The 57671-nt window shown below is 36.6% G+C and carries 70 protein-coding genes and 4 tRNA genes (2 of these 74 only partly in view); 65 read left to right on the forward strand and 9 right to left on the reverse strand.

The features are described 5' to 3' along the window. From lysS to LA20249_RS10485, 9 genes are all read left to right on the forward strand, one after another. Positions 1-1257: the 3' portion of a lysine--tRNA ligase gene (lysS, locus tag LA20249_RS10445; RefSeq protein ID WP_057738827.1), read on the forward strand. It extends 234 nt beyond the left edge of the window; only the last 1257 of its 1491 coding nucleotides appear in the window; its start codon lies beyond the left edge, outside the window; its stop codon occupies positions 1255-1257. A gap of 181 nt (positions 1258-1438) precedes the next feature. Further along, positions 1439-1511 (forward strand) — tRNA-Val (locus LA20249_RS10450). Between the two features lie 92 nt (positions 1512-1603). Next, positions 1604-1676, forward strand: a tRNA-Thr gene (locus tag LA20249_RS10455). A gap of 10 nt (positions 1677-1686) precedes the next feature. Continuing rightward, positions 1687-1758, forward strand: a tRNA-Gly gene (locus LA20249_RS10460). Between the two features lie 13 nt (positions 1759-1771). Continuing rightward, positions 1772-1845 (forward strand) — tRNA-Pro (locus LA20249_RS10465). A gap of 242 nt (positions 1846-2087) precedes the next feature. Next, on the forward strand, positions 2088-4574 hold the full coding sequence (locus tag LA20249_RS10470) for an ATP-dependent Clp protease ATP-binding subunit (RefSeq protein WP_057738722.1): 2487 nt from the start codon (positions 2088-2090) through the stop codon (positions 4572-4574). Between the two features lie 249 nt (positions 4575-4823). Further along, positions 4824-8429 (forward strand): DNA-directed RNA polymerase subunit beta, encoded by a 3606-nt coding sequence (gene rpoB / locus LA20249_RS10475; protein WP_057738724.1) that lies wholly within the window; start codon positions 4824-4826, stop codon positions 8427-8429. A 24-nt stretch (positions 8430-8453) separates the two neighbouring features. Beyond that, complete coding sequence (rpoC, locus tag LA20249_RS10480) at positions 8454-12119, forward strand: DNA-directed RNA polymerase subunit beta' (protein WP_057738726.1); 3666 nt, start codon at positions 8454-8456, stop codon at positions 12117-12119. Positions 12120-12199: 80 nt separating this feature from the next. After that, positions 12200-13018 carry an alpha/beta hydrolase gene (locus tag LA20249_RS10485; protein WP_057738728.1) on the forward strand — a complete coding sequence of 273 codons (819 nt, stop codon included), beginning with the start codon at positions 12200-12202 and terminating at the stop codon, positions 13016-13018. Here LA20249_RS10485 and LA20249_RS12100 read toward each other — a convergent pair. Beyond that, positions 12987-13670, reverse strand: coding sequence for a prepilin peptidase (locus LA20249_RS12100; protein WP_057738730.1), 684 nt, complete (start codon positions 13668-13670; stop codon positions 12987-12989). The genes LA20249_RS10485 and LA20249_RS12100 overlap by 32 nt on opposite strands. 231 nt (positions 13671-13901) lie before the next feature. Between LA20249_RS12100 and rpsL the strand changes: the two genes are divergently transcribed. From rpsL to fusA, 3 genes are read left to right on the forward strand one after another with little or no spacing between them, the layout of a single operon-like run. Then, the gene (gene rpsL, locus LA20249_RS10495; protein ID WP_057738732.1) at positions 13902-14315 is read left to right on the forward strand and encodes a 30S ribosomal protein S12; all 414 of its coding nucleotides are present in this window, start codon (positions 13902-13904) and stop codon (positions 14313-14315) included. A 51-nt stretch (positions 14316-14366) separates the two neighbouring features. Next, a complete protein-coding gene (rpsG, locus tag LA20249_RS10500) occupies positions 14367-14834 on the forward strand; it encodes a 30S ribosomal protein S7 (protein ID WP_010018510.1) in 468 nt (155 codons plus the stop codon). Positions 14835-14881: 47 nt separating this feature from the next. After that, positions 14882-16981 (forward strand): elongation factor G, encoded by a 2100-nt coding sequence (gene fusA, locus LA20249_RS10505; RefSeq protein WP_057738734.1) that lies wholly within the window; start codon positions 14882-14884, stop codon positions 16979-16981. Positions 16982-17036: 55 nt separating this feature from the next. On the opposite strand, the gene LA20249_RS10510 is transcribed toward fusA, so the two are convergent. Further along, on the reverse strand, positions 17037-18239 hold the full coding sequence (locus LA20249_RS10510; RefSeq protein ID WP_057738736.1) for a CPBP family intramembrane glutamic endopeptidase: 1203 nt from the start codon (positions 18237-18239) through the stop codon (positions 17037-17039). A 281-nt stretch (positions 18240-18520) separates the two neighbouring features. Here LA20249_RS10510 and rpsJ point away from each other — a divergent pair, with 281 nt between their 5' ends. The 36 genes from rpsJ to LA20249_RS10690 all read left to right on the forward strand — a co-directional run bounded on the left by rpsJ (position 18521) and on the right by LA20249_RS10690 (position 37226). Beyond that, complete coding sequence (rpsJ, locus tag LA20249_RS10515; protein ID WP_025084408.1) at positions 18521-18829, forward strand: 30S ribosomal protein S10; 309 nt, start codon at positions 18521-18523, stop codon at positions 18827-18829. Positions 18830-18860: 31 nt separating this feature from the next. Continuing rightward, on the forward strand, positions 18861-19496 hold the full coding sequence (gene rplC / locus LA20249_RS10520; RefSeq protein WP_057738738.1) for a 50S ribosomal protein L3: 636 nt from the start codon (positions 18861-18863) through the stop codon (positions 19494-19496). Between the two features lie 18 nt (positions 19497-19514). Continuing rightward, on the forward strand, positions 19515-20138 hold the full coding sequence (rplD, locus tag LA20249_RS10525) for a 50S ribosomal protein L4 (RefSeq protein WP_057738740.1): 624 nt from the start codon (positions 19515-19517) through the stop codon (positions 20136-20138). Beyond that, the gene (gene rplW / locus LA20249_RS10530) at positions 20138-20428 is read left to right on the forward strand and encodes a 50S ribosomal protein L23 (protein ID WP_057738742.1); all 291 of its coding nucleotides are present in this window, start codon (positions 20138-20140) and stop codon (positions 20426-20428) included. The genes rplD and rplW overlap by 1 nt, the downstream gene beginning before the upstream one ends. Positions 20429-20444: 16 nt before the next feature. Then, positions 20445-21278, forward strand: coding sequence for a 50S ribosomal protein L2 (gene rplB / locus LA20249_RS10535; RefSeq protein WP_057738744.1), 834 nt, complete (start codon positions 20445-20447; stop codon positions 21276-21278). Positions 21279-21312: 34 nt separating this feature from the next. Beyond that, positions 21313-21600, forward strand: a complete 288-nt coding sequence (gene rpsS, locus LA20249_RS10540) for a 30S ribosomal protein S19 (RefSeq protein ID WP_057738746.1) — start codon at positions 21313-21315, stop codon at positions 21598-21600. Positions 21601-21617: 17 nt separating this feature from the next. Beyond that, a complete protein-coding gene (gene rplV / locus LA20249_RS10545; RefSeq protein WP_041501335.1) occupies positions 21618-21971 on the forward strand; it encodes a 50S ribosomal protein L22 in 354 nt (117 codons plus the stop codon). Positions 21972-21988: 17 nt separating this feature from the next. After that, the gene (gene rpsC, locus LA20249_RS10550) at positions 21989-22663 is read left to right on the forward strand and encodes a 30S ribosomal protein S3 (RefSeq protein WP_057738747.1); all 675 of its coding nucleotides are present in this window, start codon (positions 21989-21991) and stop codon (positions 22661-22663) included. A 3-nt stretch (positions 22664-22666) separates the two neighbouring features. Then, on the forward strand, positions 22667-23098 hold the full coding sequence (gene rplP, locus LA20249_RS10555) for a 50S ribosomal protein L16 (protein WP_057738749.1): 432 nt from the start codon (positions 22667-22669) through the stop codon (positions 23096-23098). After that, the gene (gene rpmC / locus LA20249_RS10560) at positions 23088-23282 is read left to right on the forward strand and encodes a 50S ribosomal protein L29 (RefSeq protein WP_010018524.1); all 195 of its coding nucleotides are present in this window, start codon (positions 23088-23090) and stop codon (positions 23280-23282) included. The genes rplP and rpmC overlap by 11 nt, the downstream gene beginning before the upstream one ends. 22 nt (positions 23283-23304) lie before the next feature. Continuing rightward, positions 23305-23577: a 30S ribosomal protein S17 gene (gene rpsQ / locus LA20249_RS10565; protein WP_025084416.1), complete on the forward strand. Its 273-nt coding sequence runs from the start codon at positions 23305-23307 to the stop codon at positions 23575-23577. Positions 23578-23606: 29 nt separating this feature from the next. Beyond that, complete coding sequence (gene rplN / locus LA20249_RS10570; protein ID WP_057738751.1) at positions 23607-23975, forward strand: 50S ribosomal protein L14; 369 nt, start codon at positions 23607-23609, stop codon at positions 23973-23975. A gap of 32 nt (positions 23976-24007) precedes the next feature. After that, a complete protein-coding gene (gene rplX, locus LA20249_RS10575; protein WP_057738753.1) occupies positions 24008-24253 on the forward strand; it encodes a 50S ribosomal protein L24 in 246 nt (81 codons plus the stop codon). Positions 24254-24269: 16 nt separating this feature from the next. After that, the gene (gene rplE / locus LA20249_RS10580) at positions 24270-24812 is read left to right on the forward strand and encodes a 50S ribosomal protein L5 (protein ID WP_057738755.1); all 543 of its coding nucleotides are present in this window, start codon (positions 24270-24272) and stop codon (positions 24810-24812) included. A 17-nt stretch (positions 24813-24829) separates the two neighbouring features. Further along, positions 24830-25015, forward strand: coding sequence for a type Z 30S ribosomal protein S14 (locus tag LA20249_RS10585; protein ID WP_010018530.1), 186 nt, complete (start codon positions 24830-24832; stop codon positions 25013-25015). Between the two features lie 28 nt (positions 25016-25043). Beyond that, the gene (rpsH, locus tag LA20249_RS10590) at positions 25044-25442 is read left to right on the forward strand and encodes a 30S ribosomal protein S8 (RefSeq protein WP_010018531.1); all 399 of its coding nucleotides are present in this window, start codon (positions 25044-25046) and stop codon (positions 25440-25442) included. Positions 25443-25472: 30 nt separating this feature from the next. After that, positions 25473-26003 carry a 50S ribosomal protein L6 gene (gene rplF / locus LA20249_RS10595; protein WP_057738757.1) on the forward strand — a complete coding sequence of 177 codons (531 nt, stop codon included), beginning with the start codon at positions 25473-25475 and terminating at the stop codon, positions 26001-26003. Between the two features lie 16 nt (positions 26004-26019). Beyond that, positions 26020-26385, forward strand: a complete 366-nt coding sequence (gene rplR / locus LA20249_RS10600; protein ID WP_057738759.1) for a 50S ribosomal protein L18 — start codon at positions 26020-26022, stop codon at positions 26383-26385. A gap of 18 nt (positions 26386-26403) precedes the next feature. Then, positions 26404-26904, forward strand: a complete 501-nt coding sequence (gene rpsE, locus LA20249_RS10605; protein WP_057738761.1) for a 30S ribosomal protein S5 — start codon at positions 26404-26406, stop codon at positions 26902-26904. A 17-nt stretch (positions 26905-26921) separates the two neighbouring features. After that, on the forward strand, positions 26922-27107 hold the full coding sequence (gene rpmD, locus LA20249_RS10610) for a 50S ribosomal protein L30 (RefSeq protein ID WP_025084423.1): 186 nt from the start codon (positions 26922-26924) through the stop codon (positions 27105-27107). A 30-nt stretch (positions 27108-27137) separates the two neighbouring features. Then, positions 27138-27578 (forward strand): 50S ribosomal protein L15, encoded by a 441-nt coding sequence (gene rplO, locus LA20249_RS10615; protein ID WP_057738763.1) that lies wholly within the window; start codon positions 27138-27140, stop codon positions 27576-27578. Further along, the gene (gene secY, locus LA20249_RS10620; protein WP_057738765.1) at positions 27578-28870 is read left to right on the forward strand and encodes a preprotein translocase subunit SecY; all 1293 of its coding nucleotides are present in this window, start codon (positions 27578-27580) and stop codon (positions 28868-28870) included. The genes rplO and secY overlap by 1 nt, the downstream gene beginning before the upstream one ends. A gap of 14 nt (positions 28871-28884) precedes the next feature. After that, entirely contained in the window at positions 28885-29538 is a 654-nt protein-coding gene (locus tag LA20249_RS10625) for an adenylate kinase (protein WP_057738768.1), read from the forward strand. Positions 29539-29633: 95 nt separating this feature from the next. Further along, positions 29634-29852: a translation initiation factor IF-1 gene (gene infA, locus LA20249_RS10630; protein WP_010018544.1), complete on the forward strand. Its 219-nt coding sequence runs from the start codon at positions 29634-29636 to the stop codon at positions 29850-29852. 32 nt (positions 29853-29884) lie between these two features. Continuing rightward, positions 29885-30001 (forward strand): 50S ribosomal protein L36, encoded by a 117-nt coding sequence (gene rpmJ, locus LA20249_RS10635; RefSeq protein WP_010018546.1) that lies wholly within the window; start codon positions 29885-29887, stop codon positions 29999-30001. A 24-nt stretch (positions 30002-30025) separates the two neighbouring features. Further along, a complete protein-coding gene (gene rpsM / locus LA20249_RS10640) occupies positions 30026-30391 on the forward strand; it encodes a 30S ribosomal protein S13 (RefSeq protein ID WP_057738770.1) in 366 nt (121 codons plus the stop codon). 25 nt (positions 30392-30416) lie between these two features. Further along, complete coding sequence (gene rpsK, locus LA20249_RS10645; RefSeq protein ID WP_025084429.1) at positions 30417-30803, forward strand: 30S ribosomal protein S11; 387 nt, start codon at positions 30417-30419, stop codon at positions 30801-30803. Between the two features lie 63 nt (positions 30804-30866). After that, positions 30867-31805, forward strand: a complete 939-nt coding sequence (locus tag LA20249_RS10650; protein WP_057738772.1) for a DNA-directed RNA polymerase subunit alpha — start codon at positions 30867-30869, stop codon at positions 31803-31805. Between the two features lie 30 nt (positions 31806-31835). Next, positions 31836-32216, forward strand: coding sequence for a 50S ribosomal protein L17 (rplQ, locus tag LA20249_RS10655; RefSeq protein ID WP_057738774.1), 381 nt, complete (start codon positions 31836-31838; stop codon positions 32214-32216). Between the two features lie 205 nt (positions 32217-32421). After that, positions 32422-33255, forward strand: coding sequence for an energy-coupling factor transporter ATPase (locus LA20249_RS10660; protein WP_057738776.1), 834 nt, complete (start codon positions 32422-32424; stop codon positions 33253-33255). After that, a complete protein-coding gene (locus LA20249_RS10665) occupies positions 33231-34094 on the forward strand; it encodes an energy-coupling factor ABC transporter ATP-binding protein (protein WP_057738778.1) in 864 nt (287 codons plus the stop codon). Before LA20249_RS10660 ends, LA20249_RS10665 begins: the two co-directional genes overlap by 25 nt. Beyond that, positions 34084-34884 carry an energy-coupling factor transporter transmembrane component T family protein gene (locus LA20249_RS10670; protein WP_057738829.1) on the forward strand — a complete coding sequence of 267 codons (801 nt, stop codon included), beginning with the start codon at positions 34084-34086 and terminating at the stop codon, positions 34882-34884. Before LA20249_RS10665 ends, LA20249_RS10670 begins: the two co-directional genes overlap by 11 nt. A gap of 3 nt (positions 34885-34887) precedes the next feature. Next, positions 34888-35634, forward strand: coding sequence for a tRNA pseudouridine(38-40) synthase TruA (gene truA, locus LA20249_RS10675; RefSeq protein WP_057738780.1), 747 nt, complete (start codon positions 34888-34890; stop codon positions 35632-35634). Between the two features lie 130 nt (positions 35635-35764). After that, positions 35765-36208, forward strand: coding sequence for a 50S ribosomal protein L13 (gene rplM / locus LA20249_RS10680; protein ID WP_057738781.1), 444 nt, complete (start codon positions 35765-35767; stop codon positions 36206-36208). A gap of 13 nt (positions 36209-36221) precedes the next feature. Next, positions 36222-36614 carry a 30S ribosomal protein S9 gene (gene rpsI / locus LA20249_RS10685; RefSeq protein ID WP_010018559.1) on the forward strand — a complete coding sequence of 131 codons (393 nt, stop codon included), beginning with the start codon at positions 36222-36224 and terminating at the stop codon, positions 36612-36614. Positions 36615-36710: 96 nt separating this feature from the next. Next, positions 36711-37226, forward strand: coding sequence for a GNAT family N-acetyltransferase (locus LA20249_RS10690; protein WP_083477917.1), 516 nt, complete (start codon positions 36711-36713; stop codon positions 37224-37226). A gap of 77 nt (positions 37227-37303) precedes the next feature. On the opposite strand, the gene LA20249_RS10695 is transcribed toward LA20249_RS10690, so the two are convergent. Both LA20249_RS10695 and LA20249_RS10700 read right to left on the reverse strand, forming a co-directional pair. Further along, entirely contained in the window at positions 37304-38722 is a 1419-nt protein-coding gene (locus LA20249_RS10695; protein ID WP_057738785.1) for a PTS transporter subunit EIIC, read from the reverse strand. 11 nt (positions 38723-38733) lie between these two features. After that, a complete protein-coding gene (locus tag LA20249_RS10700; RefSeq protein ID WP_057738787.1) occupies positions 38734-39507 on the reverse strand; it encodes an alpha/beta hydrolase in 774 nt (257 codons plus the stop codon). A gap of 148 nt (positions 39508-39655) precedes the next feature. Here LA20249_RS10700 and LA20249_RS10705 point away from each other — a divergent pair, with 148 nt between their 5' ends. Next, positions 39656-40513 carry an AraC family transcriptional regulator gene (locus LA20249_RS10705; protein ID WP_057738789.1) on the forward strand — a complete coding sequence of 286 codons (858 nt, stop codon included), beginning with the start codon at positions 39656-39658 and terminating at the stop codon, positions 40511-40513. A gap of 15 nt (positions 40514-40528) precedes the next feature. Next, complete coding sequence (locus tag LA20249_RS10710; RefSeq protein ID WP_057738791.1) at positions 40529-41257, forward strand: GntR family transcriptional regulator; 729 nt, start codon at positions 40529-40531, stop codon at positions 41255-41257. 64 nt (positions 41258-41321) lie between these two features. On the opposite strand, the gene LA20249_RS10715 is transcribed toward LA20249_RS10710, so the two are convergent. Next, complete coding sequence (locus LA20249_RS10715; protein WP_057738793.1) at positions 41322-42425, reverse strand: YdcF family protein; 1104 nt, start codon at positions 42423-42425, stop codon at positions 41322-41324. Between the two features lie 164 nt (positions 42426-42589). Here LA20249_RS10715 and LA20249_RS10720 point away from each other — a divergent pair, with 164 nt between their 5' ends. From LA20249_RS10720 to LA20249_RS10730, 3 genes are read left to right on the forward strand one after another with little or no spacing between them, the layout of a single operon-like run. Further along, a complete protein-coding gene (locus LA20249_RS10720; protein WP_057738795.1) occupies positions 42590-43417 on the forward strand; it encodes a Cof-type HAD-IIB family hydrolase in 828 nt (275 codons plus the stop codon). Between the two features lie 7 nt (positions 43418-43424). After that, the gene (locus tag LA20249_RS10725; protein WP_057738797.1) at positions 43425-43928 is read left to right on the forward strand and encodes a macro domain-containing protein; all 504 of its coding nucleotides are present in this window, start codon (positions 43425-43427) and stop codon (positions 43926-43928) included. Between the two features lie 34 nt (positions 43929-43962). Next, entirely contained in the window at positions 43963-44319 is a 357-nt protein-coding gene (locus tag LA20249_RS10730) for a YisL family protein (RefSeq protein WP_057738799.1), read from the forward strand. A gap of 121 nt (positions 44320-44440) precedes the next feature. On the opposite strand, the gene LA20249_RS10735 is transcribed toward LA20249_RS10730, so the two are convergent. Continuing rightward, positions 44441-46207, reverse strand: coding sequence for an ABC transporter ATP-binding protein (locus LA20249_RS10735; protein ID WP_057738801.1), 1767 nt, complete (start codon positions 46205-46207; stop codon positions 44441-44443). Between the two features lie 18 nt (positions 46208-46225). Continuing rightward, positions 46226-46897, reverse strand: a complete 672-nt coding sequence (locus tag LA20249_RS10740; RefSeq protein WP_057738803.1) for a MarR family winged helix-turn-helix transcriptional regulator — start codon at positions 46895-46897, stop codon at positions 46226-46228. A 207-nt stretch (positions 46898-47104) separates the two neighbouring features. Between LA20249_RS10740 and rpmG the strand changes: the two genes are divergently transcribed. The 5 genes from rpmG to LA20249_RS10765 all read left to right on the forward strand — a co-directional run bounded on the left by rpmG (position 47105) and on the right by LA20249_RS10765 (position 50532). Continuing rightward, complete coding sequence (rpmG, locus tag LA20249_RS10745; RefSeq protein ID WP_057738805.1) at positions 47105-47254, forward strand: 50S ribosomal protein L33; 150 nt, start codon at positions 47105-47107, stop codon at positions 47252-47254. Then, entirely contained in the window at positions 47254-47523 is a 270-nt protein-coding gene (gene rpsN, locus LA20249_RS10750; RefSeq protein ID WP_057738807.1) for a 30S ribosomal protein S14, read from the forward strand. Before rpmG ends, rpsN begins: the two co-directional genes overlap by 1 nt. Positions 47524-47532: 9 nt before the next feature. Continuing rightward, the gene (locus LA20249_RS10755; RefSeq protein ID WP_101836904.1) at positions 47533-47640 is read left to right on the forward strand and encodes a putative metal homeostasis protein; all 108 of its coding nucleotides are present in this window, start codon (positions 47533-47535) and stop codon (positions 47638-47640) included. A gap of 125 nt (positions 47641-47765) precedes the next feature. Next, complete coding sequence (locus LA20249_RS10760) at positions 47766-49151, forward strand: class II fumarate hydratase (RefSeq protein WP_057738810.1); 1386 nt, start codon at positions 47766-47768, stop codon at positions 49149-49151. A 1-nt stretch (position 49152) separates the two neighbouring features. Further along, positions 49153-50532: a flavocytochrome c gene (locus LA20249_RS10765; protein ID WP_057738812.1), complete on the forward strand. Its 1380-nt coding sequence runs from the start codon at positions 49153-49155 to the stop codon at positions 50530-50532. A gap of 143 nt (positions 50533-50675) precedes the next feature. On the opposite strand, the gene LA20249_RS10770 is transcribed toward LA20249_RS10765, so the two are convergent. Continuing rightward, complete coding sequence (locus tag LA20249_RS10770) at positions 50676-51272, reverse strand: hypothetical protein (protein WP_057738814.1); 597 nt, start codon at positions 51270-51272, stop codon at positions 50676-50678. Positions 51273-51627: 355 nt separating this feature from the next. On the opposite strand from LA20249_RS10770, the gene LA20249_RS10775 reads away from it, so the two are divergent. From LA20249_RS10775 to LA20249_RS10790, 4 genes are all read left to right on the forward strand, one after another. Then, positions 51628-52797 carry a cation:proton antiporter gene (locus tag LA20249_RS10775; RefSeq protein ID WP_057738817.1) on the forward strand — a complete coding sequence of 390 codons (1170 nt, stop codon included), beginning with the start codon at positions 51628-51630 and terminating at the stop codon, positions 52795-52797. Between the two features lie 137 nt (positions 52798-52934). Continuing rightward, positions 52935-53309, forward strand: coding sequence for a GntR family transcriptional regulator (locus LA20249_RS10780; RefSeq protein WP_057738819.1), 375 nt, complete (start codon positions 52935-52937; stop codon positions 53307-53309). After that, complete coding sequence (locus LA20249_RS10785; RefSeq protein WP_057738821.1) at positions 53302-54012, forward strand: ATP-binding cassette domain-containing protein; 711 nt, start codon at positions 53302-53304, stop codon at positions 54010-54012. The genes LA20249_RS10780 and LA20249_RS10785 overlap by 8 nt, the downstream gene beginning before the upstream one ends. Next, positions 54009-54782, forward strand: a complete 774-nt coding sequence (locus tag LA20249_RS10790; RefSeq protein ID WP_057738823.1) for a hypothetical protein — start codon at positions 54009-54011, stop codon at positions 54780-54782. The genes LA20249_RS10785 and LA20249_RS10790 overlap by 4 nt, the downstream gene beginning before the upstream one ends. A 94-nt stretch (positions 54783-54876) precedes the next feature. Here the strand turns inward: LA20249_RS10790 and LA20249_RS10795 are convergent, their stop codons facing one another. Next, positions 54877-55746: an aldo/keto reductase gene (locus LA20249_RS10795; RefSeq protein WP_057738825.1), complete on the reverse strand. Its 870-nt coding sequence runs from the start codon at positions 55744-55746 to the stop codon at positions 54877-54879. Between the two features lie 287 nt (positions 55747-56033). Here LA20249_RS10795 and LA20249_RS10800 point away from each other — a divergent pair, with 287 nt between their 5' ends. The 3 genes in view from LA20249_RS10800 to LA20249_RS10810 are tightly spaced (at most 12 nt apart) and all read left to right on the forward strand, a layout consistent with a single transcriptional unit that may run on beyond the window. Continuing rightward, entirely contained in the window at positions 56034-56567 is a 534-nt protein-coding gene (locus tag LA20249_RS10800; protein WP_101836880.1) for a helix-turn-helix domain-containing protein, read from the forward strand. A gap of 8 nt (positions 56568-56575) precedes the next feature. Continuing rightward, entirely contained in the window at positions 56576-57463 is an 888-nt protein-coding gene (locus LA20249_RS10805; protein ID WP_313811430.1) for an IS3 family transposase, read from the forward strand. 12 nt (positions 57464-57475) lie between these two features. Next, positions 57476-57671: the 5' portion of a phosphate/phosphite/phosphonate ABC transporter substrate-binding protein gene (locus tag LA20249_RS10810; RefSeq protein WP_101836905.1), read on the forward strand. The gene runs 848 nt beyond the window's last position; the window shows 196 of its 1044 coding nt (coding positions 1-196); the start codon lies at positions 57476-57478; the stop codon falls past the right edge of the window.

A 57671-nucleotide genomic window follows, 5' to 3' on the forward strand; every position in this document is an offset into this window, starting at 1 on the left:
AGTGGCAAGATTCAAATTTATGTACGTAAAGACGTTGTTGGTGAGGAAAATTATCATATCTTCAAACGTTCTGATATTGGTGATCACCTAGGTATTCATGGTGAAATTATGAAAACTGATATGGGTGAGTTGACTGTTAAAGCTACTCACGTCACAATGCTTTCTAAGTCATTGCGTCCATTGCCGGATAAATTCCACGGTTTGACTAATGTTGAACAGATTTATCGTCAAAGATATTTGGACTTAATTGCTAATCAAGATAGTTTTGACCGCTTTAAGAAGCGTACTAAAATTATCTCAGCTATTCGTGAATATTTGGATGGCGAAGGTTTCATGTCAGTTGAAACTCCTGTCTTGAATACTCAAGCTGGTGGTGCTAGTGCTAGACCATTTATCACACACCACAATGCTTTGGATATGCAAATGTACCTTCGTATTGCGCTTGAATTGCCGCTTAAGCGATTGATTGTTGGTGGTTTTGAGCGAGTTTATGAAATTGGTCGAGCTTTCCGTAATGAAGGATTGGATACACAACATAATCCTGAATATACTTCATTGGAAACATACGCAGCTTATTGGGATATGACAGATGTTATGAAAGAAGTCGAAGGACTTTTCAGACATGCTGCTCAAAAAGCCAATGGTACGCAAAAGGTAACTTATCAAGGTGAAGAAATTGATTTAAGCAAGCCTTTTAAACGTATTAAGATGGTCGATGCTATTAAAGAACAAACTGGTATCGACTTCAGTCAAGATATGGATCTTGAACAGGCTAGAAAACTAGCTGATGAAAAAGGTGTTCATTACGAAGACTTCTGGGGTGTTGGTCACATTATCGCTGAATTTTTCGAAGAATTCGTTGAAGATACTCTTAAAGAACCTACTTTTGTTTATGAGTATCCTCTTGAAGTTTCTCCATTAGCTAAGAAGAATAAGGAGAACCCAACTTTCACCGATCGTTTCGAAGTTTATATTTTAGGTCATGAGTTTGGTAATGCCTTTACTGAATTAAATGATCCTATTGATCAGAAACAACGTTTCGAAGCCCAAGCTGCTGAGCGTGAAAAGGGTAATGATGAAGCTGAACATATTGATAACGACTTTGTCGAAGCTATGGAATATGGTATGCCACCAACAGGTGGACTAGGAATTGGTGTTGATCGTTTAGTAATGCTATTAACAGATGCACCATCAATTCGTGATGTTATTCTGTTCCCAACCATGAGACCAGAGGATAATGCAGATAATGAAGAATAATAATTAAATGAAGTCAGACTAATGAGTCTGACTTTTTTTGTAGCATTTTTCAAAATATTTAAGCGATAAACTATTTTAAAATGGTTAATTAAATTATTTTCAAAATAGTCTAAATTTTTTGTTGACAGTTTTTATAATCGAAAGGTATACTTATATAGTTGTTTCAAGCGAGAAACACTATGGAGGATTAGCTCAGCTGGGAGAGCATCTGCCTTACAAGCAGGAGGTCACAGGTTCGATCCCTGTATCCTCCATTAAGCATTTTGCTTAATGGTTCTTATCTATATGATCGGTCTTGCAAAGAGATTGGTTATTGTGTATTATGTTAGATGTCGTTTGACATAATGCCGACTTAGCTCAGTTGGCAGAGCATCTGTCTTGTAAACAGGGGGTCGGAGGTTCGAATCCTCTAGTCGGCATAGCCATAATGCGGAAGTAGTTCAGTGGTAGAACATCACCTTGCCATGGTGGGGGTCGCGGGTTCGAATCCCGTCTTCCGCTTAGAGAAAGAATTCGGGAAATAGCTCAGCTTGGCAGAGCATCACGTTCGGGACGTGGGGGTCGCAAGTTCGAATCTTGTTTTCCCGATTTCTAAATAAGTTTAAAAGGTAATTAATTCTGAAATGAATTAGTTGCCTTTTTTAGTTCTCTAAAATTAATTTCAGAATGTAAATCTGATTAGAGTATATAAATGGTCTGAATGTGTTAGGATTCTAATTGAAGGTGGTTAATTGTATTATTTGTTTCCTTGTATAAGATAAATTAATTGCTTTTTTTTGAAACATAATTATACTTTCTAATCAGACACTTAAAAAGTAGAGGTAACATTAATGGACAAAGTATTTACCGAAAGCGCCAAAAATGCACTTGTTTTAGCTCAAGAGCAAGCCAAGGCATTTCACCATAATGCCGTTGGTACCGAACATATTTTACTTGGGTTAGTAATGGAAAATGATGGTATTGCCGGTATTACTTTGAGAGATCTAGCTGTAAGTGATCAAGATGTTGAAGAGGAGATTGAACATCTGACAGGTTATGGAGATGTCTCATCTAATACTGCTAAGGGAATTTATTTGCCTTATTCTCCTAAGGGACAATTGATTTTAAGCAATGCAGAGGAAGATTCTAACGTTTACAAAGCCAATCGTATTGGTACCGAACACATTTTGTTGGCAATTCTTGATGATGCTGATAATTTAGCTAATCGAATTTTGGTTAACTTAGGATTGAGTCTAGCTAAGACTAAGTCGTTGTTATTAAGCAAAATGGGAATGTCAAACAAAGCTGCGCGTCGTGGTTTTGCAGCCAATTTAACTAATAAGCAAAAGAGTCAACAAGCTCAGGGTACACCTACTTTGGATTCATTGGCTCGTGACTTAACTAATTTGGCCCGTGAAAATCAAATTGATCCAGTGATCGGACGTAAAAAAGAAGTTGATCGAACGATTCAAATCTTGAGTCGTCGGACTAAAAATAATCCTGTTCTAGTGGGTGAACCTGGTGTTGGTAAAACTGCTATTGCTGAAGGATTAGCCATTGCTATTATTAAAAAAGAAGTTCCACTAGACATGCAGGGCAAACGGATTATGATGCTCGATATGGGTTCGCTTGTTGCGGGTACTAAGTATCGTGGTGAATTTGAAGATCGTTTAAAGAAAATTATCAAAGAAATTTATGAAGATAAACATGTCATTCTCTTTATTGATGAATTGCATACATTGATTGGAGCCGGTGGTGCTGAAGGAGCAATTGATGCTTCAAATATCTTGAAACCCGCTTTAGCACGTGGTGAATTGCAATTGATTGGTGCAACAACTTCTAATGAATATCAAAAATATATTGAAAAAGACACAGCCTTAGAACGTCGTTTTGCTAAAGTTTACGTTGAAGAACCTAGTGCTGAAGACTCAGTTCAAATTTTGAAGGGTCTACGTCCTAGATATGAACAACATCACAATTTAACAATTTCTGATGAGGCTGTTGAGGAAGCAGTTCGTCTTTCCACTCGTTATCTGACTAATCGTTTCCTTCCTGATAAGGCTATTGATTTGATGGATGAGGCTTCAGCTAAAGTTAGAATTCATAATGTATCAAAGAATAATAAGCTTGAAGAATTAACTGACCAATCCATGAAATTAATGGATGATAAGAATAATGCTATTCTTGATCAAGATTTTGAAAAAGCAGCTAAGCTTCGTGAAGAACAACAAAATCTACAAGCTAAAATTACTAAATTAGAGAATAAAAAATCCACACAAAAGAAACCAGTTGTTGGTGCTGACGATATTGCGGAAGTTATCGCCGAATGGACTGGTGTTCCAGTTAAACAGATCACACGTAAGGAAAGCGAAAAATTGCTTAACCTTGAAAGTGAATTGCATAAACGCGTTATTGGACAGGACAATGCAATTAATGCTGTTTCTCGTGCAATCCGTCGGGCCAGAAGTGGAATGAAAGATCCTAATCGCCCAATTGGTTCATTTATGTTCTTAGGACCTACTGGTGTAGGTAAGACAGAATTAGCTAAGTCGATTGCGGAAGTAATGTTTGGTTCAGAAGACAATTTAATCCGTGTCGATATGTCTGAGTACATGGAACAATACAGTACTTCAAAATTGATCGGTTCTGCTCCAGGTTATGTAGGATTTGATGACGGTGGACAATTGACTGAAAAAGTTCGTAATGAACCATATTCAGTTGTATTGCTTGATGAAGTTGAAAAAGCTCATCCTGATGTCTTCAATATCTTGCTACAAGTATTGGACGACGGTATTTTGACTGATGCCAAGGGTCGTAAAGTTGATTTTAGAAATACAATCATTATTATGACTTCTAACTTGGGTGCTAGATCACTTGAAGAGGATAAGTCAGTCGGTTTTGGCGCAAAAGATGTTCACGATGACTTCAAGGAAATGCAAGAACGAATCAATGCCGAATTGAAACGCTTCTTCCGTCCTGAATTTTTGAATAGAATCGACGAAACAATCGTCTTTAAGTCACTCAACAAGGAACAATTGAAGGATATTGCTAAGATTATGAGTAATAACTTGAGAAAACGACTTGCTGAAAGAGAAATTAAGTTAGTTATCACACCTACGGCTTATAGCGATTTAGTTAAAGATGGCTATAATCCAGAGTATGGTGCTCGTCCGATGAGAAGAACGATTCAACGTGAGATTGAAGATCCTGTTAGTGAACAATTGTTGATGGGACATGTCAAAGCTAAAGACTCAATCAAAGTTGGTTCTAAGAAGGGCAAGCTGACCGTTACAGTTGAAAGCCCTAAAGATAAAAAAGTTTTGACTAATCAAAAATAGAGAACTTGACTGTTGACATAAAGAGTGTATGAGTGTATTATTTCTTTTGAGATTCATAGTTCAAATTGCAGATCGCGATCTATTGTCCGTGATTATGCTAAATATAAAAACACAAAAATAGATTTTTGATTCTATTTTTGGTTTTTTTTTGCCTAAAAATAGCTTTTAAAACCGTTTTCAAGCAAAATGTAATCAAATTGTAATATTTGAGGTCTGGATTTGAACAAAATATATGTTGAGGTGAAAAATTTGACTTATCATAACGTTAATTATGGTGCACACCGTGTTCGTCGTAGTTATGCAAAGATCAAGGAAGTACTTCCACTGCCAAATTTGATTGACATTCAAACAAATTCTTATAAATGGTTCTTAGATGAAGGACTAAAAGATATGTTTGATGACATTATGCCAATTGATGACTTTGCGGGAAACCTTTCTTTGGAATACGTCGGTTACAAGTTACTAGAACCAAAATATACCGTTGAAGAAGCAAGACAACATGATGCTAATTTCTCGGCACCATTGCATGTAACATTAAAATTGACTAATCATGAAACTGGCGAAATTAAGACACAAGATGTTTTCTTTGGCGATTTCCCAATCATGACAGAGCAAGGAACTTTCATCATCAACGGTGCTGAACGTGTAATTGTTTCTCAATTAGTACGTTCACCTGGTATTTATTACAATCAAGATACAGATAAAAATGGCCGTGAAAACTATGGTACAACTGTTATTCCTAACCGTGGTGCTTGGTTGGAATTTGAAACAGATGCTAAAGGATTAGGCTATGTAAGAATTGATAGAACTAGAAAACTACCTATTTCTGAATTAGTTAGAGCTTTAGGATTTGGTAGCGATTCTGAAATTCTTGATATTTTTGGTGAAAATGACACATTGAATTTGACTCTTGAAAAAGATGTTCATAAAGATACAAATGATTCACGTGTTGAAGAAGCTTTAAAAGATATTTATGAAAGACTCCGTCCTGGTGAACCCAAGACTGCAGATAGTTCTCGTTCATTGCTATATGCTAGATTCTTTGACCCACGTAGATATGATTTGGCTCCTGTTGGTCGTTATAAGATCAATAAGAAATTAAATCTTAAAACAAGACTTTTGAATAAGACATTAGCTGAAACATTGGCTGATCCTGATACAGGTGAAGTTATTTTAGCTAAGGACACACTTATTGACCGTGATGCAATGAACAAATTGAGTCCATATCTTGAAAAAGATGATTTCAAGATGGTTACTTTGACTCCTTCTGATGAGGGTGTTTTGACAGACCCAATTGCTGTTCAATCAATCAAGGTTTATTCAGAAGCTGATAATGAAAAAGTTGTTAATGTTATTGGTAACGGTCATATTCCGGAAGAAAACCGTACAATTACACCAGCTGACATTCTAGCTGGAATTAACTACTTCTTAAACTTGAAGGAAAACATCGGTACAACAGATGATATTGATCATTTGGGTAACCGTCGTATTCGTTCAGTTGGTGAATTATTGCAAAATCAATTCCGTATCGGTTTGTCACGTATGGAACGTGTTGTTCGTGAAAGAATGTCAATTCAAGATTCTGCAACTGTTACACCTCAACAATTGATCAATATCAGACCAGTTGTTGCTTCAATCAAGGAATTCTTTGGTTCATCACAATTGTCACAATTCATGGATCAAACTAACCCTCTTGGTGAACTAGAACACAAGCGTCGTCTTTCAGCCCTTGGACCTGGTGGTTTGACTCGTGATCGTGCTGGATATGAAGTTCGTGATGTTCACTATACTCACTATGGTCGTATGTGTCCTATTGAAACTCCTGAAGGCCCTAATATCGGACTTATCAATAACTTGGCTTCATACGCTATTATTAACAAGTATGGTTTCATCGAAACACCATATCGTCGTGTTTCATGGGGAACTCATAAGGTAACTGATAAGATTGATTACTTGACTGCTGATGAAGAAGATAACTATGTTGTTGCTCAAGCCAATACACCATTGAATGATGATGGTTCATTTGCTGACAACACAATTTTGGCTCGTCACAAGGATGACAATATTGAAACGACTCCTGAAAAAGTCGATTACATGGATGTTTCTCCTAAGCAAGTAGTTTCTGTAGCTACTGCATGTATTCCTTTCTTGGAAAATGATGATTCTAACCGTGCCTTGATGGGTGCCAACATGCAACGTCAAGCTGTTCCTTTGATCAATCCACATGCACCATTTGTTGGTACTGGTATGGAATATATTGCTGCGCATGATTCTGGTGCTGCTTTGTTATCCCAAAATGATGGTGTTGTTGAATATGTTGATGCTAAAAAGATTACGATCAAGCGTGATGAAGATGGCACAACTGACGACTATAAGGTAACCAAATTCCGTCGTTCAAATAATGGTAAGAGTTACAACCAAAGACCTATCGTTCATAAGGATGAAAAGGTTAAGAAGGGTGACATTATCGCCGATGGTCCTGCAATGGAAAACGGTGAATTAGCCCTTGGACAAAATCCACTTATCGCCTTCATGACATGGAATATGTATAACTATGAAGATGCGATCGTTCTTTCAGAAAAATTAGTGCGTGAAGATGCTTATACTTCAATTCATATTGAAGAGTACGAATCAGAAGCACGTGATACAAAACTTGGACCTGAAGAAATCACTCGTGAAATTCCTAATGTTGGTGAAGATTCATTGAAGGATCTTGATGAATTCGGAATTATCCGTATTGGTGCTGAAGTTCGTGATGGTGATATCTTAGTTGGTAAAGTTACACCTAAGGGTGTTACAGAATTATCAGCTGAAGAGAGATTACTTCATGCAATCTTTGGTGAAAAGGCTCGTGAAGTTCGTGATACTTCACTTCGTGTACCACATGGTGGTGGCGGAATTATCCAAGATGTCAAAGTCTTCACTCGTGAAGCTGGTGACGAACTTGATCCCGGTGTTAACATGTTAGTTCGTGTTTACATTGCTCAAAAGCGTAAGATTCAAGTTGGTGACAAGATGTCTGGTCGTCATGGTAACAAAGGTACTGTTTCAATCGTTGTACCAGAGGAAGATATGCCATATATGCCAGATGGTACCCCAGTAGATATTCTTTTGAATCCAATGGGTGTTCCTTCTCGTATGAATATTGGACAAGTTCTTGATCTTCATTTAGGTATGGCTGCTAGAAAACTTGGTATCCACGTTACAACACCTGTTTTCGATGGTGTAAGTAATGATGAACTTTGGGATATTGTTAAAGAAGCCGACATGGATTCCGATGGTAAGTCGATCCTTTATGATGGACGTACTGGTGAACCATTTAAGAACCGTGTTTCTGTTGGTGTCATGTACTACTTGAAACTAGCTCACATGGTTGATGATAAGCTTCATGCTCGTTCAATCGGACCATACTCACTAGTTACTCAACAACCACTTGGTGGTAAAGCACAATTTGGTGGTCAGAGATTTGGTGAAATGGAAGTTTGGGCCCTTGAAGCTTACGGTGCTGCATATACACTTCAAGAAATCTTGACATATAAGTCTGATGATATTGTAGGTCGTGTGAAGACTTATGAAGCTATTGTTAAGGGTGAAAGTATTCCTAAACCTGGTGTTCCTGAATCATTCCGTGTTCTTGTCAAAGAATTACAAGCTTTGGGATTGGACATGAAAGTTCTAGATGCACATAAGAAAGAAATTGAACTTAGAGACATGGATGACGATGAAGACACAGTTAGTGTTGACGCTTTGTCTAAGTTTGCTAAGGAACAAGAACAAAAACGTGCTGAAGAAGAAGCTAAGAAGCTGGAAGCATCAAAGGATTCAACTGAAACTAGTACAAAATCAGAAAACTAGTTAAAACTTTAGGGAGGTTACCTTTTGATAGACGTTAATAAATTCGATAGTATGCAAATTGGTTTAGCATCTTCTGATAAGATTCGTAGTTGGTCTTATGGTGAAGTTAAAAAACCAGAAACTATTAACTACCGTACTTTAAAACCAGAAAAAGATGGTCTATTCGATGAAAGAATCTTTGGACCAACTAAAGACTGGGAATGTGCCTGTGGTAAATACAAACGTATCCGTTATAAGGGTATTGTTTGTGACCGCTGTGGTGTTGAAGTTACTCGTTCAAAAGTTCGTCGTGAACGTATGGCTCATATTGAATTAGCAGCCCCTGTATCACATATCTGGTACTTTAAGGGTATCCCATCACGTATGGGACTTGTTTTGGACATGAGCCCAAGAAACTTGGAAGAAGTAATCTACTTTGCATCATACGTAGTTATCGACCCAGGTGATACAGATCTAGAAAAGAAACAACTATTAACTGAAACAGAATATCGTAAGAAGCGTGAAGAATTTGGTAAGAAATTCGTCGCTGAAATGGGTGCCGAAGGTATCCGTGATCTTCTTAGACAAGTAGATATGGATGCTGAAGTTAAAGATTTACGTGAAAAATTAAAGACTGTTCAAGGTCAAAAACGTACACGTGCTATCAGACGTTTGGATATCCTCAGTGCTTTCCAAAAGTCAGGTAACAAGCCGGAGTGGATGATAATGGAAGCAATTCCCGTTATCCCACCTGATCTTCGTCCAATGGTTCAACTAGAAGGTGGCCGTTTCGCTACTTCCGATTTGAACGATTTGTACCGTCGTGTTATCAACCGTAACAACCGTTTGAAGAGATTGCTAGACTTAAATGCTCCTAACATCATTGTTCAAAACGAAAAGAGAATGTTACAAGAAGCTGTTGATGCCTTGATTGATAATGGTCGTCGTGGTCGTCCTGTTACAGGACCTGGTAACCGTCCATTGAAGTCACTTTCACATATGCTTAAAGGTAAGCAAGGACGTTTCCGTCAGAACTTACTAGGTAAGCGTGTTGACTATTCAGGACGTTCAGTTATTGATGTTGGACCTACATTGAAGTTCTATCAATGTGGATTACCTCGTGAAATGGCTTTGGAATTGTTCAAACCATTCGTAATGCATGAACTTGTTAAAAGAGAGATTGCTTCTAACGTTAAAAATGCTAGAAGAAAGATCGACAGACAAGATGATGACATCTGGGATGTACTAGAAGACGTTATCAAAGAACGTCCAGTATTATTAAACCGTGCCCCTACACTTCATAGACTTGGTATTCAAGCCTTTGAACCTGTATTGGTTGATGGTAAGTCAATTCGTTTGCATCCACTTGCTTGTGAAGCTTACAATGCCGATTTTGATGGTGATCAGATGGCTATCCATGTGCCACTATCAGACGAAGCTCAAGCTGAAGCACGTATGTTGATGCTTGCTGCTCACCATATCCTTGCTCCTAAAGATGGTAAGCCTATCGTTACACCTTCACAGGATGTTGTTTTAGGTAACTACTATCTAACAATTGAAACAAGACATATGACTGGTGAAGGTAAGATCTTCAAGGATTCAAATGAAGTTCAAACAGCACTTTTGAATGGTGATATTCATTATCATACAAGAATTGGTATCGCTGTTGACTCAATGCCTAACAAGCCATTCAAGGATGAACAAAGAGATAAAGTTATGATTACTAGTGTTGGTAAGGTAATCTTTAACGAAATTCTCCCAGAAGATTTCCCATACTTGAATGAACCAACTGATGATAACTTGAAGAATGGAGTTCCTGACAAGTACTTCTTAGGTAAGGGTGAAGACATTAATAAACGTCTTGATGATATGGACCTAGTAGATCCACTTAAGAGTGGTTACCTATCAGATATCATTGCTCAAATCTTTAAGATTTACCGTGTTCAAAGAACATCATCACTTCTTGATGATATGAAGGAATTAGGTTACACAATTTGTACATTATCTGGTTTAACAGTTGGTGTTACAGATGTTCCTAACTTAACTCAAAAACCTGAAATTATTGAAAAAGCCCATAAACAAGTTGCTTCAATTTCTAAGCAATTCCGTCGTGGACTTATCACAGATACTGAACGTCATGACCGTGTTATCAGTGTTTGGAACGATACAAAGGATGAGATTCAACAATTGTTGATTGATTCATTTGATCCTACCAACCCTATTTCAATGATGTCTGACTCTGGTGCCCGTGGTAACATTTCAAACTTTACTCAACTAGCTGGTATGCGTGGACTAATGGCTGCCCCTAATGGTGGTATGATGGAAATTCCTGTTCTTTCTAACTTCCGTGAAGGCCTATCTGTTATGGAAATGTTCATGTCAACCCATGGTGCTCGTAAAGGTATGACTGATACAGCTTTGAAGACTGCTAACTCAGGTTACTTAACACGTCGTCTAGTTGATGTTGCTCAAGATGTTATCGTTCGTGAAGAAGATTGTGGTACTGACCGTGGACTTGTTGTAAGTTCAATTATGGAAGGTACAGATATGATCGAACCATTGTATGACAGACTTGTTGGTCGTTATACACAAAAGACAGTTAAAGATCCTAAGACAGGTGATGTCTTGGTACCTCGTGGTGTCTTGATGGATGAAACAATTGCTCAAAAAGTTGTTGATGCTGGTGTTACTCATGTGACAATTCGTTCTGCATTTACATGTGATACAAAGCATGGTGTATGTAAGAAATGTTACGGTAGAAACCTTGCTACTGGTGAAGAAGTTGAAATTGGTGAAGCAGTTGGTACAGTTGCTGCTCAATCAATCGGTGAACCAGGTACACAATTAACTATGAGAAACTTCCATACCGGTGGTGTTGCTGGTGGTGACGATATTACTCAAGGACTTCCTCGTGTTCAAGAAATTGTTGAAGCTAGAAATCCTAAAGGTCTTGCCGTTATTTCAGAAGTTGATGGTACAATTACTGCCATCGATGAGAATCCAGCTGAACATACTAAGGAAATCACTGTTGAAGGTGATATCGATACTAGAACTTATAGTGTTCCTTATACATCAAGTGTTGCGGTTGCCGAAGGTGACCATGTCAAACGTGGTGGTAAGTTAACTACAGGTTCAATCGATCCTAAGGAATTGATCAAAGTTACAAACGTTCTACATACAGAAAACTACTTGCTTGCTGAAGTTCAAAAAGTTTACCGTATGCAGGGTGTTGATATCTCTGATAAGCATTTCGAGGTTATGATCAGACAAATGCTTAGAAAGATCCGTATTCTTGATCCTGGTGATACAGATGTATTGCCTGGTCAATTGATGGATATTTCTCAATTTACTGACCATAACCGTGAGACATTGTTCAATGGTGGAATTCCTGCTACTGGACGTCCTGTTCTTCTTGGTATTACTAAGGCTTCTCTTGAAACAAATAGTTTCTTGTCAGCCGCTTCCTTCCAGGAAACAACGAGAGTTCTTACTGATGCTTCAATTCGTGGTAAGAACGATCCACTTCTTGGACTTAAGGAAAATGTTATTATTGGTAAACTTATTCCTGCCGGTACTGGTATGGCTAAGTACAACCATATGGAACCTAAGAAGACTGGCCCTATGGCAGATAATTCTTTGAATGGTGCATACACAATTTCTGACATCGAAGCTCAAATGAAAGCTGAAGATGCAGCTAAATCAGAAAAATAATAATTTATAAGAAAGACGACCGTATTGGTCGTCTTTTTTTGTATAATGATGTTATTGACAATAATCTGGAGGTTAATATATTGCAAACGCAAGAATTATCTTATCAAGATACCAAGTTTACTTTAGATACGTATTGGTTAGATCCAATATCAGACTTTGAGAAACCAGTGGATCAACCACTAGCAATCATTTGTCCGGGGGGAGCATTTAAATTTCAATCCGACCGTGAAGCCCAACCAATTGCTATGAAATTCAATGCTTCAGGAATGCATGCTCTAGTTTTGCATTATCAATTGATTGAAAAGGATAAGGCTGTTTATCCTTTAGCTTTACAAGAAATGGCAACAACCTTGAATTGGTTGAAATCACAGAGTGAAACACATCATATTGATTTGAATAAAGTCGTTTTAGTAGGATTTTCAGCCGGTGGACATGTCGTAGCTAACTTCAATTCGATCATGTTGAATCCCGACGAAAGAAAAAAGATTTTTCCAGAAGAGCTCACAGTAGAACCAGCTGGTAATATTTTGAGCTATTCAGTTATTGATATGACGATCGGTTGGCCTAAGGACGAAGATTGGTCGATGAAGATCAGCCCAGATATTTATTACTGGCAAGCTCAAGAACATTTGACTAAGCATGGCAAACCAACCTTTATTTGGCAGACGGTTACTGATGATACGGTTCCAGTCATGAATTCAATTATTTATGCTCAAAAGATGGACCTTTTAGGGATTCCTTATGAAATGCACTTATTTGGTTCAGGCGGTCATGGATTATCCTTAGCAACTTATGTGACAAAGCACCCTGATGGTGGAGACTATAATGTTTATGACGCCAAATGGTGGGAATTATGTGTAAATTGGCTTAAATTGCAAAAGATTTTGCCAGAATTTTAAATGAAAAGATCAAGTAGATGATGCCCGTAGAAACAGTCAAATAGGGGATGAATCGAAATGATCTTTTTTTATTTACTAAGAATTTAAGAATGCAGAGAAAACAAGCTACAGTAACAATTGTTAATACAGTTGTTAAATTGAAAATTAACATTAGGATAGCAATTACTTCAATGTCGGCCAAGCCTAGTGGGTAAATTTTATTAAGAATCAAAAGAAGACCATATGTCAGTAATGCACTGACTAAATGTACTTTGGAGAAGTGCCAAATTATGGTTGGCAAACTTAGCCAATAAAAAATCGGATAAATGTAACCATAAAAAGAGTCAGCAAAGCCCAAAACAATCAACATTAATATTAGTGGTAAGTAACTGAGATTGTTGAAGTGGTAGGTTAGATAGATTAAGAACCCACCGCAAAATTCTTGTAATGGATTGTAAAAATTGATTTGCTTTTTACAACTGGAGCATTTACCATGAACTATGAAATAACCTACTATAGGGATAATTTCATACCATCGTAGAATTCTATGACAGTAATCACACATTGAACGTCTTGAATAGTTGATATTTGGGTAGTCTTGTGCAATTACTTTTAGAAAGGAGATAATGCAAGCTCCTAGGATGAAAACAATAATTTGTAAAAAAAGTTCCATTAAAATCACCTCGTTTAAAATTACGGGTAAATTGTGGATAACTTTTTGGAGATGTTACGTTGACATGGCTTTTTATAGATGGTATTCTAGTAGACGTGCTTTTATTGGCAGCAATATTAGTTTGTTTATTTAAATATAAGCTCATAACGTACGCCACTCATGTGGTTTATTATTTTACAAAAATATGAACCACCTGGATGTGTGTACTTAAATTTTTAGGAGGAACTTTGAATGCCTACAATTAATCAATTAGTTCGCAAAGGCCGTAAGTCAACAGTATCTAAATCAGATGCTCCTGCATTAAACTATGGCTACAATAGTATGAAGAAAGTTGCTACAAAGAACCCGGCTCCACAAAAACGTGGTGTTGCAACTCGTGTCGGAACAATGACACCTAAGAAACCTAACTCAGCTTTACGTAAGTATGCCCGTGTTAGATTATCAAACCTTATTGAAGTAACAGCATATATCCCAGGAATTGGTCATAACTTACAAGAGCATAGTGTTGTCCTTGTCCGTGGTGGACGTGTAAAGGATCTACCTGGTGTTCGTTATCACGTTGTTCGTGGTGCCTTAGATACAGCCGGTGTTGATGGACGTATGCAAAGTCGTTCAAAATATGGTGCTAAGAAGCCTAAGAAATAACATCAAATAAATCTATTTTAAAGAAATAATGTAATAACGGAGGAATTATTTATGCGTAAAGGTAGAGCTCCAAAACGTGATGTTTTGCCAGATCCAATGTACAATTCAAAGCTAGTAACTCGTTTGATTAACCACTTAATGTATGATGGTAAAAGAGGTACTGCTTCAACAATTTTATATCGTGCATTCGATATTATTAAGGATAAGACAGGTAACGAACCATTGGACGTGTTTGAAGAAGCAATGAACAATGTTATGCCTGTACTTGAAGTTAAGGCTCGCCGTATCGGTGGTTCTAACTATCAAATTCCTATCGAAGTTCGTCCTGATCGTCGTACTACTTTAGGTCTACGTTGGATCACAAGTTACGCTCGTCTACGTGGTGAACATACTATGGACGAACGTCTTGCAAACGAAATTATGGACGCAGCAAACAATACTGGTGCTGCTGTTAAGAAACGTGAAGATACACATAAGATGGCCGATGCTAACCGTGCATTCGCTCACTATCGCTGGTAGGATCTAGTTACTTAAACTAGTTAATTTGAGAGGAGAAACAATTTTTCATGGCTAATAAACGTGAATTCCCACTAGAAGATACCCGAAATATTGGTATCATGGCTCACATTGATGCCGGTAAAACTACAACTACTGAACGTATCTTGTACTATACTGGTAAAATCCATAAAATTGGTGAAACACATGATGGTGCTTCACAAATGGACTGGATGGCTCAAGAACAAGAACGTGGTATTACTATCACATCAGCTGCTACAACTGCTGAATGGAAGAACAACCGTATCAATATTATTGATACTCCCGGACACGTTGACTTCACAATCGAAGTTGAACGTTCACTCCGTGTTCTAGATGGTGCTATTACTGTTCTTGATGCTCAATCAGGTGTTGAACCACAAACAGAAAATGTTTGGCGTCAAGCTTCAACATATGGTGTTCCTCGTATTGTCTTTGTTAACAAGATGGATAAAATCGGTGCTAACTTTGACTACTCTGTAGAAACATTGCATGAAAGACTAGATGCTAACGCACATGCTATTCAAATGCCTATTGGTGCCGAAGACAAATTCGAAGGTGTTATCGACTTGATCGAAATGAAAGCCGATCTCTACGACGAAGATGAATTAGGTACAAAATGGGATACAGTTGATGTTCCTGATGAATATCGTGAAGAAGCTGAAAAGAGACGTGCTGAATTAGTTGAATCCGTTGCTGATGTTGATGATGACATTATGGACAAGTACCTTGAAGGTGAAGAAATCAGTAATGATGAACTTCGCTCTGCTATCCGTAAAGCAACAATCAACTTGAAGTACTTCCCAGTTCTTGCTGGTTCAGCCTTCAAGAACAAGGGTGTTCAAATGTTGATGGATGCAGTTGTTGATTACCTACCATCACCACTTGATGTACGTCCTTATAAAGCTACTGATCCTAAGGACAACTCAGAAGTTGAACTTATGGCTGATGACAGCAAGCCATTTGCTGGTTTAGCATTTAAGATCGATACTGACCCATTCGTTGGACGTCTAACATACATTCGTGTATATAGAGGCTCTCTAGAATCAGGTTCTTATGTCTTGAACTCAACAAAAGACAAACGTGAACGTGTTGGTCGTTTGCTACAAATGCATTCTAACCACCGTAAAGAGATCCCTGAAGTATTCTCAGGTGATATCGCTGCTGTTATCGGCTTGAAGAACACTACAACAGGTGATTCATTGACTGATACATCAGATCCATTAATTCTTGAATCATTGGATATTCCAGATCCAGTTATCCAAGTTTCTATCGAACCTAATTCAAAGGAAGATAGAGATAAGATGGATATCGCTATCCAAAAACTATCTGAAGAAGATCCTACATTCCAAGCTGAAACAAATCCTGAAACTGGTGAAACTCTTATCGCCGGAATGGGTGAATTGCACTTGGATATCATGGTTGACCGTATGAAACGTGAATTTAACGTTGCATGTAAGGTTGGTGAACCTCAAGTTGCTTATCGTGAAACATTTACACAACAAACAAGTGCTCAAGGTAAGTTCGTTCGTCAATCTGGTGGTAAAGGTCAATATGGTGATGTTTGGGTTGAATTTACACCTAATGAAGAAGGTAAAGGCTTCGAATTCGAAGACGCTATCGTCGGTGGTGTTGTTCCTCGTGAATACATCCCTTCAGTAGAACAAGGTTTGAAGGAAGCTATGGAAAACGGTGTTCTTGCCGGTTATCCATTGATCGATGTTAAGGCTAAGTTGTATGATGGTTCATATCACGAAGTCGATTCATCAGAAGCTGCCTTTAAGATTGCTGCTTCAATGGCTCTACGTAATGCATCTAAATCAGCTGGTGCTGTAATTCTTGAACCTATTATGAAGGTTGAAATTGTTACACCAGAAGATTACTTAGGTGATGTTATGGGACAAGTTACTGCTCGTCGTGGACGTGTTGAAGGAATGGAAGCACGTGGTAATGCACAACTTATCAATGCCTTCGTTCCACTTGCAGAAATGTTTGGTTACGCTACAACACTTCGTTCAGCAACACAAGGTCGTGGTACATTTACAATGACAATGGATCACTACGAAAAGGTTCCTAAGTCTATTCAAGCAGAAATTATTAAGAAGAATGGCGGAAACCCTGACGCTGAATAATTTTTAAAGATAAATAAAAACACAATAACAATTGTTATTGTGTTTTTTTATGTCCTTAAAATTCAAAAGACGAACGACTATTTTGACGCCGATAAACTGCAATTAGTAACGTTAAAGCAATAGCAACGAAAATTAACGCTTCGATAATAGTAAAGACATTATCAAGACTAGTAACTTTTCCAGTCATCAACTCGCCCGAGGTTGTAAAAGCTAAGGTATCTAACAATGTATGAAAGAATACAGGTAAATAGAAGAGATTAGTATACAAGTAGATTCCTGACATCAACAGTCCCATACCAAATGCAAAAATAACTTGATTGATGGTATTAGGTAAATCCTGACCAGCAGAAATATTACTCAAATGCAATAATCCAAAGCAAAGACTGCTAATTAAACTAGCCCAAAATATTTTGAAACGAAAGTTTTGAAAGACCGCCAAAAGAATTGTTAAAAAGGCGTATCTAAAGAGAAGTTCTTCAGCAATACCAGCTTCTAAGCCGCTTAGTAAGTATTCAATTTTAAAATTCACACCCTTGAAATTAAATGTATAAAAAGAACTGAATAAACTTTTTCCACCACTATAAGCATTCCACAATGAGAACCAAATACATAATAATAGAAGAAACACTAAAACCAAACGATTAGTATTGCGTGACAAGCGTATACCAGGGTAAGCGTAGCCCCATTTTCTCATCATTACTAAAATCATAATCAAAAAGACGATTGCTCCTAGGAATCTAGAATTTGATAAGGCGGCTATTAGTGGATTGAAGTCTAGGATCGTACCATAAGTAACGATACTTAAAGCTCCCATAGCGATGAATTCAAAAGAGAAGACTGTTGTCAATAATTGAATTAGTTTGTTTTTGAATTGGCCAAAGAATACTAATGTATAGGGAACGTACATAACTAAGATTGAAACTAAAAACAAAGCTAGTGAAGTCGGAAGATTCCAATCGTAATATTTAGTACTAAAAGCAATCAAGTAGAAGTATGATTCAGCAATTATAAAGATTTGAAAAATTAGTTGAAAGATAAAATTAAAACGTTGGGTTAAATTATTCGGATGCAATTTAACCTTTAAGGCAAAGAGATTTAAAATAATTGGAGCAAATAGATAAAGGTTCTGAGTCAATGCACTATAAGTGAACATAATGATTGCATTTAAGATTACTTGTCCACGAAATAGATTCAGAGTAAGTTTATCTTTATTATTTGGGGAAAACCTGTTATTATAACTGAATTCGTAATTGTTCAATTTACACCTCCACTTTCTTTAGAGTATAGATTAAATTAACATTTTTAGAAAGCAAGTTTTATTTAAAAATACTCAATTTAAGCTTGAAAAGCAAAGTATCATCGTGTAGTATTATAAGAGTGCTTATTTCGTGTAGAAGTATGTACCAAATTGATATACAAAGTATATCGACGGCTTAGAAGTGAGAGGTTGCGACACACCCGGCCGCTTTGCCACGGCAGGGCTGGCGGATATTTTCACGGAGCCGGTCATCTTGAAAGAGACAAAAAGGAGGTAACCCCATGGCAAGTCAAAAAATTCGCATTCGTTTAAAGGCTTATGAACATCGTATTCTAGATCAATCAGCTGACAAGATTGTGGAAACTGCAAAAAGAACTGGTGCAACAATTTCAGGCCCAATTCCTTTGCCAACAGAGCGTTCACTATATACAGTGTTAGCTTCACCACATAAGCATAAGGATTCTAGAGAACAATTCGAAATGCGTACACATAAAAGACTTATCGACGTTGTTAACCCAACAAAGAAGACGGTTGATTCACTTATGAAGTTGGATCTACCATCTGGTGTTGACATTGAAATTAAATTATAATTATTAAAAATAAATTATTGGAGGTGCAAACATGGCCAGAAAAGGAATTCTTGGTAAAAAAGTCGGAATGACTCAAATTTTCACTGACAACGGTGAACTCGTACCCGTTACAGTTGTTGAAGCAACACCTAATGTTGTTATGCAACTTAAGACTGCTGAAAATGATGGTTATGAGGCCGTTCAACTAGGTTTAGGAGATATGCGTGAAGTATTATCAAACAAACCTGCCAAGGGTCATGCGCAAAAGGCAAATACAACTCCTAAACGTTACATTCGCGAATTCCGCGATGTTGAAATGGGAGACTACGAATTAGGTGCTGAAGTTAAAGTAGATACATTTAATTCTGGTGATATTGTCGACGTTACAGGAACAACAAAGGGACATGGAATGCAAGGTAACATCAAGAGATTCGGCCAAGCTAGAGGACCTGAAACTCACGGTTCAAGATATCACCGTATTCCTGGTTCAATGGGTGCCATCATTAACCGTGTATTTAAGGGTAAGATGCTACCAGGTCGCATGGGTAACAATCGTGTTACTACACAAAACCTAGAAATCGTTAAAGTTGATACTGAACATAACGCAATTATGATCAAGGGTAATGTACCCGGTGCAAACAAATCATTAGTTAAAATCCAAACAGCTGTTAAAGCTAATCAAAAATAGGAAGGAGGAAAATGAGTTATGACAAAAATCACAGCTTACAAAGATAACGGTGCTGAAAACGGTGCTGTTGACGTAAAAGATGAAGTTTTTGGTGTTGAACCAAATAACAACGTTGTTACTGATGCAGTTATTATGCAACGTGCATCAATGAGACAAGGTACTCATGATGTTAAGAACCGTTCTGAGGTTCGTGGTGGTGGTAGAAAACCATGGCGCCAAAAAGGTACTGGACGTGCACGTCAAGGTTCAATTAGATCACCTCAATGGGTAGGTGGTGGTGTCGTATTCGGCCCAACACCAAGATCTTATGCATATCACCTTCCTAAGAAGGTTAGCCGTTTGGCATTGAAGTCAGTTCTTTCACAAAAGGCTGCTGACAGTAACCTAATCGTTATTGACTCAATTTCATACGACAAACCAAGTACAAAGAATTTTGCACAATTACTAAACAAAGTAGGTGCAGACAATAAGGTGCTTGTAGTTGTAGAAGACGGTAATGACAACGTTGCTTTATCAGCAAGAAACATTGATAAAGTACAAGTTGTTGCCCCTGAAGGCGTAAACGTTCTTGACGTTATTAACGCAAACAAGTTAGTTGTTACACAAGCAGCACTTTCTAAAATTGAGGAGGTGCTTGGATAATGAGTGCAAGAGACGTAATTATTTGCCCTGTTATCACTGAAAGCTCAATGGATGCTATGAGCGACAAGAAATATACTTTCGATGTTGCTTTAGACGCTAACAAGGTTCTTGTTAGACAAGCCGTTGAAGAAGTTTTCGGTGTCAAGGTTAAACAAGTAAATATCATGAATGTTTCAGGTAAGAAGAAGCGCCAAGGACAATATGTTGGTTTCACAGCAAAACGTCGCAAGGCTATTGTTACTCTTACAGCTGATTCTGATGAAATTAAGATTTTCGAAGATGAGAAATAAATAAGGAGGTCAAATAATGGCGATTATCAAGTATAAACCAACCACAAACGGTCGTCGTAATATGACAGGTTCTGACTTTTCAGAAATTACTAAAACAACTCCTGAAAAGACACTTTTAGAATCACAAAGCCATACAGCTGGTCGTAACTCATACGGTCATATTACAGTGCGTCACCGTGGTGGTGGACACAAACAAAAATACCGTGTTATTGATTTCAAACGTATCAAAGACGGTGTTAAAGCAACAGTTAAATCTATTGAATACGATCCAAATCGTACAGCTAATATTGCACTTATTCATTATTCAGATGGTGTAAAGTCATATATTATTGCTCCTAAGGGTCTTGAAGTAGGGCAAATCGTTGAATCTGGTAAAGATGCAGATATCAAACCAGGTAATGCACTTGCACTTGCAGATATTCCTGTTGGTACAGTTCTACATAACGTTGAACTTAAACCTGGTAAGGGTGGCCAATTAGGTCGTTCCGCTGGTACTTCAGTTCAATTACTTGGTAGAGATGGTAAGTACTCATTACTACGTTTACCTTCTGGTGAAGTACGTATGATTCTTTCAACTTGCCGTGCTACTGTTGGTTCAATTGGTAATGAACAACATGAATTAATTAAGATTGGTAAGGCTGGACGTAAGCGCTGGTTAGGTATGAGACCTACAGTTCGTGGTTCAGTTATGAACCCTAACGATCACCCACATGGTGGTGGTGAAGGTAAAGCTCCTATCGGTCATCCATCACCAATGTCACCATGGGGTAAGAAGACCTTGGGTAAGAAGACTCGTTCATCACGTGCCAAATCTGAAAGACTTATCATTCGTCATAGAAAAGGTAAGTAAACTATTCATTAGAATAATATAAGGAGGACATAAGATGAGTCGTAGTTTAAAAAAAGGACCATTCGCTGATGCACACCTTCTCAAGAAGATTGATGCACAAAAAGATTCTGACAAGAAGTCAGTTATCAAGACATGGTCAAGACGTTCAACAATTTTTCCTAGTTTCGTAGGATACACAATCGCAGTTCATGATGGACGTAAGCACGTCCCAGTTTATATTCAAGAAGATATGGTTGGACATAAATTAGGTGAGTTTGTACCTACACGTACATTCCATGGTCATGGAACAGATGACAAAAAGACAGCACCAGCAGTTAAATAAGAAGGGAGACTTAAATGATGGCAGAACAAGAAATTACATCTGCAACAGCTAAAGTTACTAACGTGCGTATTGCACCTCGTAAAGCTCGCCTTGTTATTGATCTAATCAGAGGCAAGCAAGCTGCTGAGGCACTTGCAATTTTGCAATTCACACCAAGAGCAGGCTCTCCAATTATTGCTAAAGCTCTTAAGTCAGCAATTGCAAACGCAGAACATAACTTTGATTTAGATGCACAAAACTTATTCGTCAGTGAAGCTTTCGTCGACGAAGGACCAACTCTAAAACGTTTCCGTCCTAGAGCTAAGGGTTCAGCATCACCAATTAACAAGAGAACTAGTCACATTACAGTCGTTGTAAGTGAAAAAGAATAGTATTGGAGGTAACTTGAGTGGGTCAAAAGATTAATCCAGTCGGATTCCGTGTCGGTGTTATCCGTGACTGGGATGCCAAATGGTATGCAAACAATAAAGACTTTTCAACATTTTTACATGAAGACCTAAGAATTCGTAAGTATATTGAAGAAAAACTTTCAAATGCTTCCGTTTCAAGAATCGAAATTGAACGTACTGCAAAGAACGTTACTGTTTCAATTCATACTGCTAAACCTGGTATGGTTATCGGTAAAGGTGGTTCAGAAGTTGAAAAATTACGTAATGAACTAAATAACTTAACTAAGAGAAATATTCACATCAACATTATCGAAATCAAGAAACCTGATTTGGATGCAAAACTTGTTGGTGAAAGTATCGCTCGTCAACTTGAAGCTCGTATTGCTTTCAGACGTGCACAACGTCAAGCAGTTCAACGTTCAAGACGTGCCGGTGCTAAAGGTATCAAGGTACAAATTTCTGGTCGTTTAAACGGTGCCGATATGGCTCGTCGTGAATGGCATACAGAAGGAACAGTTCCTTTGCACACATTGCGTGCTGATATCGATTATGCTTGGGTTGAAGCTAAGACAACTTATGGTAATTTAGGTGTTAAAACTTGGATTTATCGTGGTGAAATTCTTCCAGCTAAACCACAACATAATGACAAAAAATCTGAAGGGAAAGGAGAATAATCTATGCTAGTACCAAAACGTGTAAAACACCGTCGTGAGTTCCGTGGAAAGATGCGCGGAGAAGCTAAAGGTGGTAAAACAGTTACATTTGGTGAATATGGTTTGAAAGCATTACAATCAAGCTGGATCACTAACAGACAAATCGAAGCAGCCCGTGTTGCTATGACTCGTTATATGAAGCGTGGTGGTAAGGTTTGGATTAAAATCTTCCCTCATAAATCATATACAGCTAAGGGTGTCGGAGTTCGTATGGGTTCTGGTAAAGGTGCACCTGCAGGTTGGGTTGCCCCAGTTAAACGTGAAAAGATTCTCTTCGAAATTGGTGGAGTTCCTGAAGAAGTTGCCCGTGAAGCTCTTAGACTTGCATCAAACAAACTACCCGTTAGGACTAAGTTTGTAAAACGTGAGGAAGTAGGTGGCGCTGATGAAGGCTAGTGAAATCAAAGAGCTTACTGCTGCTCAATTACAAGATAAAGTTAAAGAATACAAAGAAGAACTATTCAACTTGCGTTTCCAACAAGCTACTGGTCAATTGGAAAATACAGCCCGTCTTAAGGCCGTAAGAAAGAACATCGCAAGATTAAGAACAGCTCAAAACCAAAAGAATAACGAAAAATAATAAACAGGAAGGGGATATCAAGTTGAGCGAAACACAAACTCGTAACCATCGTAAAGTATATCAAGGACGCGTCGTTTCAGATAAAATGGATAAGACAATCGTTGTTGTTGTTGAAACTTACAAAACACACCCAGTCTATGGCAAGCGTGTTAGATATTCTAAGAAATATTACGTTCAAGACGATAACAACGAAGCTAAAGTTAACGATATTGTACGTATCATGGAAACTCGTCCTTTGTCAAAGACAAAGCGCTTCCGTTTATTAGAAATCGTCGAAAAAGCAGTCAAGATCTAGACTATAACTGATGAGAGGAGGGCCAAAACATGATTCAACAAGAAAGTCGTCTAAAAGTTGCAGATAACTCTGGAGCTCGTGAAATTCTAACAATTAAAGTTCTTGGTGGTTCAAACCGTAGAACAGCTAATATCGGTGATATCATCGTTGCTACTGTCAAACAAGCAACACCAGGTGGCGTTGTTAAAAAGGGTGATGTTGTCAAAGCAGTTATCGTAAGAACTGTATCAGGCGCTCACCGTGCAGATGGTTCTTACATCAGATTTGATGAGAATGCTGCAGTTATTATTAATGCTGATAAAACACCTAGAGGTACTCGTATTTTCGGACCTGTTGCTCGTGAACTACGTGATAACGATTTTATGAAGATCGTATCTCTAGCACCAGAAGTGCTATAAAAAGATCAATTTAATTCAGGAGGTGCTGAATAGTGTTTGTAAAAACTGGAGACAATGTCAAAGTTATCGCTGGCGATGCTAAGGGCAAGACTGGCGTAGTTAAAAAAGCTATGCCTAGTGTAAACAAAGTTATCGTTGAAGGCGTAAATGTTGTTAAGAAACACTCTAAGCCAAGCAATGCTCAACCCCAAGGTGGAATTGTTGACGTTGAAAGACCTATTAGTGCAACTAACGTTAAGGTTGTAAGTAAAACAACTGATAAAAAAGAAGACAAATAAGAAAGGAGAAAACTAAATGGCTAACGCTTTAAAAGAAAAGTATGATAGTGACATCACACCATCAATGATGAAGAAGTTTAACTATTCATCAATCATGGAAGCACCTAAATTAGACAAGATTGTTCTAAACATGGGTGTTGGTGATGCTATTGCTAACTCAAAGAACCTTGATGAAGCTGTTGAAGAACTTGGTCAAATTGCTGGTCAAAAGCCACTTATCACAAAGGCTAAGAAATCAATCGCTGGTTTCAGACTTCGTGAAGGTATGTCAATTGGTGCTAAGGTTACACTTCGTGGAGACCGTATGTACGACTTCCTTGACAAATTGATCAACATCGCTTTACCACGTGTTCGTGATTTCCGTGGTGTAAGTACTCGTTCATTTGATGGCCGTGGTAACTACACACTAGGTATTAAAGAACAATTGGTTTTCCCAGAAATTGACTACGATAAGGTTAATAAAATTCGTGGATTGGACATCGTTATTGTTACAACAGCAAATACTGATGAAGAATCACGTGAACTATTAACACAAATCGGTATGCCATTCGCAAAATAAATTAGGAGGTAAATTCATTGGCTAAGAAATCTCAAATAGTACGTAATCATAGACCTGCTAAGTTTTCATCACAAGCTTACACACGTTGCGAACGTTGTGGTCGTCCACATTCTGTATATCGCAAATTCAAGCTTTGCCGACTTTGCCTTCGTCAATTGGCTCATGAAGGTCAAATCCCTGGTATGAAAAAAGCTAGCTGGTAAGATTTTAATAATAAAGGAGGTAAATTAAATGGTCATGACAGATCCTATTGCGGATTACCTAACACGTATTCGTAACGCTAATATGGTTAAACATGAATCTCTAGAAATTCCTGCTTCAAACATCAAGAAGAGCATGACAGAGATTCTTAAGAATGAAGGATTTATCAAGGATTACGAAGTTGTTGAAGACAACAAGCAAAACGTACTTCGTATTTTCTTAAAATATGGTAAAGATCAACAACGCGTAATTTCAGGCTTGAAACGTATTTCAAGACCAGGTCTACGTAGTTATGTTGATTCAGATAACGTACCAAAGGTTCTTAATGGATTAGGTATCGCTATTCTTTCAACTTCAAAAGGTGTTATTACTGACAAAGAAGCCCGCGCTCAACACGTTGGTGGAGAAGTAATCGCTTATATTTGGTAAAATTCTTAGAAAGTAAGGAGGTGCTCGAATTTGAGTCGTATCGGTTTAAAAGTAATTGAAATTCCAGAAGGCGTTACAGTTACTAAAAAAGATGAAAATATTACTGTTAAGGGCCCTAAGGGTGAATTAACAAGACAATTTAATTCAAAGATCAAGTTAAGTCTTGAAGGCAATGAAGCTAAGTTCTCTCGTGAAAACGAAAATGACAAAGCTCTTCATGGTACAATGCGTTCAAATCTTAACAATATGATTATTGGTGTTACAAAGGGCTACGAAAAGAAGCTTGAACTAAGAGGTGTTGGTTACCGTGCACAAGTTAAAGGTAATACATTAACTCTTACAGTTGGTTTCTCACATCCTGTAGTTATGGAAGCACCAGAAGGTATCAAGATTGAATCACCTTCAAATACAGAAATTAATATCCTTGGAATCAGCAAGCAACGAGTTGGTCAATTTGCAGCTGTTATCCGCGATGTACGTCCTCCAGAACCTTATAAAGGTAAAGGTATTCGTTATGTTGACGAATATGTACGTCGTAAAGAAGGTAAAACTGGTAAATAGTAAATAAATCTATGAGGTGAAAATTGTGATTACAAAACCAGACAAAAACAAAGCACGTCAAAAGCGTCAAAAACGTATCCGTGCAAAAATCTCTGGTACTGCTGAGCGCCCACGCTTAAACGTATTCCGTTCGAATAAAAACATTTACGCTCAAATTATTGATGACGTAAAGGGTGTAACGCTAGCAAGTGCCTCAACTCTTGATAAAGAAATTAAAGACGGTTCAAAAGTTGAACAAGCTCAAGCTGTTGGTGCCTTAGTTGCCCAAAGAGCTCAAGAAGCAAAAATTAGCGAGGTTATCTTTGATCGTGGCGGATACCTATATCATGGTCGTGTTCAAAGTCTTGCTGAAGCAGCTCGTGAAAATGGATTAAAATTCTAGAAGGAGGAAACCAAATTTATGACATATATCGATCCAACTCAATTAGAATTAGAAGATCGCGTTGTCTCAATCAACCGTGTTACTAAGGTTGTTAAAGGTGGACGCCGTCTACGTTTTGCTGCTATCGTAATCGTCGGTGACAAGAATGGTCACGTAGGTTTCGGTACTGGTAAAGCTCAAGAAGTTCCAGAAGCTATTCGTAAAGCTGTTGAAGATGGTAAGAAGAACCTTATCAATGTTCCTATGGTTGGCTCAACAATTCCTCATGAAGTTATCGGTACATTCGGTGCTGGTAGAATCTTGTTGAAGCCCGCTGAAGAAGGTTCTGGTATTGCTGCTGGTGGTGCTGTTCGTGCCGTTATCGAATTAGCCGGTGTTGGTGATGTTACAAGTAAATCACTTGGTAGAAACACACCAATCAACGTAATTCGTGCAACAATCGACGGATTGAAACAACTTAAAACTGCTGACGACGTTGCTGATATGCGCGGAATCTCAGCCCAAGAATTGCTTAACTAGAAGAAAGGTGCGTAATGATGGCTAAACTTAAAATTACTCTAATTAGAAGTGCAGCTCACCGCCTTCCTGCTCAACGTAAGATTGTTAAGGAACTAGGACTCGCAAGAGTTTCAAGTTCTGTTGTTAAGCCGGATGATCCTGCTATTCGTGGTGCTGTATTGAAAATCGCTCATTTAGTAAGCGTTGAAGAAGTTAAAGATTAATAAAATATTTAAAGATTAGGAGGTGCAATAATGGAACTAAACGAACTTAAGCCAAGTGCAGGCTCAAGACATGCTAGAAAGCGTCTAGGTCGTGGTACTTCAAGTGGTACAGGTAAAACTGCTGGTCGTGGTCAAAAAGGTCAATTGGCTAGATCAGGTGGTAAGACACGTATCGGTTTTGAAGGTGGTCAAATGCCTTTATTCCGTCGTATGCCAAAACGTGGTTTCAATAACATCAACCGCAAGGAATATGCTATTGTTAATCTAAGTGATTTAAGTAAGTTTAATGATGGTGCTGAAGTTAATGTTGAAACATTAAAAGCAGCAGGTATTATTAAAAAAGAATTTGATGGTGTAAAGTTGCTTGCTAACGGTGAGGTTAGTGCTAAGTTAACTGTTAAAGTTGCTAAGAGTTCAGCCGCAGCTACTAAAGCAATTGAAGCCGCTGGTGGCACTGTAGAGGTGATCTAATGCTTGGAACTATCAGAGATGCTCTAAAGGTAAAAGAAATTCGTAAGAAGATTCTATTTACCTTGTTGTTACTTGTTATATATCGTTTGGGATCACAAATTACAGTGCCCGGTGTTAACGCCGCCGCAATGGATAAGGTTGGTTCTACAGGGTTAGTTCCCCTATTGGATACTGTAACTGGTGGTGGTCTTTCAAACTACTCTATTTTCTCAATGGGTGTTTCACCATTCATCACGGCTCAAATTGTTGTTCAACTTTTACAAATGGATATCGTTCCAAAATTTGTTGAGTGGAGCAAGCAAGGTGAAGTAGGTCGTAGAAAGTTAAATCAAGTAACGAGATATTTGACGATTGTTTTAGGTTTTGTTCAGTCAATCGGTATTACTGCCGGTTTTAATCAATTAAGTGGTTTAGGATTGGTTAAATCTCCTAATATGAGAGCTTTCATTACCATTGGTATTATCTTAACTGGTGGTACGATGCTTCTTACTTGGATCGGTGAGCAAATCACTGATAAAGGTTTGGGTAATGGTGTTTCAGTAATTATCTTCGCTGGTATTGTTGCTAGATTCCCTAACGGGTTGTATCAAATTTACCGTGATTATATTACTAATGCTAGCTCAGCAGATCTTGCTAAGAATATTGGATTCCTTGTTGGTCTTGTGATCGTTATCTTATTGGTTGTTCAATTTGTTACATACGTTCAACAAGCAAGTAGAAGAATTCCAATTCAATACACAAGACGTGCTGCAGGTAGTGGTAGCGAAAGCTTTCTACCATTGAAGGTTAACGTTGCTGGTGTTATTCCTGTTATCTTCGCCAGTTCCTTTATTGTTACGCCTCAAACAATTTTGATGGCGTTCCAAAGTCACAGTGGAGATCAATGGTATCAAGTGTTAACAGAAATATTCAGTATGCAGACTACAACAGGTTCTCTTCTCTATACATTGTTGATTGTATTATTTACATTCTTCTATGCATTTGTTCAAGTAAATCCTGAGAAGCTTGCAGAAAACCTACAAAAACAAGGGGCTTATATCCCTGGTATTTGGCCTGGTAATGAAACAATCAAGTTCATGTCAGGTGTATTGATGAAATTATCAACCGTTGGATCTGTATTCCTAGGTTTAGTTTCATTGCTTCCATTATTAGCAGCTAACTTATTCGATTTACCTCAATCCATCGGATTAGGTGGTACGAGTTTATTGATTATTGTTGGTGTTGCTTTGGAAATGGATCGTCAATTACGTGGTCTTTTGATGAAGCGTGAATACGTTGGATTTATTAGATAATTGGAGATGTGACAATGAATATTGTATTGATGGGATTACCTGGTGCCGGTAAAGGTACTCAAGCTGAAAAGATTGTTGAAGATTTTAAAGTTGTTCATATTTCAACTGGTGACATGTTCAGAGCTGCAATGGCCAATAAGACAGAGATTGGTTTGAAAGCTAAAGGGTTCATTGATAAAGGTGAACTTGTTCCTGATGATGTTACCGAAGGAATCGTTCAAGAACGTTTGTCTGAAGATGACGTTCAAAAAGACGGATATATGTTAGATGGATTTCCGAGAACTCTTGAACAGGCTAACGCTTTACAGACAATTGCAAAGAATGTAAACAAACCTATAGATGCTGTCATCTATATTGATGTTAAGCCTGAAGCATTAGTTGATCGTTTATCTGGAAGATATATCTGTTCCAAGTGCGGAGCAACTTATCATAAGATTTACAATCCTACTAAGGTTGAAGGAACATGCGACGTCTGTGGCGGACATGACTTCTATCAACGTGAGGACGATAAACCGGAGACTGTAAAGAATAGATTAAAAGTTAATATTGAAATGAATACACCATTAATTGATTTTTATGATAAGTTAAACTTGTTGTATAAGATCAATGGTGAACAAGAAATAGATGAAGTTTATAACGAAGTTAAGAAAGTTTTACAAAGTTTGTAAGACTTTTTGCTTTGAATGTTTACATGTACGGAAAATTATTGTATAATTCGCCAGTATATGCAGAATAATTTCATCCCGTATGGAGGTTAATATCTTTGGCAAAAGAAGATGTCATTGAAGTAGAAGGCACAATTTCAGAAACATTGCCCAATGCAATGTTCAAGGTAAAGCTTGAAAACGGGGCTACTGTGTTAGCTCATGTGTCAGGTAAAATCCGTATGCACTATATTAGAATTTTACCCGGTGACAAGGTTACCGTGGAATTATCCCCTTATGATTTAACCAAGGGAAGAATTACATATAGATATAGATAATAAGTTTTTTAATGGAATGGAGGTTCCACAACATGAAAGTAAGACCATCCGTTAAACCTATGTGCGAACACTGTAAGGTAATTAAGAGACGCGGTCGCGTTATGGTTATTTGCTCTGCAGATCCAAAGCACAAACAAAGACAAGGATAATTTAAATAGGAGGTGTATTGATTAATGGCTCGTATAGCAGGTGTAGATTTACCTCGTGATAAGAGAATTGTTATTGCCCTAACATACATTTTTGGTGTTGGCGAAACAACTGCTCAAAAAGTGTTGAAGAACGCTGATGTATCAGAGGATATTCGTACAAGAGACTTGACTCCTGATCAAGAAGAAAAAATTCGTGCAGAAGTTGACAAAGTTCGTGTCGAAGGTGACTTACGTCGTGAAGTAAGCATGAACATCAAGAGACTACAAGAAATTGGCTCATATCGTGGTATGAGACACCGTCGTGGTTTGCCAGTTCGTGGTCAAAACACAAAGAATAATGCAAGAACTCGTAAGGGCAAGAAGACTGCCATTACAGGTAAGAAGAAGTAATTAAAATAAAGATAGGAGGTTAATCATGGCACAAACTAAAGGTCGTAAACGCCGTACTAAGAAGCATATTGAATCTGGTGTTGCACATATCCACTCCACATTCAACAATACACTTGTTATGATCACTGATGTTAACGGTAATGCCGTTTCATGGTCATCAGCTGGTGCATTAGGATTTAAGGGTAGTCGTAAATCAACACCATTTGCTGCACAAATGGCTGGGGAAGCTGCTGCTAAAGAATCAATGGAACATGGTATGAAAACAGTCGAAGTAGCTGTTAAGGGTCCAGGCTCTGGTCGTGAAGCCGCAATCCGTTCATTACAAGCTACTGGTTTGGAAATTACTGCTATTCGTGATGTTACACCAGTTCCTCATAATGGTTCTCGTCCTCCAAAGCGTCGTCGTGTATAGAATGGTTGTATACCCATATGAACTAAGCTACACACATTTCGTTTTGAAAGGGGAACTAACCGAATGATCGAATTTGAAAAGCCAACCATTACTTCTGTTGAAGAAAGTAAAGATTATGGCAAGTATATTATCGAACCGCTTGAAAGAGGTTATGGTACAACTTTAGGTAATTCATTACGTAGAGTTTTGTTAGCATCATTACCAGGAACTGCGGTATCTGATATTCAAATAGATGGTGTATTGCATGAATTTTCAGCTATTGATGGCGTAATTGAAGACGTTACACAAATCGTGTTAAACGTTAAGAAATTAAAGCTCAAGTCTTATGCTGATGACAGTTTAAAAGCTGAGATCGACGTCGTTGGTCCTGCTACTGTTACAGCTAAAGATATCAAAGCTGATGATGACTTGGAAATCCTCGATCCAGAACAATTTATTTGTACTGTTGCTGAGGGTGGACACTTCCACATGCAAATGACAGTTATTAATGGTCGTGGATATACTCCTGCAGAACAAAATAAAACGGACGAAACACCTATTGGTGTTCTTCCAGTTGACTCAATTTTTACACCCGTAGAAAAAGTTAACTATCAAGTTGAAAACACTCGTGTGGGTAAGAGAAACGACTTCGACAAATTAACAATCGATATCTGGACAAATGGTTCAATTGGACCACGCGAAGCTATTAGTTTGTCAGCAAAGATTCTTACAGAACATTTAACAAGTTTTGTAAATCTTACTGAAGAAGCTAAGAGTGCTGATATGATGATCGAAAAAGAGGAAACTCAAAAAGAGAAGAAACTTGAAATGACTATTGAGGAACTTGACTTGTCAGTTCGTTCATATAATTGTTTGAAGCGTGCCGGTATTAATACTGTGCAAGAGCTTACTGAAAAATCTGAAGCAGATATGATGCGTGTAAGAAATCTTGGACGCAAATCACTTGTTGAGGTTAAAGAAAAGCTTGCTGACCTTGGATTGTCATTAAAGCAAGAAGACTAATTATATCAAATTCAAACAGGAGGTATAGACATGGGCTACCGTAAATTAGGACGTAACAGTTCACAAAGAAAAGCAATGTTACGCGATTTAACTACTGATTTAATCATTAATGAACATATTGTTACAACTGAAACTCGTGCTAAAGAAATCAGTCGTACAACAGAAAAAATGATAACCTTAGGTAAACGCGGAGATTTACATGCTCGTCGTCAAGCTGCTGCTTATGTTAGAAACGAAGTTGCTAACATTTCAGAAGAAGATGATGCAGTTGTTGTTCAATCAGCTCTTCAAAAATTATTTAGTGATATTGCACCTCGTTACAAAGAACGTAATGGTGGATACACACGTATTTTGAAGACAGCTCCACGTCGTGGAGACGCTGCTCCAATGGTTATTATTGAATTAGTTTAATAATAATTGTTTATTAATCAAAAAAATCAGTCATTCTGATAAACTAGTGAGTGTTAAGATGATGGTTATTTTTAACCAAGTCTATCTCTGAGATCTCTTTAATTAGGGACACTAGTTTGTCGAATGATTTTTTTTTACCCAAATTTGTTTTCTTAACTTTTGAAGTTAGTTATTATATATATAATACATTTTGGGGAGATTACTTTTGGAAAAAATCATTTCAATTAAAAATTTAAATTACACTTACCCGGAAGCAAAGCAGGAAGCAATTAAAAATGTTTCATTAGATATTTATAAAAACGAATGGATCTCAATCGTTGGTAAAAATGGTAGTGGAAAATCGACTTTGACAAAACTAATTGATGGCTTGATTGAGGCATCTTCTGGTACGATTGAAGTCGATGGTCAAATTATCAACGAAGAGAATATCTGGGAAGCTCGCACAAAAATTGGAATAATCTTTCAAAATCCTGATCATCAATTCGTTGGAGCAACAGTTGAGGATGATGTAGCGTTTGGACTTGAGAACCAAGGCATGCCTAAGGAGCAGATGGTCAAAGAAGTTGATCGGGCTTTAAAACTGGTTAAAATGTCTGATTTTAAAAGGCGTGATCCGCAGTCTTTATCAGGTGGTCAAAAGCAACGTGTGGCAATTGCTGGAGTTTTAGCAACGAAACCACAAATTGTCATCATGGATGAATCAACCAGTATGTTAGACCCAGAAGGTCGACAGACAGTGTTGAATTTAATTCAAGATTTACGAAAGAAACAAGATTTAACAATCATCTCAATTACGCATGACATATCTGAGACGGAGTTGTCGCAACGAATCGTTGTTTTAAATGACGGTCAGATTGTTCAAGATGACAAGCCAGTCAACATTTACAATATGGGTACCCATTTGAGCAAATATGGACTTGAGGAGCCGTTTTCAAGTGAATTAATGTCGACCTTAAGGGATTCAATTAAATTGCCTGAGGGCTATCTGAATGAAGAGGAGTTAATGGAGCAATTATGGAAATTACGTTTGAACATGTAACACATTCGTATGATGCCAATAGTCCACTGGCTAACCTTGGTTTGAATGATGTTTCACTGACAATTGCGGACAAGAAGTTTACAGCAATCGTAGGACAAACTGGTAGTGGTAAATCCACATTAGTAAGACATATCAATGCTTTGCTAAAACCAACATCGGGAACTATCAATGTAGGCGGACGTGTGATTGATTCAGAAACGAATAATAAAAATTTGAAATCATTGAGAAAAAAGGTCGGCATGGTATTTCAATTTCCAGAAAGTCAGTTATTTGAAGAAACTGTGGAAAAAGATATTATGTTTGGCCCAATGAATTTTGGATTTGACGCTTCAGATGCTAAAAAAGCTGCTAATGAGATGATTCAATTAGTTGGTTTAGATGAATCCTATTTGGATAAATCTCCCTTTGATCTGTCAGGCGGGCAAATGCGTCGAGTGGCCATTGCCGGAGTTTTAGCTAGTAGACCAGAAACAATTATTTTAGATGAACCAACAGCTGGTTTGGATCCTGTTGGGAGACATGAGATCATGGAGTTATTTAAAGAGTTACAGAATCAAGGTAGGACGATTATTTTGATAACGCACAATATGGATGATGTGGCTAACTATGCTGACGAAATGGCTGTTATGAACCAAGGTAAGTTAGTTGCTCAGGGTCTTCCCAGTGTAGTTTTTAACAATCAGCAATTAATTAAAGATGATCTTTTAACTTTGCCTAAGAGTGCACAATTTGCGCAGGCTTTGTCTCAAAAAGGATTTAAATTTGAAAAATTGCCAATCACAATTGATGAATTGGGCACAGAAATAAAACAACAGGTAAATGGTGATAATAGTGAATAAATTGATTATGGGACGATATTTGCCCGGCGATTCATTGATTTATCAATTGGACCCACGTGGTAAATTTCTTTTGACATTCTATTTTGTTGGGATTGTTTTTTTAGCCAACAATGTGGCATCATATGCGTTTCTAATGGCATTTGTTTTGTTTGCTGTCTACTTATCGAAAATAAGCTTTAGCTTCTTTATAAAGGGACTGAGACCGATAATTTGGTTAATTCTCTTTACGGTTATTCTGCAATTATTCTTTACTCCAAGTGATCATCCACTGTGGCATTGGGGATTTTTGACTTTATCCAAAGAGGGTATGGTAATTGCAGCATATATTTTTATCAGATTTGTTTTAATAATTTTTATTTCTACATTATTAACACTAACTACCACGCCAATCGAAATTTCCGACTCGATCGAGAGCATTTTGAAGCCTTTAAAAAAGGTGAATTTTCCAGTTACACAAGTTGCTTTAATGCTGTCGATTGCTTTAAGATTTGTTCCTTTGTTGGTGGATGAAACGACTAAGATCATGGATGCTCAGCGTGCAAGAGGGGTGGACTTTGGTGAAGGCGGCTTGATCAAGCGAATCAAATCCTTTGTGCCAATCTTGATACCATTGTTTGTCAGTAGTTTTTCAATTGCCTACGATTTAGCGATAGCGATGGAATCCCGTGGATACAAAGACGGCGAGGGACGTAGTAAATATCGTGTCTTAAGTTGGAGCAAGCGTGATAACGTGACGGTTTTATTCATGGCTGTGGTAACAATTATATTATTATTTATTCGGAGTTATTAATTTATGACAACAAGATACAAATTAATCGTTGCTTATGATGGAACCAAGTTCCATGGGTTTCAAAAGCAAAAGCATTTGAGGACGGTTGAAGGCGTGTTAGAAAAAGCTATTTCTCGAATTGCGAACGGTGACGAAATTAAAGTTTTTGCCTCAGGTCGAACTGATGCTGGTGTGCATGCTTTAGGGCAAGTAGTTCATTTTGATTATCCTAGATTCTTGCCACCTGACAGCATGTTGAGAGCTATCAATACATTGATGCCTTTAGATGTTTTGATTAAAGATTCAGAGATAGTCGATGAGAATTTTCATGCTCGTTTCAATGTTAAGAAGAAAACCTACATGTATCGTGTGGATTTAGGACATTATACTGATCCATTTAAAAGGTTTTACACAGGGCATTACCCTTATCCAATCGATGTTGACAGAATAAAAATTGCAATTAAAGATTTGATTGGTGAACATGACTTTACGAGTTTTGCTGCCTCCGGTGGAGTAATTGAAAATAAGGTTAGAACTATCTATTCTGCGACAGTTGAGTATAATGAAGAGAACAATGAATTAGTTTTTGAATTTACAGGTAATGGCTTTCTTTATAATATGGTTAGAATTATTGTGGCGACGCTCTTAGAGATTGGCAATAATCGACGAGACGTCCATGATTTTTTGCGCTTATACGAAGTCAAAGATCGTCAACAAGCTAGGGGAACAGCTCAAGCCAGTGGTTTATATTTAAAAGAGGTTTTTTATTAAAGAATCTGTGGATAAACATTGACTTGGAGTAGGAATCAAAGTATTATTGTAACTGGTATTGTTTGCCCCACGATAAGCCCCGGAAACTTATTGAGTTGTCAAACAGACGTAGAAACTGGAGGAAATTAAAGTGCGTACAACACCATTAGCAAAAGCAAGTGAAGTTGAACGTAAATGGTATGTAATTGATGGTGAAGATGTTGTCTTAGGTAGACTTTCATCTGTTGTTGCTTCTATTCTAAGAGGTAAAAACAAACCAACTTACACACCTAACGTTGATACAGGTGATAATGTTATTGTCATCAATGCAGATAAAGTTAGATTAACAGGTAAAAAAGCTAAGAATAAGATTTACTATTCTCATTCAGATCACCCAGGTGGGTTGAAGAGTATTAGTGCCGGCGAAAAACAAGCTACAAAGCCTGAAAGATTCGTTGAAGATTCTATTCGCGGTATGCTACCTAAGAACACTCTTGGTCGTCAAGAGATTAAGAAGTTGCATGTTTATGCAGGTTCAGATCACAGCCACCAAGCACAAAATCCAGAAAAGTTGGATATCAACAAACTAATTTAAGGAGGAAAAGAATTTGGCACAAGTATCATACGCCGGAACAGGTCGTCGCAAGGACTCAGTCGCTCGTGTACGCCTAGTACCCGGAAACGGAAAGATTACTATCAACAAACGTGATGTCAAAGATTACATTCCTTTTGACAATTTGATTGCTGATATGAAACAACCTCTAGATGTTACTGAAACAGCAGACAGCTATGACGTTATTGCTAACGTTAACGGTGGAGGCTTCTCAGGACAAGCTGGAGCAATTAGACATGGTATTGCAAGAGCCCTACTTGATGTTGATCCTGATTTCAGACCATCACTTAAGTCAGCCGGCTTCTTGACACGTGACCCTCGTATGAAGGAACGTAAGAAACCAGGTTTGAAGAAAGCCCGTAAGGCTTCACAATTCTCAAAACGTTAATATTTTATATTTCCAGTTTTGGATTCAAAAACATCTCTCAATTTCGAGGGATGTTTTTTTGTTCTATAATGTAAGTAGATTTGAGGAGGAACAATTATGGACATTCAGAAACTATCAAGTAAATATACCGTCAGGCCTTTAGTGACTAGTGATACAGAAATAATTTTGAAATTGAATCAAAGTAATCCACTGTATTTCAAATATTGTCCACCAGCCATTAGTCGTCCGATGATTAGGCATGATATGACAGTTGTACCGCCACATACGAGTAAAGATGATAAGTATTATCTAGGATTTTTTGACGGGGATAAATTAGTTGCAATGTTAGATTTAGTTTTGAATTATCCTGAGAAAGAAAATGTTTGGATCGGTTTGTTTATGGTTGATGCTAAGTATTCTGGTAAAGGGATTGGAACAGATATTATGAACGAAATTTTTACAGCTTTGTCTGCGGAAGGCTTCAAAGAAATTGGACTAGCCTATGCAAAGGGTAATCCCCAAAGTGAGCATTTTTTGGCTAAAATTGGTTTCTTTAAGACTGGTGTCGAAGAAGAAGAGAAAAATTATCACTATACGGCAGTTGTTGTGGGACAATTGTTGGATGAAAATTAAAACTTATCCACTTGTGGATAAAAATACTCCATAATTGTTAGACCTAAATCTAACAGTTATGGAGTATTTTTTGTTATTTACGCTTCTTTATCTGATGGAACCATCTTGTCATTGAAACCGAACAAGTAAGTTAATACAAAGGCAGCGATAAAGGCAACTAAGTGTGAAACTATGTAAGCCGTAAAGTTTGAATCAATTCCTGCTTTAGGATTAATAAAAGATGGGAAACCAATTAGACTGCCAGTGAAACCATAAATTACTAAATGCATACCACCAGCAACAGCGCCACCCAAGGCGTTACCAATCATAGTCATATAAAAGACTTTCTTATATTTTAATAAAATACCATAAAGTGAAGGTTCTGCAATTCCACAAAAGGCAGAAACACCAGCAGAATAGCCTAAAGCTTCTAACTTTTTCTTCTTAGTCTTAATGGCTACAGCTAATACACTTCCGGCAATTCCAACGGCAGTGATTGAAGTTAAAGCACAGATGACACTTTGACCGTTAACCGCAAGATCGTTGATAACAATGGGAATAAGGGGCCAGTGAAGTCCGAAGACAACTAGAATTGGGTAGAAGGCTCCATAAATTGCTCCACCAATAATCCCATTGAAAGAAAGTAGAATTGAGATACCGTCAGCCAAACCTTTACTTAAAACAGTGATAACTGGTGCAACCGCTAGTAAAAGAATGAACGAAAGAATAATAATTTCAATAATAGGGGCAAAGATACCTTGAATCATTTCAGGGATAATCTTCTTAATATATTTTTCTAAATATTTGCCTAACCAGGCTGCGACAATAATGGGAAAGACGGATCCAGAATAATTCATGATCTTTACTGCATAGTCGCCGAATAAGCCGATTTCCTGGGTCTTAGCTTGAGCAATTCCAATAATATTAGGATGAATTAGAAAAGCTCCAATAACAGCAATTGCAATCGGATCAGAGCCGAGTTTTTTGGCGGCAGTGAATCCTAGAATAACGGGAAGAAAGTAAAAAATTGTGTCGGCCATTGTATTTATTAGTAAGAAAATACCTGACTTGTCGCTGAGTACATGAGCACTTACTAAACCTGCTAAAATTCCCTTAGTAATACCGGATCCCGCTAGAACACCGATAATTGGCATCATAGATGCTGTTAAAACTCCAATAAATTCATCATAGCCATGTCTAAAATGTTGGGCGAAACCTTTTGGCTTTGGTTCTTCTGAAGGTTCTGGAGGTGTTTCTTTGGATTCAGCTAAGTTAGGTAGTTCATTAATAATAATGTCATAGACGTCACTAACTCGATTACCAATAACAATTTGATACTGCCCCTGGGCTTTCATAACTTTAATGGTAATATCAAGTTTTTCAATTGCTGCAGTGTCAGCTTTTGCTTCATCTTTTAGAGTAAAACGCAAACGGGTCATACAGTGAATCAAAGTGTTGATGTTTTCCTCTCCACCAACAAGGGAGATGATTTTTTTTGCATCCTCAGTATATTTCATCTTTTTCTCCTTTACGATAACCTTTCCTCAGGTGAGTAGTTGATTGGTAGCCACTTGAGAATTTCTTCAAGATACTTATCCCAGTAGTACCAATCGTGTTTGCCATCTGTAAATTTATGTTCAATAGGAATGTTTAACTGATTCATTGTGTTAATAAAATTGAGATTGTCTTGATAAAGGAAATCTTGTTTTCCACACCAGGCAAAGAATTTTGGCAAGGGTTCACTAGTAGACCTAGTTTTAGCCAAGTAGTCCAAGTTATCCACCGAAGTATCAAAATCGTCTAATTGATTAAGTGTTCCATACCAGTACTTTTCAGGACGGAAACTTCTTAAAACTAAATTAGATTTCGGATTAAAGGCACCTGACAAGGCTGCGGCGTAACTGAATTTATTCGTTGATAAAGCCAGTTTGAAGGCTCCATAACCACCCATTGAAGAACCGACAACAAAGTTTTTTTCTCGTTTATCTGAAAGTTGTGGAAAAAGTTCATGGATCACTCGGGGAATTTCATAAGCAATTTCGTCGTAGTAATTCATCCCATAAGGGGTATTGGCATACCAACTCAAATCAGCGTTGGGCATGACTAAAGCGACCTTGGTGCTCTTTAATAGACGCTCGACGCGAGTCTTTCTGATCCAAGATGTATTGTCGTCGCTCATGCCGTGTAAAAGATAGATAATTGGTAGCTTGTCTTTAGTTTTATTCTCATCTGGAAGACAAACGTCCATTTGACAATCTTTTAAAAGTGCATTGGAAAAATAATTTATTTTTAAATGTACCATTTTTTGCTCCCACAATTTTATTTATCATGAAAGATAGTTAACTAAACTCATTGACAGATACTATTGTAATCGCATACACTATCTTAGGATAAGTTGTTATTTGTTCAATTGACTACCGATTTTTGTTCTTTTGAAAGGGGACTAAATTATGTCAACTCCAATGGAATTCTTGGAATTTAATCAAATTGATCCAATTAAGTTGATCTATCATCGTCCAATCGGTAAGAAGTATGTAGTTCCTCATTGGCATGAGGCTGTGGAAATCACTTATGTTGAAAAAGGTTATCCCGGAGACATCTATATTGAAGATAATAGGTATTCGTTGAAGCAAGGCGATATTTATATTATCAATTCACGTTTGATCCACGGATTCGATAGCGTGATTACCAAAAATGATCGAATTCTAACTTTATTGCTCAATTACGAGTGGTTAAGGAAGTGTTTACCGGAAACTATGGCGACAAAATCATTTGCCTTAATTAAGTCTCCACAAAATAAACAGCAACGTTCTAGTTTTAATGCCTTAGTTAAGTTGATCGAAGAATTAAATACTTATGCACAGCAAGTTAATTCAGACAGGAATCATCTAATGAAATTAAATTTAGAAATTAGGATTATTAGTATTTTGGTCAATGATTTTACAGTTGAGAGGACTATTAAAACTAATATTCCTGAAGTAATAGCGGAAATTATAAAAGATTTTCACGATAATTATCAAGATGAGATTCACTTATCTAATTTGGCATCACAGTACAATTACAGCTATGCATACTTTTCTAAGCTTTTTAAAAAATACTTGGGTGTTGCACCGAAAAAATATCTGACTCTATTACGGGTTCAAAAGGCTGCTGAATTAATTGAACAGACGAATGATAATTTCAATAAAATTGCTTTTGATACTGGCTTTCCAGATGAGAAAAGTTTTTATATGTCATTTAAAGAACGTTATAAACAGACGCCTCTGCAACATCGAAAAAAGACTCACAAGATTATCGGGATTAAATAGAGAGGAAATTTAGTAATGGCTGAAAAAGTTGATTTAGATTCAATAGTGAAAAGAATGATTTCTGAGATTCAATCAGGTGAATTAGTTGATGATAATTTGAAATTACCTTCAGAACCACTTTTAATGAAACACTATCAAATAACCCACTATGCCTTAAGACAAGCATTGAAACAAATGAATTTAATGGGATATGTTTATCAAGTACATGGGGTAGGGACTTTTGTTCGTCATCAACAGACAAGAGATTCAATTGCAATTGAACACGAAACTGGTTTATCAGAAGAGATGAGACGAATCGGTAGAAATTTAACGACTAAAACTGCTTCACAGCGAGTTATTAAAGCCTCAGAAGCTGATTTTTTATCGAAGACGTATCACTTTAAAGATGATGACGAATTAATTGATATTAAACGATACCGGTGTTTAGATGGTAAGCCATATTTAATGGAGCATTCTTATTATCGTAAGAGTTTAATAGATAATATCCCGATGAAGGCTCTATATGGATCATTGTTTGAATATTTTGAAGAGAGTCGAAAAACTCAAATCGGGTTCATTGATGAAATTATCATGTCGACATTTTTACCTCAAGATGCGGCTGAATTTATGAATTTATCAGTTAATTCACCATCTTTATTGATTAATGACGAATCCTATTTAAGCAATGGCGAACTATTAGCTTTTTCAAAACAGTATTATAATTACGAAAATACGAAATTTTTCGTGGTAAAAAAGATTCATTGATTCAAAGTTACCGATAAAAAAAGCGGATTTACTAATTCAATTTGAGTTAGTAAATCCGCTATTCTTATTTTGCAACAATATCTGTATAAATTGTAATTGCAACCATCAGTAAGATAAAGAAGAGAATAATCGAGATCATAATGATGTGCCGCTTTTTGTTCATCAGTAGAACTGCAACAAATTCTCTAATCAAAGCATTAGGTAAAAAGTAAAGTCTGGTTGGTGCTCCGATTCCATTGGCGGCTAGACCAGCCATTTTGGCATAGAGACCAGCTCGAAAGATGTGGTAATTATTGCTGAAAAATTTTGTATAAACCTTATTGCCACTTGAATCCTCTTCAATCAGAGATTTAGAAAATTGCATATTTTGAAGAGTATTCTTAGATTTATCTTCCAAGATAATTAAATCTTTATCCCAACCATGATCAATCGCATAATTTGCCATGGCTTTTGCTTCAGAGAGTTTTTCGTCAGCTCCCTGACCACCAGAAAAGACAATTTTGGGAGCTGGGTGTCCTTTTTCGATTTGTTTATTAGCAAATTTAATTGCTGCATCAATTCGATTGCCCAATAATTTGGAAACAGTGTCGCCATTGATTAATCCTGCTCCCAAAACAATCAAATAATTAGCTTTATATCCTCTAGGGAAGAATTGATACAACAAGACGTTTACCAAGAAATTGTACGAGCAAAGTATTAAATAAGCACCGATGACTGGTAAACCGGAAATTAAAGTATTGAACCAATTAGGTAAAAATTGTGAATGTCCAGCTAGAAGTCCATTTACAAACCACAGTACAATCAAAAAAATTCCTAGTAACAAAGTAAGCATATTTGATAAAGTATGGCTCTCATGTTTCCAAACGATTATGGCATTCCATAACAGTAAAGCCCACATAGATATCAGGACTAAAGAGATTATCCCCAATATTAGTAGGAAGATAATCCCCATCACGGTAACGAATGGTAAATTACCGGTACTAAAAATCAAAACGGCTAATTCTGCTAGAAAGCTAAAGAAAAAAATCGAAAAAGTAATACCGTTGATTAAACGTCGTGGTTCTTTTAACCACATGAAAAGGAAAATAATTAACATGACGACTGTGACAGCACCCCAATAAGTCGAAATTTTTTGTAGAACATTCATATATGGAACAAGTGTATTCATTAAGTCCACCTCTTTTAAATTAGATAAAATCCCCATAATTACCTTAATTTTATACCTATGATGGGAAAATGTTGATAAGAAGATACTCAGGAAATGTTATACAATTAATAATAAGAAAATTATTAAAATTATTCTATTATAAGGATTTAATGGAGGCGTGTGGGATGAAGCAGATTAAATTAATTTTGAGCGACATTGATGGAACAATTCTTGATGATAAAAATATGATTGATGGTGGTTTAAAGAATAATATACAGAAATTACGACAAAAGAAGATTCCATTCATTTTAGCTTCAGCTCGATCTCCTAAAGGGATGGTATCCATTGCTAAAAAATTGGATGTATTAGATAACCCAATTGCTTGTTATAACGGTGCTTTAGTAGTTAAAAATCTTCAAGCAGAAAAATATACGACGATTTTGAGTCATGAATTAAAAATCTCGGAAACACAGCAGATATTAAATATTTTAATGAATAAATTTCCACGAATAGCAATTAATCTGTATTCTGGCTCAAATTGGTATGTGGAAAATATCGATAAATGGGTTAAAATTGAAGCAGATATTACAAAGATGGTTCCAATTGAAACTGATTTGACTCAATTGGTAGCAAAAGATAAAATCCCCGTGCATAAATTATTATTAATTGGTGAAACGTCTGAAATTAAAAGGGTAAAGCAGTTTTTGGAAGAAGCTAATTATTCTGACAGTTCATTTTATTTATCTAAAGATAATTATTTAGAGATTACTAATAAACAAGTATCTAAGGAAAAAGCTTTACGTGAATTGGTCAACTACTATGAAATCAATTTAAGTGAGACGATGACTCTAGGCGACAATTTTAATGATGTTCCAATGCTAGATTTAGCGGGATTAGGTGTAGCAATGCAAAATGCTCCAGAAGAAGTTAAGCATCACGCACAAGTAACGACTAAAAGTAATAATGAAAATGGAGTTTCTTTTGCTATTAAAAAATACGCATTAAAGGAGTAGGAAAAAATTGTCTAAAGTTACAATTATTCGAGCTGATATTGCTGATTTACCTTTTCGTGTGGATGCGATTGTTAACGCAGCCAATAGTGCTTTGATTCCCGGAGGTGGGGTCGATGGTGCTTTAAATGCTAGGGCAGGTGCCAATTTAAAGAAGGATATGTTAGCTTTTCACGGAACTCCTACTGGGACTGCAGTATTTACCAAAGCTTATAATTTGAAGACTGATTACGTCATTCATGCTGTGGGTCCCAGATATATTGATGGTCATTCTGGAGAAGAAGCCTTGTTGACCAGTGACTATAAGTCGATCATGCTCTGGGCTAAAAGATTAAAACTTTGGACGATTGCGGTTCCTTTTTTGAGTACTGGAGTTTATGGTTATCCTTTGTACGAGGCTATTTGGATAGCTATTGAGACAATAAAGAAAGCCGATGTTGACACAGAAGCCTTTTTAGTTGCTTATGACAGTAGGACTGAGGATATTGCCAAAAGTATCTTGGAACAGAATTAAATTTTATGAGAGAAAGCATTAAGAGGGGGATTATATGGTTTGGTTATGGACACATTTAATAACATGGATCGTAATGGCAATTATGATTCTATTAGCGCTTTTTACTAATTCACATACAAAAATTTATGAAATGATTACACGTGTTGGTTATCTTGTAATTATTGGTACAGGAATTAAATTGGGAATTCGGGCATGGTCGGTTGAACCAGTGTTACTTATTATTAAAGTATTGGTAGCTTTGGCATTTATAGCTTTAGTTGAAATTGCCTTTGCTAAGAAAGATCAAAAACAGTTATCTAAATCTTTGATTTGGTCAGTAATAGTTCTTTGCTTGGTAGTCGCTGTTTTAGGGTTTGCCTTGGCAGGATGGTATCCATTTATTCAACATTAAATATAAATAATATGGTCAATTTTTGAGCAGTTAGGCAAATGGACCAAGGCAATCATACTTTGATTACCTTGGTCCATTATTTTATATGAAAAATATATTTCTTTTGAAAATCATTAAAATCCTAATTGACCATTTGTTCATTGACGTATTGGGCATAAAGTTTGTGATTCTGCATCAATTCTTTATGGGTTCCGTGTCCAGTAATGTGTCCCTGTTCAACAAAATAAATTTGATCTGCGTCAACGATTGTAGATAGTCGATGTGCTATTACTAAAGTTGTACGCCCAATCATTAATTGATCTAAGGCACGTTGGACTTTCTCCTCTGATTCTGAGTCCAGACTAGCAGTGGCTTCATCGAGCATTAAAATCTTAGGATTTCGAAGAAAAGCTCTAGCAATGGCAATTCTTTGTTTTTGACCACCGGATAATTTAACGCCACGTTCACCAATTTGTGTTTCTAATTGTTCAGGGAATTCTTTTACGAAACCATCGGCATAAGCCAAAGACAATCCGTTCCAGAGTTGTTCGTCAGTCAATTCTTGATCTAAACCATACTGTAAATTGTCACGGATACTACCAGCAAAAACAGCACTATCTTGTGAAACGTAACCAATTTGGGAGCGCCAATTGCTTAGATCTATTTGTGAAATATCATCTTCACCGATTAAAATTTTTCCACTGTCAGGTTGGTAGAATCTTTCCAGTAAAGAGAAGATAGTTGATTTACCACCACCACTAGGGCCTGCAAATGCAATGACCGTATTGGGCTTGGCTTCAAAGGAGACATCATTCAAAATCTGATGATGATCGTCATAACTGAAATTCAAATTCTGGGCTATGACGGTCTGTCCTTGAACGTCGATTTCTTGACCGGTTGCTGTATTCTCAGGTTCGGTCGTAAGAATTTCTTGGATTCTTTCAGTTGATCCCATGGCTTTTTGAACTTGAGAAAAGAAAGTAGCAAAACTAGCGATTGGAGTAATGATGTTGAAGAGATAGAGTAAAAAAGCCACTAAAGAGCCACTAGAAAGGGTTCCTTGCTGAATTCTCACTGCCCCATAACCTAGAATACCGACAAAGATTCCTAACATGACAGTCGTCATAATAGGTTGCAAGACGGCCTCGACTTTGGCGTCTTTGATACCAACTCTAAAAATCTTAGTGATGAAATTTCCGCCAGTTACCTGTTCAAAGTTTTCACCATTGCTAGATTTGATTAAGCGAATCTCTGATAATTTCTCACTGGCATCAGCATTGAAGTCAGCGGTAGCTGCTTGGAGTTTGCGTCCTAAGCGAGACATAATTTTTCCAATTGGCAATAAGATTAAAACGATAATTGGTACTACGCCAAACATCAATGAAGCCATTTTCCAATCCATGAAAAAGAGGATAAACATTGAACCAATTAATTGGATGGCTCCGGTGATGAAATTGGGAAATTGAGAGGTAAAAAGATCTTTGATAACACTGGTATCATTGACCAATCGTGAACTGCTTTCGCCTGATTTATGATCATCGAAATAGGTAACAGGTAATTTCAAAAGGTGGGCCCATAATTTTTCACGAAGGTTCTTTACAGAGCTTTCACCTACGTATCGTAAGATATAGCCGCCAATCGTTCCAAAACCTAATTGAATTACAAAAGCGAGAATTAAAACGATAAGCATTTTACTGTCAATTTTTGACAAGCCGCTAGTATCAACTAAATTTTTGGTTAATTGAGGAACAATCAAGCTAGCTCCACTGGTGACAAGGCTCAATAGCATTCCTAAAATAAAAAGTGATTTTTTAGGATTAACGCTGTTGATTAGATGAAGAAAATCCTTAAATTTAAATTTTTTAGATTTCTGGGAAAGGGATTTTGTCATCGTTATTTCATTTTGCATTTTATTATCCTCACAAGGTTAAAATTCTTTGCCACGCCAGAAGTCGTTTCGTAAATCTGGACGGCCATGTCCATGTATTCTGTGACCGAAATCAGGCATACAATTTTGATCAAAAGGCATGTTATGTAAGTTTTTTCTCATTTCATGTCGCATATGGGAAATATCTTCTGGAGACATATCCTGATGTAATTTCATCATCTGATCACGCATTTCTAACATGGCCTTGAAACGATCAGTGGGGTCGACAAACTTGTTAGCATTTTGCTTAAAGTCGTCGTCCCAACCGTCAGAGATTTTTTGAAGATAAGTACTGAATTGAGATTTTTCGTCTTCGTTTAAACCAGCAAGAAAAGTTTCACTGTAACTTTCATTTTTTAAAGAAGCATTCTCTTTAGCTTTTGCTTGACCAGCGGCAGTTAAATACACACGTTTACTACGTTTGTCTTTAGAATCTTCTTTCCGAGTGATCAAATCCTTAGTTTCCATCTTCTTCATCAATTCAGCTAAAGAACTAGGGCGGAGGTCGAGTACCTCAGCTAAGTAATTTTGAGTTAGTCCATCTTCAAGTTTTAAAATAGCTAGAACTCTTTGTTGGCCAGTTAATTTCTGTTTCTTTTGACTCATGAAGTAATTGGCTGCTTCATTGATGTATCGCATTTGTTTCATTAGATCGTCTGTAAGTTGACTCATAGTTAAATTTTCTCATTTCGTTTTTTTAAATTAATTCGGTACCGAACTTTATTGCAAATAGAAGTATAGTTCGGTGCCGAACTAATGTCAACATAAAAGAAATTATTTTTTGAAATTAATTGTTTTAAACTAATTAGTTGACTTAGTGGTAATAAATCTTTAGAATACAAACAGTAAAAATTATCATTTAATTAAGCGAGGGAAATAATGCGGCAAAATATTATTTTAGAATGTAGTAAGACGAATGAACGTCTCTATTTAACTAGCAAGAACAAACAAAATAACCCTGATCGTTTGGAATTAAGAAAATATTCACCAAAAACTAGACAAAAAGAAATTTTTAAAGAGGTAAAATAATGGCTAAAAAATCAAAAATTGCAAAGAATAAACGACAAGTAGAATTGGTTGAACGATATGCCAAATTACGTAAAGAATTGAAAGCACAAGGGGACTACATTGGTTTATCAAAATTACCAAGAGATTCAAGTCCAATTAGAATCAAGAATCGTGATTCATTAGATGGACGTCCGCATGCTTATATGCGTAAGTTTGGAATGTCACGTTTGAATTTTCGAAAGTTAGCTCATGAAGGTAAGATCCCTGGCGTTCAAAAAGCTAGCTGGTAAGGAGTAATTATGGAAAAAGTAGCATTAGCAACTGCTTATAGACAGTTGAAAAGTCCTAATATCAAAACACGCAAACGTGCTTTAAGAGTTATCAAAGAAGCTAAAAGGTTTGCATAATAATATTTTAAATGGCTGTCCCTCAAGTAGAGGGATGGTCTTTTTTAGTCTTGAGTTCTTTTATATTTTTCTCGGTCGTTAATTTCGTTATAATTGAATTAATTACAATATTTGGAGGGAATTTGATGGCAGATTATAGAACTGAAGAAGACACCTTAGGACCAGTTAGGATTCCAAGTAGTGCTTTGTGGGGTCCACAGACGCAAAGAAGTTGCAATAATTTTTCCACTGGTGCAAAAATGCCTCTAGAGATCATTAAGGCTTTGTTGCAGATCAAAAAAGCTGCGGCAATTGCAAATAAAGAAAGCAAAGTGATTAGTGCCAAAAAAGCTGACTTAATTGTGCAAAGTATCGATCGGCTATTGGAATTAAGTGATGAAGATCTGCGAAAAGATTTTCCATTGGTTATTTATCAAACGGGTTCAGGAACACAGACGAATATGAACGTAAACGAAGTCGTTTCGCATATGGCTCAAGTAATTGATCCTGAAATCGAAATTCTTCCCAACGATGATGTCAATCATGGACAGAGTTCTAATGATATATTCCCCACAGCAATGAATATCACTGCTGCTTTGGCTGTGGATAAGTTAGAAGGTGCAACCAAGCATTTGATTGATGAATTAAAACAAAAACAAGAAAAATATTGGAAAGTTGTTAAGATTGGTCGCACACATCTTCAAGATGCCACACCTTTAACTTTTGGCCAAGAGGTTAGTGGTTGGGTCAGTATGTTGGAACATGATCTTTCTTACTTGAAGGAATTAAATAAAACTTTAAGTGAACTGGCTATTGGTGGGACTGCTGTTGGAACGGGCTTGAATGCCGCTTTTGGATTTGCTGATAAGATTGCTGAACAGATGACTCAAGTTTTCAATCATTTCTTTACAGCTGATACGAACAAATTTTACGGTTTGGCAGCCCATTCTGGGTTAAATGTGGTCCATGGAGCAATTAAGACGTTGGCAAGCGATTTATTAAAAATTGCTAATGATGTTCGTTTCTTAGCTAGTGGTCCCCGGAGTGGTTACGGAGAATTAAATATTCCCGCTAATGAACCCGGATCTTCGATTATGCCTGGTAAAGTCAATCCCACACAGGCTGAGGCTTTGACAATGGCAGCAGTTCGAGTAATGGGAAACGATGTTGTAGTAAATGTTGCCTCTAGTCAAGGTAATTTTGAAATGAATGTCTATAAACCAGTTTTGATCAGTGCTTTCTTAGAATCGTGTGAATTATTGACCGGAACTATGACTGGCTTTTCAGATAAGTTGATTGCTGGGTTGGCTGTTAATGAGGAACGGATGACACAATTGGTTGATCAATCATTAATGACTGTTACGGCACTCTCACCACATATCGGTTATCATCAAAGTGCTGAGATAGCTCAAAATGCTCAGGCTAATAGGATGACGTTAAAAGAGGCAGCAATCAAATCAGGATTACTAACTGAGAAACAATTTGATCAATGGGTCGTACCGATTGATATGACTAATATTGAGGAGAAATAAGATGGCTGAAAAATTTGTTTTTAAACCAACTAAAATTGAACAGTTACAGGATAATTATGATGTGATTATTATAGGTTCCGGCGGAGCTGGCTTGACGAGTGCAATTCAAGCTTATGAATTAGGACTTTCGCCGGTAATTCTTGAAAAAATGGATAAAATCGGTGGCAATACCACACGTGCTTCTTCGGGGATGAACGCAGCTGAAACTTTTGTACAATTGAATCATAAAATTGTGGATAGTTTTCAAGCTTTTTATGACGAAACCTTTGTTGGTGGCGGCAAGAAAAATAATCCAGAGTTATTGAAGTTTTTCACTGAGCATGGTGCATTGGCAATTGATTGGCTAGAAAAGCATGGCATTGAATTGGATGATTTGACGATAACTGGTGGTATGAAAACTATGCGCACGCATCGTCCTAGTTCAATGGCACCAATTGGTGGATATTTAGTTACGGAATTGTTGAAATTGGTTAAAAAAGATCAAATACCGCTTTTTGATAAAATTAAAGTGGATAAGTTGTTGATGACTGATGGAAAAATCTCTGGTGTTATTACAGACAAAGAAAAAGAGATACATGCCGGTGCAGTAATTCTAGCTACTGGTGGTTTTGGTGCGGGTAAAGACTTGTTAGAAAAATATCGCAATGATTTACTTAAATTAAAAACGACTAACCAGCCAGGTGCCACAGGTGATGGGATAAAATTGGCAAAAGCAATTGGAGCTAAGTTGGTCGATATGGATCAAGTACAAGTTCATCCAACTGTTCAACAGGATACGTCACATGCCTTTTTAATTGGCGAGGCCGTACGTGGCGAGGGAGCTATCTTGGTTAATAAACAAGGAGTGCGCTTTGTTAATGAATTGGATACGAGAAAGAATGTTACTAAGGCTATTGACGATTTAGGTGGTACGGGCGCTTACTTGATTTTTGATACCGGAATTAGAAAACGAGTTAAAGCAATTGAATTCTATGATCATGTTGGCTTGGTCGAATCTGGTCAAAATTTGTTAGAATTAGCGGATAAAGTTGGGTTTGATCCACAGACATTACAAATGACGGTGGATAAGTGGAATTTTGCGGTTGCTAAAAAAGATGACCTAGAATTTCATCGGACTACGGGGATGGACAGAAAAATAATTCAAGGTCCATTCTTTGCTATCCATATTGCTCCAGCCGTTCATTACACAATGGGTGGCGTTGCCATTAATCCACAGACGCAAGTTTTGAATGAAAATAATCAAGTTATTAAAGGCCTGTTTGCTGCCGGTGAAGTGGTTGGCGGTTTGCATGGGAACAATCGTATAGGCGGCAATTCAATTGCTGAAACAGTGGTTTTCGGACGCCAAGCAGGTCAACAAGTTTTCAAGTATCTTCAATAATGTGAAATCATGGTATCCATGCTAAAATGATTCTTTTTTTAGTTGCATGTTTACCTTTGGATATAAAAAATCCCTTTTATGAATATCAGATGAATTTAATTATTTCATCTGACAATCATAAAGGGATTTTTGTATCTCGATTTCTAGAGCTTGTTTCTAGTCCGAGGCTTTTGTCCTAGTCTCGTAGACTTTACAAATACTTCTTTTCCAATAATATTTGAAATATCTGACACTATTTTATTAATATCATTAGTATCATCGAATGCTGATAGATCAATATTTTTACCATTAGTCAGGGCGACATTAAAAAAATATTTGTCAGTGAAATCATTCAGCGCTGATCCAACGATGTAGTAACTTGAATCTATAGCACCATTAGGACCTATTCCCTTTGGATCAGAAAGTCCTTTATTTTTTTTAAGCGAAATTGAATTTATATTATTGATATTAATTGAAATGTTTTTAACAAAATGTGGAAAGAAAATTGCCGATATTCGTTTTCCAAAACTATCGTATTCACAATATTGGATGCCGTCTTTTGAAATCTCCCAGTAGCCAAAATATTTCTGAATGTTTATTGAGATAATGCTAGAAGCAATAATAATACTAAGTAAACCAAACATAATACCTATCAAAATGTTTCTTGAAATCAGGAAACAAACTATGCCAATGCCAACTCCAATAATTAATGTTATCAACAGTGGAACATAGTTAATCTTTCTACCAAATCTTCTAATCATTATTATCGCCATCCTTTGATTTTTGATTAATATAAATAATTGAGAAGCAGTAAAATTTAAATGATTTAGATATTTATCAAATATGTATTATTGTTTTTTTGATGATCTATCTAAATATATATTATCAGAAATAAAGGTGGGTAGAACATCTATACTATATTTACTTAAAAAGATAATTCCATCCAGGATTATCTTTTTTCAACAGAATTCTGAATAGTGGATTAATATTAATTGATTTTGAGAATGGAATTTGAAAAACGGCAGCCATGTTTTTTTTTATTAAAACAGTGTAGTAGAATGTATGATAACAAATTTAATAAAAATATTTTTGAAATATTTAAAACGGGGGGATCAAATGAATTTTATCGGACCACTATGTCTTATTTTGATCACGACCACGATAGCGGGCCATTTTGCTAATCGAATAGGAATTCCTGCCGTTATTGGTGAATTATTAGTAGGAATCGTTTTAGGACCGGCAATGCTTGATTGGATTAAGTTGGATAATTTAGTCACAGCATTTTCTGACATTGGTGTAGTTATTTTAATGTTTTTAGGTGGATTGGAAAGTGACTTGAAATTATTACGTAAGTATTTAAAGCCAGCAATCATCGTGGCAGTTTCAGGAGTTATTTTGCCGGTAGTTGTCATGGGTGGAGTGACATATTTATTCGGTTTTTCATTTTTAGAAGCTTTATTTATCGGAGTAGTTTTTTCAGCTACATCAGTTTCTATCTCGGTGGCAGTTTTAAAACAATATCAGGCCTTATCAACTCGAGAGGGAGCAACAATTTTAGGAGCGGCAGTGGCAGACGATATTATTGGGGTACTTTTGCTATCTTTGATGATCAGTTTACTTGCTAGTCAAGGAATTCACGCAGGTTCAAGTCAACCGGGAATTTTATTTATTCTGTTAGAACAATTAGCTTTTTTCTGTGGAACCTTTTTGTTAGTAAAATGGATTGCGCCTTATTTAATGCGTTTGGGTGAACGTCTGATCGTTCCTTCAAGCGTGACGATTATGTCGATGATTATATGTTTGAGCATGGCTTGGTTGGCTAATTTAGTTGGATTAAGTGGAGCTATTGGAGCATTTTTCGCTGGAATAGCCGTTGCTAATACACCTTATAAACATATTTTAGCGGATCATGTAGAACCATTAGGAAATTCGATTTTTATTCCGGTTTTCTTCGTTAGCGTAGGTTTAAATATGACCTTGGATCATTTTTTGAGAAATCTAGTTTTAGTAGTCGTTTTGGTAGTGTTAGCTGCTTTAACTAAGTGGATTGGTTGTGGTTTAGGTGCAAAACTGAGTGGATTTGATTCTCTAAGTAGTTCGGTAATTGGAACAGGTATGATTGCTAGAGGCGAGATGGGCCTCATAACAGCTCAGATTGGACATCAAGCAGGTCTTTTGAATAATACCGATTATTCGGCCATGATTTTAGTAATCATTTTGGTAACCTTAATTTCACCATTATTATTGAAACAGACGTTAAAGAAATCTTTAGCGATCAATAAATAGAGTATATAAGAAGATTAATGTAGTAATTTGAATTTACTATGTTGATCTTTTTTTGTGTGTAATTTGATTAAAAAGGTTGATTTACACGTTAATTTAATATACTGTATTAGTGTAGTAGAACAGTATGGAGGAAAATGATGGAGTATATCGACAATATCCCGATTTATCTTCAAATCAAAGAAATTTTGTATCATAAAATAATAACCCATGAATATGAATTAGGGTCACAATTGCCTTCGGTACGACAATTGGCAGTGTTATTTTCGGCTAATTCTAATACCGTTCAAAAGTCTTTAAAGGAAATGACTGAAGAAAAGATTATCATAACTCAACGTGGCAAGGGGAACTTTGTTACGACTGATGGGGATGTCATTGATAGATTAAGGAGTCAAATTGTGAAAAATACTTTAGACGAAACATATGATAAGTTGCATGCGTTAAAAATGAATGATAATGAAATAATTGCCAGCTTTATTAATTATGTTAAGGAAAGGACCAATTATCATGAGTAAAATTTTAAAAATCAATAATTTAATTTATAGAAAAAATGGTAAAACAATTCTAAATCATATTAATTTAAATTTAGATAATGGAAAAATAGTTGGGCTGCTGGGGGAAAATGGTTCCGGTAAAACCACTCTAATGCGCTTGATTGCAGGTCTCAATGCTAGTAATGGCAAAATGATTGCTGTTAATGGAGCAACCGCTCAAACAGAAATCAAGCGACAAGTCAGTTTCAGCGATGGTTTATTAGGATTCAATCGAAGTGAACGAATTAAAGATGTTGTTAATTTTTATATAAATGCTTATCTGGATTTTGATTTTGTTAAATATAGTAAAATTTCTAAATACTTAGGCTTAGATGAATCGAAGCGTTTGTCGAGTTTATCCACTGGGACTAAAGGAAAATTAGTCATTGCATTAGCACTATCGCGGAAAACTAAGTTATATCTGCTAGATGAACCATTAAGTGGAATTGATAGCATGTCTCGAAAGAAGATAATCAGCAGTATTATCCAGTGGAAAGAAAATGATTCGACAATCATTATTAGTGATCACTATGTGACTGAGATTGCTAGTTTACTAGATGAAATTGTAATCATCAAAGATCAAACAATTTATGAAACTGACACAGTTGAAAATATTCAAGAAAAGTATCATTTAGGCGTTGAAGAATATTATGAAAAAGTTTATGAGGGAGGAATTACACGATGAGTGGTCTTAAAGGAATAAGTAAGAATTTAATATGGGAAAAATGTAAATTGGCAAATTGGATCTTAGTCATCGACCTCCTTGTCATGGTTGTGATGGCTATTATCAATTTATTTATGAATGGATTTTCTAGCCTTAGAGAAATTCCTGCAATGTTTTTTACTAGTGTAGTGATTGTTAATTTTATAAGTCTTATTTTATTAGCTAGAGTAAATGAACGAGTGTGGGTCAGCAATAATTACCGTCTCATTCCTATTTCTGAGACAAAATTATATTTAGGAAACTTATTAACGACTATTGGAGCAATGATTTATTTACAAATTATTGAGGCTATTTTTGCGTTGATTTGTAGTATTCCTAGTTTCATAAATGGCAGTTTCAGTGAATCCTTAGGCTTTTTTCCGTCCGAGACAAATGTTGTTGAATTAGCAATCCAATTCATTTTAGTATCGCTTTTGGGAACAATTCTATTGTGGTGTGGAATTACTCTAATTCATTTTGTTATTAATTGGATCAGTGGATTCTTACCATTTGGGAAGCAGAAATTTGTTCTATTTTTAGTCTATTTAGTTGTAATCCTCTTAGTGCTTTGGGCATTCAATTATATAACGGGTAATATTTTAATGATTATTTATAAAAATGGTCTTATTAATTCAATGGGAGAGATATCTTCTGCCATCTGGTTAACAATTGGTATTGAAGCCGTATGGATCGTTTGTTTAAGTGCTATAAATATTTATTTACTCAAACGTTGGATCGAACCGATCCATTAAATTTAAAAAAAGCTCAGTGGTGATAACCTTGATGGTCGTCACACTGAGCTTTTTTAGTGTGTAATGTTAATTAAGAATTTATATCTCGTTTTTACTAATCATTTTGTGTGGCATAAGTAGTTGAGTCTTTTAGAAATTTTTCATCGTCAGGATCAGCACCAACACGTTTATTACTATCAAGTTGAGCAATTTGATTCATTTCTTCAGAAGATAGATGAAAATGATAATTAAAGAGTTGTATGTTTTCTTGAATACGTTTTTCATGAGTTGATTTAGGAATAATGACTTCACCACGTTGAATGTGCCAACGCAAAATAATTTGTGCAGGAGATTTCTGGTGATTTTGAGCAATTTCTTTAATTACGGGATCATCAATAACCTTATTGACCCCGCCACCAAGGGGACTCCATGACTCGTGAACAATATGATGTTCTTTCAAATATTTATGCAAATCGTTTTCTTGTAAGTAAGGATGAGTTTCGATTTGATCAACCATGGGAGCAATTGTAGCTGACTTCATCAATTGTTCAATATGATGAGCCTTGAAATTTGAAACCCCAATAGCTTTGATTTTTCCTTGTTTATAAAGATCTTCCATAGCACGCCAATTTTCTTCGAAGCCGGCAGCTGGCCAATGGATTAAATAAAGATCCAAATAATCTGTGTTTAACTTTTGTAAAGATCTGTTGAACTGTTCGATTGTTTCGTCATACCTACGGATATTGTTCCAAATCTTAGTAGTAATGAACAAATATTTACGGTCAATTCCAAAGTCTTTGATAGCTTTGCCGACAGCTTCTTCATTATCGTAAAAACTAGCCGTATCAATGTGTCTATAACCACTTTCTAGTGCCCATTTGACACTGTTAGCAACCTCTTTATCATCCATTCTAAAAACACCTAATCCCACTTGGGGAATTGTTACACCATTTGCTAATTCAATGTAAGGAATATTTGTAGCCATAAATTTACCTCCTATATTAATTTCATTATAGCGCTAGAGGAGTTTGATCGTGTAATTGGAAATAGAATTCATTTGTATATAAATTGTATAAAACATGTAAACATTATATTTTTTTATTTTACAGAAAATTAATCGTTACTTTACATAGCTTTGTTAATCTATGGTTGTTCGAAAAAATGACAGAGAAAGTTGGAAGTTAGTTATGAAAAAAGGGCGATTATTAACCGCTTTTAAAGTGCTTCATAATTGTTAGACAAGAAATCTAACAGTTATGGAGCGCTTTTTATATGGTTAAATACAGTTCAAAATTAAAGGCAGAAGTTGTTGGTGAATACCTCCAAGGTGGAACCAGCATGCAAAGTCTCTCAGAGAAACATAATTTACCTAAACGGCAAGTCAGTTTCTGGATTCAAAAATATCGCTTAAGCGGCGTAGACTCGCTTAAGCGAAAAAAAACTAAACGAAGCTTTTCAGCTGAATTTAAAATTGATGTGATAAACTACTATCAAACTCATGATGAAACTTTAGCTGAAGTATCCGCCAGATTTGATGTTAACAAGTGTCAGATTAGTTCCTGGAGAACGGCATTCAATAAACATGGCATAGAAGCCTTGAAGTCTCATCCGAAAGGCAGAAAATCCAAAGTGAAAAATGATAAAAAGAAATTACGTCATTTAATAAACAAGAATGAATTAGATCAACTTCGCGAGGAACTCGCAAAGAAGAATCAAGAATTATATGACACAAAGTTGGAGAATGATATTTTAAAAAAATCAATGACCCTGTTCGGAACTTCAAAGGACGCAAAAAAACACAAATAGTTGATCAGATCAGGGTAGAACAAGAGTCTCTTCCAAAAGCAGAACGGTATAAGATAGGCGATATTCTTAAGGCCATTGGACTTAAAAAGGCCACTTACCATGATGAGCGTAAACGTATCAAAAATCATGTAGATAAGTACAAAGATATAAAAACTGAAATATTAAAAATTACTGAAAGTGGAAAATGTCGTGGACGCCTAACCTACGGTTATCGTCGCGTACAAGAAGGATTAATTAAACTAGATATTCACATAGCAGATGCCGTAGCTCGTCGCTTGATGAATGAGTTAAATGTTCAAGTAAATCTTTATAATCGTCATAAAAATGGAAAGTATTCCTCATATAAAGGAACTGTTGGAAAGGTCGCACACAACATTTTACATCAACAGTTTAATGAAACTGAGCCCTTTAAAGTCCTGCATACAGATGTCACACAAGTTCGTTTAAGGGATAACGAATGGGCTTATGTTTCCGCAATTACCGACGAGGCAAGCAAAGAAGTTCTAGCGTTCCAAGTAAGTAATAGTCCCAATAGTAAATTAATTATGGATACATTAAATGAATTAACGACAGTTATACCTAAAGGAAGCAACCCAGTGATACATTCAGATCAAGGCTGGCATTATCAACTAAATTATTATACTGATAGGCTTTCTGAAGATGGATTTATACAGAGCATGTCTCGCAAAGGAAATTGTCTCGACAATGCGCCAATCGAAAGTTTCTTTCATCTATTCAAAACAGAATGTCTCAATGGATTTCCACCTTGTAAAGATATGAAAGAATTTAGGAAACTTTCTAAGGAGTACGTCGATTGGTTTAACAATCGACGCATCTCAAGAAAAACAAAAGGCATGACTCCCCGCGAATACAGGGAACATGCCTTATCAGCTTAACAATATTCAATTTTGTCTAACTTTTGTGTTGCACTTTATTTTCTAGGGGTATTTCTATTATTAACCGGTGTATTAGCTGGTTGTTCTTCAAAGAGTTCAGCATCACCAAAAGCTGGAAGTAATAGCAACAAAGAGATTACTATGGTTTTCTATCCAAATGAATCAGCCAAGAATTTCAGCGCTTCACGTAAGGCGCTAAAAGAAGAAT

It is taken from the genome of Companilactobacillus alimentarius DSM 20249, assembly GCF_002849895.1.
In the GTDB taxonomy this organism is placed as follows: domain Bacteria; phylum Bacillota; class Bacilli; order Lactobacillales; family Lactobacillaceae; genus Companilactobacillus; species Companilactobacillus alimentarius.

Coding starts and splice junctions, on each gene's coding strand:
- LA20249_RS10470 (WP_057738722.1), top strand. CDS start 2,088: ATGGACAAAGTATTTACCGAAAGCGCCAAAAATGCACTTGTTTTAGCT.
- LA20249_RS12100 (WP_057738730.1), bottom strand. CDS start 13,670: ATGGAACTTTTTTTACAAATTATTGTTTTCATCCTAGGAGCTTGCATT.
- rpsL (WP_057738732.1), top strand. CDS start 13,902: ATGCCTACAATTAATCAATTAGTTCGCAAAGGCCGTAAGTCAACAGTA.
- rpsG (WP_010018510.1), top strand. CDS start 14,367: ATGCGTAAAGGTAGAGCTCCAAAACGTGATGTTTTGCCAGATCCAATG.
- fusA (WP_057738734.1), top strand. CDS start 14,882: ATGGCTAATAAACGTGAATTCCCACTAGAAGATACCCGAAATATTGGT.
- rpsJ (WP_025084408.1), top strand. CDS start 18,521: ATGGCAAGTCAAAAAATTCGCATTCGTTTAAAGGCTTATGAACATCGT.
- rplC (WP_057738738.1), top strand. CDS start 18,861: ATGGCCAGAAAAGGAATTCTTGGTAAAAAAGTCGGAATGACTCAAATT.
- rplD (WP_057738740.1), top strand. CDS start 19,515: ATGACAAAAATCACAGCTTACAAAGATAACGGTGCTGAAAACGGTGCT.
- rplW (WP_057738742.1), top strand. CDS start 20,138: ATGAGTGCAAGAGACGTAATTATTTGCCCTGTTATCACTGAAAGCTCA.
- rplB (WP_057738744.1), top strand. CDS start 20,445: ATGGCGATTATCAAGTATAAACCAACCACAAACGGTCGTCGTAATATG.
- rpsS (WP_057738746.1), top strand. CDS start 21,313: ATGAGTCGTAGTTTAAAAAAAGGACCATTCGCTGATGCACACCTTCTC.
- rplV (WP_041501335.1), top strand. CDS start 21,618: ATGGCAGAACAAGAAATTACATCTGCAACAGCTAAAGTTACTAACGTG.
- rplP (WP_057738749.1), top strand. CDS start 22,667: ATGCTAGTACCAAAACGTGTAAAACACCGTCGTGAGTTCCGTGGAAAG.
- rpmC (WP_010018524.1), top strand. CDS start 23,088: ATGAAGGCTAGTGAAATCAAAGAGCTTACTGCTGCTCAATTACAAGAT.
- rplN (WP_057738751.1), top strand. CDS start 23,607: ATGATTCAACAAGAAAGTCGTCTAAAAGTTGCAGATAACTCTGGAGCT.
- rplE (WP_057738755.1), top strand. CDS start 24,270: ATGGCTAACGCTTTAAAAGAAAAGTATGATAGTGACATCACACCATCA.
- rpsH (WP_010018531.1), top strand. CDS start 25,044: ATGGTCATGACAGATCCTATTGCGGATTACCTAACACGTATTCGTAAC.
- rpsE (WP_057738761.1), top strand. CDS start 26,404: ATGACATATATCGATCCAACTCAATTAGAATTAGAAGATCGCGTTGTC.
- rpmD (WP_025084423.1), top strand. CDS start 26,922: ATGGCTAAACTTAAAATTACTCTAATTAGAAGTGCAGCTCACCGCCTT.
- rplO (WP_057738763.1), top strand. CDS start 27,138: ATGGAACTAAACGAACTTAAGCCAAGTGCAGGCTCAAGACATGCTAGA.
- secY (WP_057738765.1), top strand. CDS start 27,578: ATGCTTGGAACTATCAGAGATGCTCTAAAGGTAAAAGAAATTCGTAAG.
- LA20249_RS10625 (WP_057738768.1), top strand. CDS start 28,885: ATGAATATTGTATTGATGGGATTACCTGGTGCCGGTAAAGGTACTCAA.
- rpmJ (WP_010018546.1), top strand. CDS start 29,885: ATGAAAGTAAGACCATCCGTTAAACCTATGTGCGAACACTGTAAGGTA.
- rpsM (WP_057738770.1), top strand. CDS start 30,026: ATGGCTCGTATAGCAGGTGTAGATTTACCTCGTGATAAGAGAATTGTT.
- rpsK (WP_025084429.1), top strand. CDS start 30,417: ATGGCACAAACTAAAGGTCGTAAACGCCGTACTAAGAAGCATATTGAA.
- LA20249_RS10650 (WP_057738772.1), top strand. CDS start 30,867: ATGATCGAATTTGAAAAGCCAACCATTACTTCTGTTGAAGAAAGTAAA.
- rplQ (WP_057738774.1), top strand. CDS start 31,836: ATGGGCTACCGTAAATTAGGACGTAACAGTTCACAAAGAAAAGCAATG.
- LA20249_RS10665 (WP_057738778.1), top strand. CDS start 33,231: ATGGAAATTACGTTTGAACATGTAACACATTCGTATGATGCCAATAGT.
- truA (WP_057738780.1), top strand. CDS start 34,888: ATGACAACAAGATACAAATTAATCGTTGCTTATGATGGAACCAAGTTC.
- LA20249_RS10690 (WP_083477917.1), top strand. CDS start 36,711: ATGGACATTCAGAAACTATCAAGTAAATATACCGTCAGGCCTTTAGTG.
- LA20249_RS10695 (WP_057738785.1), bottom strand. CDS start 38,722: ATGAAATATACTGAGGATGCAAAAAAAATCATCTCCCTTGTTGGTGGA.
- LA20249_RS10700 (WP_057738787.1), bottom strand. CDS start 39,507: ATGGTACATTTAAAAATAAATTATTTTTCCAATGCACTTTTAAAAGAT.
- LA20249_RS10705 (WP_057738789.1), top strand. CDS start 39,656: ATGTCAACTCCAATGGAATTCTTGGAATTTAATCAAATTGATCCAATT.
- LA20249_RS10710 (WP_057738791.1), top strand. CDS start 40,529: ATGGCTGAAAAAGTTGATTTAGATTCAATAGTGAAAAGAATGATTTCT.
- LA20249_RS10715 (WP_057738793.1), bottom strand. CDS start 42,425: ATGAATACACTTGTTCCATATATGAATGTTCTACAAAAAATTTCGACT.
- LA20249_RS10720 (WP_057738795.1), top strand. CDS start 42,590: ATGAAGCAGATTAAATTAATTTTGAGCGACATTGATGGAACAATTCTT.
- LA20249_RS10730 (WP_057738799.1), top strand. CDS start 43,963: ATGGTTTGGTTATGGACACATTTAATAACATGGATCGTAATGGCAATT.
- LA20249_RS10735 (WP_057738801.1), bottom strand. CDS start 46,207: ATGCAAAATGAAATAACGATGACAAAATCCCTTTCCCAGAAATCTAAA.
- LA20249_RS10740 (WP_057738803.1), bottom strand. CDS start 46,897: ATGAGTCAACTTACAGACGATCTAATGAAACAAATGCGATACATCAAT.
- rpmG (WP_057738805.1), top strand. CDS start 47,105: ATGCGGCAAAATATTATTTTAGAATGTAGTAAGACGAATGAACGTCTC.
- rpsN (WP_057738807.1), top strand. CDS start 47,254: ATGGCTAAAAAATCAAAAATTGCAAAGAATAAACGACAAGTAGAATTG.
- LA20249_RS10755 (WP_101836904.1), top strand. CDS start 47,533: ATGGAAAAAGTAGCATTAGCAACTGCTTATAGACAGTTGAAAAGTCCT.
- LA20249_RS10760 (WP_057738810.1), top strand. CDS start 47,766: ATGGCAGATTATAGAACTGAAGAAGACACCTTAGGACCAGTTAGGATT.
- LA20249_RS10765 (WP_057738812.1), top strand. CDS start 49,153: ATGGCTGAAAAATTTGTTTTTAAACCAACTAAAATTGAACAGTTACAG.
- LA20249_RS10770 (WP_057738814.1), bottom strand. CDS start 51,272: ATGATTAGAAGATTTGGTAGAAAGATTAACTATGTTCCACTGTTGATA.
- LA20249_RS10775 (WP_057738817.1), top strand. CDS start 51,628: ATGAATTTTATCGGACCACTATGTCTTATTTTGATCACGACCACGATA.
- LA20249_RS10780 (WP_057738819.1), top strand. CDS start 52,935: ATGGAGTATATCGACAATATCCCGATTTATCTTCAAATCAAAGAAATT.
- LA20249_RS10785 (WP_057738821.1), top strand. CDS start 53,302: ATGAGTAAAATTTTAAAAATCAATAATTTAATTTATAGAAAAAATGGT.
- LA20249_RS10790 (WP_057738823.1), top strand. CDS start 54,009: ATGAGTGGTCTTAAAGGAATAAGTAAGAATTTAATATGGGAAAAATGT.
- LA20249_RS10795 (WP_057738825.1), bottom strand. CDS start 55,746: ATGGCTACAAATATTCCTTACATTGAATTAGCAAATGGTGTAACAATT.
- LA20249_RS10800 (WP_101836880.1), top strand. CDS start 56,034: ATGGTTAAATACAGTTCAAAATTAAAGGCAGAAGTTGTTGGTGAATAC.